The following is a 57,671-nucleotide window of genomic DNA, read 5'->3' as shown; positions in this document are numbered from 1 at the left end:
TGGCCCTGCGGGGCATCGCCCGCGACATGGGCATGGCACCCGGCACCTTCTACAGCTACTTCGACACCCGCGAGGCCCTCCTCGCGGCGCTCGCGGCGGATGCCTACCGGGACCTGGCCGCGCACCTGCGCGTGGCCCGCGACGCGCACCCCGCGGGGGACCCGGGTGCGCGGGCCCTGGCCCACGGGCTCGCGTACCGAGCGTGGGCGCTCGCGCATCCGCAGGAGTTCCGGTTGTTGTTCAGCGGACGGAGCCGGGCGGCGCGCGGGGACACCGCCGAGAGCGCCGAGGCGGAGTACGAGCTGTGCCTCGGGATCGTGGAGATCGCGACGACGGCGCGGCCCACCGAGGACGTCGGCCTCGGCGGCAGCTCCTACGCCTGGGGCGACTTCGACCCGGCGTTCACCGCCGTGGCCCGCGCCGCCTTCCCCGACCTCACTCCGGCCGTGCTCGCCCTGTCGCTGCGGGTGTGGGGGCGGATGCACGGGCTCGTGACGCTGGAGATCGACGGTCTTCTGCGGCCGCAGATCGACAATCCGGCGGTGCTGTACGGGGACGAACTGCGGGATCTGGTGCGGGGGTTGGGGCTCTGAGGTCCGCTCGGGCCGCGTGGCCTGCCTGGGCCGCTCGGCCTGTCTGCGCCGCTCGGCCTGCCTGCGCCGCTCGGCCTGCCTGGCCTGCCTGGCCCGCTCGGCCTACTTCAGGCAGAGGACCAGCTTCGCCGCCACCGCCGCCCCGTCGTCGATGATCGCCGCCGCCACGGCCGCCGCCCCGTCCCGAGTCTCCGGCGCCAGGGCCACCCTCAGCGCCGCCGACAGGGACGCGAAGGTCGGCGTCGGCCCGTCGTGCGCCACGCCGATGCCCAACTCGGCGACCCGGCCCGCCCAGTACGGCTGGTCCGTCGCCTGCGGCACGACCACCTGGGGGCCGCCCGCGCGGGCCGCCGTCGTCGTCGTACCCGCGCCGCCGTGGTGCACGACGGCCGCGACCCTGCGGAACAGCGCCTGCTGGTTGACCTCGCCCACGACGAAGCAGTCGTCCTGGTCGTCGATCAGGTCCAGGTCCGCCCAGCCGCGCCGGACGAGGACCCGGCGGCCCTGTGCGCGTACCGCCTCGATGGCCACCCTGGCCACGTCGTCGGAGCCGTGCATCGGCATGCTGCCGAAGCCCACGTACACCGGTGGCGCACCCGCCTCCAGGAACTCCGAGAGGCCGTCGGGGAGCGGGCGTTCGTCCGGCAGGATCCACGCGCCGGTCTGCACGACGTCGAAGCCGAAACCCGCGCCCCCGGCGGGACGCCAGGGGTCGAGGACGGGGTCCGTCGCCAGCCACGGCCGGTCGCCGAGGACGTAGTCGCGGACGCCGGCCACCGGAGGCAGGCCGATCGACGCCCGGTTGCTGTTGACCGCGTCCCCGAACAGGACGTCGATGCTGCGGGCGTCCAGGTCCCACAGCACGCTGTTGTCGGTCACCTCCGGCGGGAACGGACGGCCCGGGTACGCCAGCGGCGCGTGGTGCGGCGACGGCAGCGTGAGCTGCTGGAACGTCACCGACACCGACGGCACGCCCAGCTTCTCCGCCACCGACCGCGCACCCGCCACGGCGGGCATCATGCCGGTCGCCACCAGGGCGTCACACCCCTCGGCCGCCGCCGTGACCGCGTCGAGCTGGCTCGCGATCAGCTCGGCCGCGCGCTCCGGCAGGGACTTCGGCTGCCGCGCCGCCGTCGTCAGCTCCCGCGCCGAGAGGCCGACCGGCACCATCTCCACCCCGACACCGGCGAGACGCTCGGCGAACTCCTCGTCCGGCGGCGCGCACACCCGTACCTCCGCGCCCAGCTCCCGCAGCCGCACCGCGAGCCCCACCAGCGGCTCGACATCCCCACGCGACCCGTACGTCGAAAGCACCACACGCATCTCGCCACTCCCCATGTCCGCTCCCCGAGTTCCGCTCCCCGAGGCCGTGGTTCCCGGCCTCGGCGGGCGATTCTGCGGCACCACGGGGGCCTTGCCGCAAGCCCCCCGGTGAGCTATACGTTGAGAGTGGCGGGGAGAGGGTGCCCGCCTTTTTCTGTGCCCCGGCCCGCTTTCTGTGCCCTCAGGCGCCCGGCAACGGACCTGCTTCCGCCAGGCGCCGGACACCGGACCCGCTTCCGCCAGGCGCCGGACACCGGACCCGCTTCCGCCAGGCGCCGGACACCGGACCCGCTTCCGCTAGGCGCCGGACACCGGACCCGCCCCGTCGACGCGGATCTCGCGCCGCAGCACCTTCCCCGCCTCCGACCTGGGCACCCGCTCCCGGAACTCGATCACGCGCGGCACCTTGAACCCGGCGAGCGCGCCCCGGCAGTGCGCGGCGAGGCGGTCGGCGAACGCGTCGTCGCCCGGTATCCCCGGCTCGGACTGCACGACGGCGGCGACCCGCTGCCCCCACTCCGCGTCCGGCACCCCGACCACGGCCACGTCCGCGACGTCCGGGTGCGCGATCAGGACGGCCTCGACCTCCGCCGGGTAGACGTTCACTCCCCCGGAGATGATCAGGTCGGTGCGCCGGTCCCGGAGGTACAGCCAGCCGTCCTCGTCGACGTACCCCTCGTCCCCCGCCGTGAAGTACCCGTCCCGCATGGACCGTTCGGTCTTCTCGGCGTCCTTGTGGTACGCGAACGGCACGGCGGGCCGGAAGTACACCCCGCCGGTCTCCCCGGCCGCGACCGGCCGCCCGTCACCGTCCAGGATCCGCACCTCGGTGCCCGCGAGAGGCCGCCCCACGGTGCCGGGCCTGGCCAGCCAGTCCGCGCTGTCCGCGGCGGAGACCCCGCCCTCGGTGGCGGCGTAGAACTCGTACAGGACCGGTCCGAGCCAGTCGATCGCGCGCCGCTTCACCTCGGGCGGGCAGGGCGCGGCGCCGTGCACGACGGCGCTCAGGCTCGACACGTCGTACTGCCCGCGCACCTCGGCGGGCAGCCGCAGGAGCCGGTGCAGGACCGTCGGCACCGCGAACAGCGCGTCCACCCGATGCCGGTCGATCAGCTCCAACCAGTCCTCCGTGCCCGGCCGTTCGGCGATCACGGCCGTGTGCCCGAGCTGCATCGCCATGTTCGCGAACAGGCCGGGCGCCGCGTGGTACAGCGGGGCGGCGCACAACTGCGTGTACGCCCCCGCGCGCACGCCGACGCGCGCCATGAAGTCCAGCTCGTACGGGCTCGGCCCCGGCGGCGCCTCGGACAGCGCGCGGCGGACGGCCTTGGGGCGTCCTGTGGTGCCGGAGGTGTAGAGCATGACGGCGCCCGCGCGGGGGTGCGGGGGCGGCGTGGCGGGGTCGGCGGCGAGGAGTGACGCGTAGTCGGTCCAGCCGGGTGGCGGAACGGCAGGCTCCTGGGACGCCTGCCCGGCCCGCCACACCAGCCGCCGCTCCGCCGGGATCCCCGCCGCGTCCAGCGCGGGCCCCGCCACGTCGAGCAGCGAGGCGTCCACGACCACCACCCGCGCCCCGCTGTCGGCGACGACGTGCGTCACCTCGGCGGTGGTGAAGTGGTGGCTGAACGGCGTGAAGTAGAGGCCCGAGCGGCCGGTGGCGAGCCGCAGTTCGAAGAAGGCGCGGCTGTTGGGCAGCATCGCGGCGACACAGTCCCCCGGGCCGAGCCCGAGCCCGGCGAGGGCGTGCGCGAGCCGGTGCACCCGGGCGGCAAGATCCCCGTACGAGAGGGTGGTGCCGTCGGGCTCGACGAGGGCGGTCCGGTCGGGGTGCGCGGCGGCGACCGCGCCGAACCCGATCTCCGTGCCCGCTTCTGCACCCATGTCCGCCCCCTCGCGCTGCCGTCCTGCGTCCATGGCGCATCGTAGGCATCGGGGGGTGGCCTTGGCAGCAGGGCCCTGACCTGGGGGCGGCTTGACCTGGGGCTGGGCCTGACTTGGGGCTGGGCCTGACCTGGGGCTGGGCCCGGCCGGGCGGCTCAGGTGTTGCGGCGTCCGGGCGGCGGGAGCCGCTGGATGCTGGTGCTGAGCATGCGGGCGCTGCGCCGCGCGACCTCCGTGGTGTGCGCGAGGCGGCGCGGGTCGGGCACGGCCACGCCCACGGCGGCGACGATCTCGCCGGAGGCGGCGTGCACGGGCACCGCGAGGCAGAGCCGTTCGCCGCCCCACTCGTACTGGTGGAGGTCGAGGCCCTGCTCACGGGCGGTGCGCAGCCGCCGGGCCCACTGGTTCGAGGTATGGCCGGGTGGTGGGGGCGCGGCCGGGGGCGTGCGGGCGGACGACGGCGCCCCCGAGGCGGCGAAGACGACGTCGGCAGCGCTGTCGGGCGGGAGGGTCTGCCCGGGCAGGTGCGGGAAGAACTCCCGGGCGGCGGCCGCGATCCCGGTCACGACCGTCATGCGCCCGCCGGACGGGATGGCCACGCACACCGTGGCCCGGGTCTCCAGGGCGAGGTGCCGCAGCGGCCCGGCGGCGCTCCGCGTGAGGAACCGGTGCGCGGTCCACGACCGCCCGAGCCGGGCGAGGGTCGCGCCGACGCGATAGCGGCCCTGGTGCTGCTCCACGGCGCCGAGCTCGACGAGCTGCCCGAGGAGCCGGTACACGGTGGTCTTCGGCAGCCCGGTCCCTGCGGCCAGCGCGCTCAGTCCCACCTCGCCGACGCGCGCCATCTCCTCCAGGACCACGAAGGCCCCCGCGAGCACACCCCGCCCGCCCGGGGACCCGGCCTCCCCGCCCGCCCGCGCGCCACGCCCCTGCTCCATGGTCCCCCCGGATGGTCCCCCGGTGCTCCGTGGCGCACCACATTAGATGTGCGGGGAACGGGACTTGGAGTCCCAGACAAGCCGAATGCGAAGGCCCCCGCGACGAGGCGGAGGCCTTCTGTTCAGGTGGCTGTTCAGGTACTGACCGGCTCGGCTACGGGTTGACGATGAAGTAGTCGATGGGCACGCCGAGCGGGCTGCCCCAGTCGATGTGGACGCGCACCGAGATGACGCCGTTGTCGGGCGCCACGTTGTACACCAGGTAGCGCGCGGCACCGATGAACTTGCCGCCGCCGCCCGTCGGTTCACTCACGGCCACGAACACGCGCGTGTTGGCGGTGAAGGTGGAACTCGTGAGGTTGAAGCGCACGAACCCGTTCCACGCGCCCCAGTCGTGCCGGTAGGTGTAACCGTTGCCCGACAGGTCCTGCGGGCTCACCTCGCCCGTCTGCCCGACGACCCGGATCTGCGACTCCTCCAGCTTGGCCTCGACGATCTGCTCGGGCCCGTGCGGCGTCTGCTGCTCTGCCATGTCGCTCCCCCCTCGCCACCCGCCGTCCCCGGCGAGCGCCGAATCACGCGGACTTCCTACGCGTTCGAGGCTGCCCGCGTGCGCGGAGCGCGGGCAAGCGTTGTTCCGCTGACCGGACCGGAAGCCGGGTCACAGCTCGACCTGGTACAGCCCCTCGGACGGATCCACCACGGCCGCGAGCCGCAGGCCCACGCGCAGCGCCGGATGGGGCGAGCGCTTCCAGGTCGCCTCGAACGCCCGGAACCCGGGCCCGCTGAGCCGCGGCACGACCACGGCTCCCACGTCGTCCCCGCTGTCCCACTCGGTCAGCCCGGCGACGACCGCGTAGAGACACACCGCCAGCCGAAGGCCGACCGCCGACACCTGCGTCGGCTCGTTCACCTCAGCGCTTCGTACGCTTCGTTCGCTTCGTACGGTGGTGTCGTCACGCCGTCTCGCCGTCCCCGGCGTAGAGGTAGCCGCCGGGGTGGGCCGGGTCCGCGATCAGCAGGACCTGGTCCCCGGTGCTCGGGATCCTCAGCTTGGACACGAGGGTCTGAAGGGCGATCCGGTCGGTCCCACCGGACAGCTGGAGGACCAGGTCGACGACCGGGTCGAAGTTGACCAGCTTGCCGGTGTAACTGATCGACACGACGACGGCGGGCACGGTCGGCGCCACCACATCCACTGAACGGCAAAACCCCAGGCCGGAGTGGATTCCGACCTGGGGTTTCAGGTGAGCCGCCTTCGGGATTCGAACCCGAGACCTACGCATTACGAGGGCCCGCAAGTTCGTGACGGATGATGATCCGTGATCATGCTCGGTCTGGTTTTTCCTGGTCAGAGACTTGCCGCACCCAACAGACATACCGCTCGATCCAACGGATGCTGTTCCATCCGCTCACGCATCGCTCACGCACACGACGGTGTGTCCACTCCCGAGACCCAGCCTCAACCACTCCTCGATCTACCGACGCAGGAGCTTCGACTTCGCTGCCCGTCCCTCGGCGAGATGATCTCGGGGTCGCATCCCACGAAGCTCGCTGGACACGACCGCCAGTGCGACACATCGAGGGCGCTACTTAGCGTGTGCCGTAAGCTCTGCTTGTTCCGAAGCATTGTCAGTGTGGTGCGGTACAACTCCAGAGAACCCAGGCTGGCAGGTTCGAAGCGGCCGGGCAAAACAGCAGCGCCAGCACTGAGGGGAGAGACAGAACGGTGAGTGTCCGATACATCGGCTCCAAGGCCAGGGTCTCCGGGCTGATCGCCGATCTCGCCGGACCTCCTCCGTCTGATGCTGGGGTCTTCGTGGACGGTTTCAGCGGCACCGGCGTGGTCGCAAGCGCCGTGGCCGATCTCGGCTGGCCGGTGCGGATCAACGATCACCTCACCAGCTCCGCCATCACTTCCGCGGCCCGGCTGATCGCTCGGAGCGATGTACCATTCGCCTCGCTCGGCGGCTATGAGGCCGCTCTGACTAAGCTGGCCGAAGTGCAACCAGTGCTCGGCTTCATCACGCGCGAGTACAGCCCCGTCTCAGCACAGCACACCGAGGTGGAGCGCCGATACTTCACCGAGGCGAACGCATCACGGATAGACGCCATGCGGGCCCAGATCACCACCTGGCGCGAGGACGGCACGGTCAGCGCGACCGAGGAACGACTTCTGATCGCGGACCTGCTCGCGGCCGCCAATCGCGTGGCCAACATTGCTGGCACATATGGCTGCTTTCTACGCAACTGGTCCAGCACCGGCGTCCGCGAGCTGGAGCTGCATCCTCGGGACCTACGGAGCCGGCCAGTCGAGATGGATGTCCACGTCGGAGACGTCACCCAGATCCCGGTCCGCCCCGAGGATGTCGTGTACTTCGACCCGCCCTATACCAAGCGCCAGTACGCGGCGTACTACCACATCCTGGAGACCATCGCATTGGGCGACGAACCCGAGGTAGGCGGAGTAACCGGCCTGCGCCCATGGCGGCATCTGGCCTCCGATTTCTGCTACCGCAAACGCGCACTCACAGCCCTGACCTCTTTGGTTCACGATTGCACCGCTGGACGGGTGCTGCTGTCGTACAGTTCTGAGGGGCATGTCGGCCAGGACGAGCTGGAGGCAGCCTTGGCACCACTGGGCGAGCTGACAGTCCACTCGCTCGGCGAGATCGGCCGCTACCGCCCGAACGATGCTGCGGTCCGCAACGCCGACTCAGTCCACGAGTACGTCTTCGAACTGCGCCGCTCGGCACGAGGCGTCGCCGTCCAATCGTCGCTCCCTCTGGCTGTGCAGGGGGTCGCATGAGCGCTGTGCGGGCCTACGAGGAGGGTGTGCTGGCCGAGGCTGAGGCCGTGTTGGAAAAGGCCGCCGGGGCTGATCCAGAGCGGCGTCTTGAAGTACTGGAGGCCGCTTCCTGCGCTTACGCTGGCCTCGACACAGGGGAATACTGGGCCGCGTTCTGCGCCGAATCCCGAGCGCGGACTGGCACCGGGGAGGCCGCCGTTAAGGCTCAGGCCACCCAGCTGTTGCAGGCACTCGACTCACCGGTCTGCACCGTCATTCCGACGCCGCTCGCGCTGGCCTCGCTGGCGCGGGTGGAGATCTCACACAGTGAGCGACGCAGCACGGGCGCTTACTACACAGATTTCCGCCTCGCACGCTACCTGGCTGGTGGGCTGGCGGAGCACATCGGGCCCGGGACGCGGGTGATCGACCCCGCGGCGGGCTCCGGCTTGCTACTGACCGCGCTCGCATTGGCGGTCGGCGCCCACGGCAAGGTCAGCATCACGGACTTCGTCGCGAACGCTGTGTGCGCCGCGGACCTGTCCGATCTGGCGCTGCGTGGTGCCCGACTGGCGCTGGCCTCTACCGTAGACGATCTCAAGGCCGTGCTGAGCCTGGACGAGCGACTACTCCAGGGCGATAGCCTGCTCACCAACGATGCCGTCTGGGAACAGGTGAGCCCGGGCGGCTTCGACGTGGTGATCGGCAATCCGCCCTGGGAAAAGCTCAAGGTCACCCGCCATGAGCTTCTCGCCAACGCCGGTGTGGTCCGACACTACGGAGCCGACTACACACCCCACGACGACCTCCCTGAGGCGCTTTCCCGGGAGCGTCGGAAGATGCTCGACTACCTCGAGCAGATGGCCACCGGTGCCCAACTGCAAGGGCGAGGCGAAGCCGACCTGTACAAACTCTTCCTGGAGTTCTCCTGCCGCCGCATGCGTCCCGGGGGACGGCTCGCTCTTCTGGTCCCAGCCGGGCTGATCCGCTCGCAGGGCACGGAGGCGCTGCGCCGATTTCTGCTCGAGAGCGCCTCAGAGCTGGAGTTCACGATTGTGGAGAACCGCGCTCGGTTCTTCGCCATCGACACCCGCTTCAAGTTCCTCTCGGTCAAGGCACAGCTAGTCGGAGACGCGGTACCGGGCCCGATGGTGCTCAAGCATGCCTCAGGAACGGACACGGGACTGCGCGAGACCGCTCACGTCTCCATCGAACGCTCCGAACTCGCCCAGGTGCGGAGGGACTTGACAGTCCCCGAGGTACGCGGCCAGATGGAGTGGGAACTTTTCCTGCGGATGGCCCGTGCAGGAACCTCGTTTGGCGACGCGGACGGGCCGTGGCGGCCGCAGCTGGCCCGTGAGGTCGACATGTCTCGGGACCGCGCCGACTTCCGGACCAGCCCTGCTAACGGCCATCTGCCGGTGATCGAAGGCCGGATGGTCCATCAGTACCGATCGCGGGCCAAGGCGCACCGATCAGGCACAGGCCGGGCCGCGCAATGGGACGTGCTGGCCGCAACAGACGCGGTGGTCACCCCGCAGTACTGGTATCCCGTGGACAAGCTCCGCCACGGGGTGGCTAAGCGGACGGAGACGGTGCGCGCAGGCTTCTGCGACGTCACCGGGCAGACCAACGAGCGCACGCTACTCACCGCGGTCATCCCGCCCGGAGTCGTGTGCGGCAACAAGGTGCCGACCGTGCTTTTCCACGCCCCCTCGGGCGACGGGGAAGCGCTGGTGCACCTGTGGGTGGCGCTGATGAACAGCATTCCGGTGGACTGGCTGGCTCGCCGGATCACTACCACCTCGATGAACTACTTCCTGCTCCGGTCCATCCCACTCCCGCCAGTCACACCGGATACCCCCGACGGGGCCCGGATCATCGAGCTGTCCCGGGAACTGACGGCGTTGGAGGGCAGACGCCGCCCCACTCTGGACGCCGATGCCGCTGCCCAAGCCCGGTCCGAGATCGACGTTCTAGTGGCCAGGGCGTACGGGCTCGGAGCCGAAGACCTACAGCTGATGCTTGAGGACTTCCCCCTGCTAGACCGCGGCCAGCCTGTACTCGATGGCGAGGAACGCTCAACGATCACCCGCGACCTCGTACTAGCGCAGGCCCACTCCGGCGTAGCCGCCAGGCCGTGGGCGAATCGAGTTGCCCAGGCGCAGCGGTTGGGAGCCGTGGCCTACGTACCGGCGGACTACGCACACTTCTGTGAGTAAGGGAGAGCAAGGTGGCAGCGATCGGGCCACTGCGGGAGGCGGGCATCCTGCGGGTCATTTACAAACAGTTGAGCCCCGGAGATCTGCGGAAGCTCCGGGCAAAATCGAATGACGCCCAGACGGGTGGTGGTGCACGGGACTTCCGGCTCCCCTACCGCGCCTTCGATCCGGTGATGCGCAAGCTCCTGCCGCAGACCCGACAGGAAGAGCGACGCCGAAATGGTGCGAGAACCACCGTGGATTTCCACTGGGGCCCGGTGAAGTTCGGCACGCGGGGCAAGGAGATTGAGGTCGTTAATCTGGATTGGGAGAGCCCTACGGATGCTCGTCCCACGGAAGGCCGGATTTCACGGATTCACACGCACTTCAACCTGCCTAAGGAGGACCCCGAGTTCGGAGCGGTCCTCTTCTTGATAATGCAGCACGAGACCGAGGTCCGGGCCCACTACGCCTACGAACGGGATCTGCGCGACGGCAAGTGGAACAGCGAACTGACCCAGCACATTCTCGCCTGCATGGACAACCCCAACCGCAGAGCGCGGAGTCTGGCCCAGGGCTTTATCGACTGTGTAGAGGGCCTCAAATACTGCCACGGGATCGCCGGTGACTGACCACATGTACTCGGACGACTGCATCCGCATTCTCGAGCTGCTGGCCGAGCGGAACAATGTACTGATCAGCGGCCCGCCCGCCACGGGCAAGTCGCGGTTGCTGGCCGAGTTGAAGCACGCCTTTCGCGGAGACTCCGAGACCGGTTCGAGCTACCAGCCGGAGGCGGAGATCCCGCTGCCCAACAAGGGCAACACCGTCCCTGCCTGGTTGCCCAGCCAAGACCGCACAGACCGCAGGGTATTCATCACCGCCTTCGACCAGAGCACGCATCAACGGGACGTACTGCGCGGCCTTGTACCGAAGGTCCTCGGCGATGGGGCGCCACTGGGCTTCAGCGCCTCCAAGGGCATTCTCTACCGGGCAGCCGAACACGCCCGAAAGCCGGACGGGGCGTCCCTGCTTATAGTGGACGAGATCAACAGAGGGCCGGCCGTGGCTGCCTTCGGCGCGAGCATTGTCTCATTGGAGAGCGACAAGCGCCTGGCCGCCGACGGCAAATTCACCCCGGCCACCCAGACTTTCGAGTTGCTCGATGACAGTGGTCAGATGGTCGACTATGCGCTGCCCCGGCACCTCTACATCGTCGGCGCGATGAACCAAGCGGACGCATCGGTCGCACCACTGGATGTCGCCTTCCAGCGACGCTTCGCGCCGTTCTGGCTGACTCCCGACGAGTCCGTCCTACACATGCACTTCGGGGTGGACGGCAACTCCGCCGGACAGCTCCCCAGCCAGATGGCCAACAACAAGGACGTCTACACAGCGCTGGTGCGAGCCTGGCAGAGGGTGAATGAGCGGCTCGCGCTGGGGCGCGGCGCGGCCTTCCAGCTGGGCCACGGCGCACTCATGCACGCGGCCGCGCCGACGGAACTCGAGAAGGCGTTGCGGTACGCAGCTAACTGCTGGACGCTCATGAGGGCACACGTCGACGAGGTCTTCTTCGGTGACCTCCGGGGCGTCGCCGAGACGATCTCGGCCGACGCTCCGGGCAGTCCGTTCACACTCACGTCGGCAACCTTCGCTGAACAGCCGGTGCTCCAGCTGTCTCCCTCCGGTGAGTTGAAACTGAGCCAGGTCTATCCGGCCCTTAAGGCAATCGCCGAGTCGCCCTGATGAGCAGTCCCAGTCCCGTACTTCACCGTGTTCGCATTGCCGAGAACCGCGACGAGCCACGGCTAGTGCCCGAACTGGCCGGGCTGACAGGCCAGCCAGAGTCAGAGATCGAGGGCTTGCTCCTGCGCGCCGGGCAGCGCCTCACCGATCTGCTGGGCCATGAGCAGCTCCCGCTACGGATCTCGTCGGCCGGATCTGTCCGGATCGAAGGCGTGGCCGGACTACTCCGGCTGTCGCCCCAGCTGGAACTGGAAATCGTGCCGAAGTTCCTCGATGGCACGGACGCAGACTGGCGGCAGGACTTCTTCCGCGCAGCACTGTTGAGCAAGACAGGCAAACTGCTACCGCGCGAGCATCTGCGTGCCGACTTCGCAACCCGTGGCGATCTCACCACACTGGTCGGCCGGACCCTCGCGTTCCTGTACTGGGAGAACCATCGGCGCCCGCTGCGAGAGTACCGCTCACACATCGTGCACGACTATGCCGTCGTAGGTGATCTTGACCCGATGGGGATCGTTCTACCGGAGGCAGACGGCTTCAGGCAGGAGCAGTTGGTCTTCGACCACGTAAACTCCTGGAACGAGGTCATCTCATCTGCGGCAAGCGCGCTGTTGCCCGAGGTCCAGGACGGCGAGACACTGCGGCAACTCCTCCGGGTTCGCCAGGCACTGGCCCCCCAGCGAGAGGTCCGCTCCGCCCAGCACCGCAGATTGCCGAACCGCTACTACCACTGGCAGGCGCTATACGACCTCTCCGTGGAAGTGCTCAACGGCTTCGGCATGGGCTACGACGAGCGACACTTGCGTGCGCCCGGCTATGTGATGGTGATGTGGTCAACCTGGCAACACTTGTGCGAGCTTGCCATGAGAATCGGCTTGGCCCCGTTGGAGGTTCACGCCTCGCCAACCTTTCCCCTCGGCATGAGGAACGGCAAGGCGCTCATGGTCACCCCGGATGTGGCGGTGGGGCCACGGAACGCGCCCACAGTGCTCGTAGACGCCAAATACCGGACGCGGCTGAAGCGCAGAGCATCCGTAGGTAACTCCGACATCTACGAGTCCCTGGCCTTCCTTCGCGCTACGGGTGCCGAGCAGATGATTCTGCTCTACCCCCGCCCCGCCTCAGAGGGAGCCCCGCTCAAACCAGGTGACACAAGGGTCTTCCAGACCATCACTGTCGGCGGAGAGCGGATCGATGCCCTGCTCGTTGAGTGCCGTGGCATTGGAGCCGCGCAAGGCTTCGAGACGTTCAGTCGCAACCTTGTGTCAGGAATTGAGAGTGCCCAGTCGCCCAGCAGTTCTTCCCACCTTCCCGGCTCCTAGCAAAGGGGTGGAGTCTGCATGTTCCGACGACGTGCTCGCGCCCTGCGCGAGTTCCGAGAGGCCCAGCGTGAGGCGCTCACGATGCTGCAGATGCTTGCTCAAGAGCCGCCGCCGCTTGATGCCGCCCAGCCCGAGGTATCCGCTTCGACTGGGTCGGGCGAGGAGGCGGTCGTGCCGGACTTCCCGTCGGCCGATCTGCGGGCGCCGTCCCGTCACGATGTCGAAGGACTAATGATGCGCTGGATGCCGCCGCTCGTCATCGAGGGCGAGGTCCACGCGTGCCCGCAGTGCGGCGCGTACCGGGACTGGATCGTCTTCAACATGCGCGACGACTCGGTATGGCTGCGCTGCACGAACGACCACCAGGCACAGGAGCCGCGCCTGGACTCCGCCTGGTACAACCGCCACTCCGGTCCGGTCGACCGCTGGCACCCCACCCTCGGGGACGGCCTGCGCCACCTCGGTCGCTGAAGCCTGAAATAGCACCCCTACTCGCCGCCGACGGCCGTAGGGCCGGCCACAGTCAGACCATCGGCTCCGCGGTCACCTTTGGGTTCACTTGGGCCCGCCCACCGCGCGGGATACGCCCACTGCGCTGGGGCTATCGTCCCGTCAGCGACCTCCGCACTGCGTCGACCAGCGTCGCCGCGCGCACATCGTCGGAGCCGCTGATGACATGGTTCATCACGTAGCCGAAGGCGATGCCGTGTTCCGGGTCGGCGAAGCCGAGCGAGCCACCGCGGCCGGTGTGGCCGAAGGAGTGCGGCCCGGTCATGGGGATGTCCTTGGTGGGCAACATGTATCCGGAGCTGAACCGGCTTGGTGCCACGAGCACTTGGTCCTTGCCGCTGGCCTGCTCCTTGGTGGCCGATGTGAGGGTCTCCGGGGTGAGCAGGCGTATGCCGTCCACCTCGCCGATCAGCGCCGCGTACATGCGCGCCAGTCCGCGCGCAGTACTGATGCCGTTGGAGGCCGGGAGTTCCGCGGCCTGTACGTCGGGCGAGTCGAAGTCGATCTGGGCGGGATCGGTGACCGCGTACGCCCTGTTGCTGAACGAGTTCGGGTCACGCCAGGCAGCGACTACTTCGCGGAGTTCCTCGGGGATCGATTCTGGGGGCAGCGTGGTGAAGTCGACGCCCGGCCTCCGGTACACCATGCGGCTGACGCGGTCACGCTCACTGGCTGGGAGCCCGATGAAGAAGTCCAGCCCGAGCGGGGTGGCGATCTCATCTGCGAAGAAGCGGCCCGGTGTGCGTCCGGAGACTCGGCGGATCACCTCGCCGACCAGCCAGCCCCAGGTCCGGCCGTGATAGCCGTGCGCGGTGCCGGGAGTCCACACGGGACGCTGAGCGGCCAGTGCGGCCGCCATCGGATGCCAGTCCAGCGCCTCGGCCAGCGGTACCGGCTGGTCGAGCGTGACCAGGCCCGCTTGGTGGGAAAGGAGCCAGCGCACCGGGATGTCCGCCTTGCCGTTCGCGGCGAACTCCGGCCAGTACGTGGCCACCGGAGCGTCCAGGTCCAACTCGCCTCGCTGGACCAGCAGATGCACGGCGCTCGCGGTCGCCCCCTTCGTCGCCGAGTAGACCAGTTGCAGTGTGTCTCGCTCCCACGGTCGGCCGGTGCTGGGGTCGACGACTCCACCCCACAGGTCCACCACTGGCCGACCGTCCTGGTACACGCACAGCGCCGCGCCGATGTCCCTGTGCTGCGCGAAGTTCGCCGCGAACGCCTCGCGTACGGGCTCGAATCCGGCCGCGACCTCACCGTCGATCATCGTCATGCGGCCCATCGTGGCACCCCTGGTTCCTGCTCGGGGCGTGCTCGCTCTTGATGCTTGCGGCGTTCCCGATCAGGCGGTGACGGGCAGAGCCTGCAAGCGCTCGCGGAACTCGCGGGTGGCGGGCACCGTCTTGTGTGGTTCGAGCCGCGCGGAGAGCTCCTTCAGGCGGTCCAGGGCCCGCACAGAGCTGACCTTGTCTTCGAGGAGCCCAACGCCGTAGTTCGCCGCGTCGAGCGCCCCGTCCAGGTCGCCGCCGGCAAGCCGGGCCTCGGCCAGACGGCTGGACCGTACGGCCTTGTCTCGTGGGGCCGCCTTCTCGATGGAGGCTTCCAGGGAGCTCGTCGCGCGCTCCACCTGCCCCGAGCGTAGAAGAACCTTGCCCTCGGTCGACTTCAGTTGTGCCTCACCGAACCAGTCGAGCCAGTCCGGGTTCTCCTCCGCCGTGTGACGGTCCCAGAGGGAAGCGGCACGATTCAGTGTCGTACCAGCCTTCCGGTGGTCGCCGTCGCGGGACAGTGCCTCGGCCTTGTGCAGGTAGAGGAAAGACTGGGTGTAGGTCGACAGCGTGCGAGGGGCGTTGTCGAGGGCGGTCGAGATGAGGCCGACCCGTTCGGCGGTCCGGCCGGCCTCGGAGACGTGCACGCCCATCTCCGCCAGGATGAAGGCACCGAAGGCGTCGTCTCCGGCCGTGCGGGCGCTGCGCAGTGCCCCGACGTAGTACCGCTGTCCGGCGGACCGCAGCCCTGCGTCGTAGGCCATCCAGCCGGTCAGGTGCGATACCCGGGCCGCCAGCGCGTACAACCGGACACGGATCTGATCCGTGTACCGACCGGCGCTGAGGAGACCGGTAGTCAGGGCCAGGTCACCGCGTGCCTGCTCCAGTAGCCGAGCGCCCCCGAGTTGGTCATCGAGGGTGCGGAGCGTGCTGATCCGCTGCTCGATCGTGGAGACCATCTTGTCTGTGACGCGGTCTCCGTTGAGCGCGGAGGTGAACGCGGAGGGTGCCTCGACCCAGCTCGCCGCGAGCCCGGTCAGAGCGGCGCCGGTGATGGTGAGGAAGCCTCGACGATCCAACCGTCCGCTGCCCACCAGATCAGCCAACGCTTCAACGGTTCCTGCCTCAGTCCACGGGGCGGTGAGCCCTGTTACTTCCCATACGGGGAGCCACTGCGGCCATCGTTGCGCCTGTATCTGCGGGGGCGGGACTCGCAGAAGGTCAGCGAGCACGCGCTGAGCATCCGCATCCGGCTCCTGACCCTGCTCCCACTTCCACACCGTCGTCCGGTTGGTCGCCAGCGAGATGCCGAGCAACTTTCCGTGTGCCCGCATGAGCCGGGCGAACTCAGCCTTGCCCCATCCGTGCGACTGGCGCACGAAGGTCAGTGGGTGGATCGCTAACGGCTCACCGGGCACGTCATCACTCCCGTCATCCCCTCACGGCGTGATTCGGAGGCTACTGCGCGTACAGGCACGCGGAAGGGCGTCCCCAAGAGAAACCCCCAAGAAACGTTCCGGGCTTGCACACCGCGGCAGTTGACTGAACTCAGCCGCACCGGGGCTGCGAGAAGCATCGCTCCGGTACGGCTGCCCAGAACGGCGGCTCCATCACCGTCCCCCGTCGGAGATGGAGTCGCTCCCCACCTTTCCGGAGGCGTCCGCCATGCCCACGCTCGCCACACGCTTCGCCCTTGCCGGAGCGGAAGCAGAGGTGCCTGCCGCTCGGCGCAAGGTCGTTGAGAGCGTACGAGCGTGGGGTGTCCCTCTGGATGACGCATCGGCTGACGCGATTCGGCTCGTCGCCTCCGAGCTCATCAGCAACGCCGTGATCCACGGAGTTGGGCCCATCACCGTCGCGCTGTTCCACGACCCCGGCAGCCTGGTGATCGTCGTGGCTGACCGTGATCGGCGGGCCCCGGTGGCGGGTTGCGCGGACAGCGGCGACGAGAGCGGGCGCGGCCTCGCCCTGGTCGGTCACTTCGCGGTGCGATCGAGCTGGGATCTCCGCGACCAGGGCAAGAGCGTGTGGGCGGAGATCGAAGTCCCGAAGCCGACCCCGGCCATCCGGGCGGCCGTTCTCCGTAGGTTCTTCGCGGTCCGCTCGCAGCGTGAGGCAGGACCCATGCCCCATCCGCTGGTCCTGTCGGCCGCCTGACAGCGCCGCACTCACGCGCCCAGACCTATCCAGCCCGGAGCGGAGCGTTCGGCGCCCGTCTGTGAACGACGCACCGTGCCCTCCAACTTCAGGCTGCCTACAGACCGCCGCCCTCACGTATCCAACATCTCCCACGGACGTGAGGGCGGCTCTTGAACCCTCGCCGGAGCCCTGGCGAGGGATCCGAACAGGAAGGAGCACGAGGTGGCACAGACCACAGCACCGCCTCCTACCCGGAGCGGCCTCCTGGTGGCGGTGGAGGAGCTGACCGCCGTCCACGACCGGTACGACAGCCTCCGGTCCGACAACCAGGGGAGTTCCGGAGATGCCCCATGGCCGGGCGGTGACGGCAACTTGACCGACGCCGCATAGCTCCAGGCGGCAGGGGCGAGTGCGGTGCTTTGCCCTCGCCCCTGCCGCACCTGCACCACATGGTCGAACCTCATGAGGAGGCAGTAATGGAACACCAGTTGATCAACGCCATCGAGGCGGCGCTCGGGTGGAACGGGCCGGGTGAACTCGGCAAGGAATTCGCCCGGGGAAGCATGAGCGACCCCGCCCTCGCCGCCCGCATCCTGACTCCGAACCAGCTGCTCGACATCGTGATGCGCAGGAGCCTGAACCGCCCGCAGTTCCGGTGCTTCCAGAAGGGCGAGGAAGTCCATCCGGCCATCTACTACACCGACGTCGTCAGTCCTCGCGGTCAGAGCATCCCCACGGTCAACATGCGCAGCCTCGGTCGGCTGGTGGGGGAGGGCGCCACGCTCATCCTCGATCAGCTCAACGTCTTCGACCCGACGATGGAGGTCGCCTGCCGCGCACTGCAGTGGTGGTCCCATGAGCGGGTGCAGGTCAACGCCTACCTGACGACGAACGATGCTTCGGGCTTCCCACTGCACTGGGATGACCATGATGTGGTGATCGTCCAGCTCGCGGGCGAGAAGGCGTGGGAGGTACGCGGGACCTCCCGTACTGCTCCCCTCTACCGAGACGCCGACCCCAACACGACCCCGAGCGAGGAGATCGTCTGGTCCGGCATCATGCGGACCGGCGACATCATGCACATCCCCCGCGGCCACTGGCACCGGGCCACCCGCACCGGCATCGGCTCGGGCAAGAGCCTCCACGTGACGTTCGGCATCACCCAACGCACCGGAGCGAGCTGGCTCGCGTGGCTGGCCGACTGGTGCCGCGAGCGGGAGATCTTCCGGCACGACCTGGATCGCACCCCTGGAGCCAGCAGCGACGCCCTGACCGAGGCCGCCGTCCAACTGGTCGGCGAGCGCTCACCGGCCGACTTCCTGTCCGCCTACGAGCAGCAGACGACACTGCCCCGCCATGTGCCCTACCTGGACGTCCTCGGCCCGCTGGAGGCCGTGGTGTGCACCACCCGCTTCCGCCCCGAGATCAAGGAGAACGGCGACACCGTCGACGTCCTGGCCTCGGGCAAAAGGCTCACCCTGGCGGCCAAGGCCCTGCCCGCACTGCGTCTGCTGCTGAGCGGCAGGCCGGTCCCCCTCGACCAGGCGGCTGCTGTCGTCGGTGCCGAGGCCGTGGAGGTCGCCGAGATCCTGGTGAAGGAGGAGATATGCGCGACACTGACCCCCGAGTTGTCCTCGGGTTACACCGGTCTCGTCACGAGCGCCGTCTCCTGACCGGCGCGCTGGACCTCGGCGTCACCGCGCTCGACACCAGCTCCAACTACCTGGGCTTTCGCTCGCATGAGGTTCTGGCGCGGGTGGCGGGCGATCTGCTGCCGAAGCTCACGCTCTCCACCAAGGTGGGCTACTTCCCGGGGTCGGACAGGGCGGAGCACTCCCTCGACCCGGCGCGGCTGCACGTAGCCGTGGAGCAGGCGGTCAAGGATCTTGGGCGGGAGCCAGACCTGGTCTTCCTGCACAACCCGGAACACAGCCTCGAAGGAGCTGCGCCCCGCAGCCGATACGTCCTGGCTCAGGCGTGCGCCGCACTCGACATAGCAACATCGAAGGGGCTGTGCGGTGGCTGGGGCGTCGCGTCCTGGGATCCCTCGCCGTTGGTTGACCTGGTCGACGTGGCCCTGCCGCAGCCCTCGGTTCTCATGGTCCGCGCCGGTCTGCTGGTCGGGACCAAGACCCTCGACGCCGCGGATGCCGTCGCCACGGCCTGGGGCCTCGGCAGCGACAGCGCCTGGGGGATGAGCCCCTTCGGAGGCAGTACCCGCGCCCCGGTGTGGGACAGGATCAACCCCGGTGTCTTCCTCCGGGGCGGCGACGGGCTCTCCCATGTGCAGGCCGCCTTCCGAACGGCGTACTGCCTTCCGCGAGTCAGCACCATGGCCGTGGGCACGGACGAGCCCGCTCACCTGGGCGAACTGATGGGCGCCCTGGCCAGCCAGGTGGACGAGCAGGCCGTCCGCGAGTACCGGGACCTCATCCGTACCCGATCGCGTGGTCAGCCCGCTTGAAGCTCCGCGATGACCTGCTCCGCCATGCGACGCGCGGGCTCCAACCGCGGGTCCTGCGGGTGCGCGTCCGGTCCGAGGATCTTCGAGCACGTGAAGAGCGTCATCAGCTTGCCGTCCCGGCTTTCGAAGTCGTGGCGCCGTTCATGTCGTACGCGATCGGCCAGAGCGGGGACGGCAAGGGAGCTGCCCCACAGCGAGGCGGAATCCAGGCCGCGTGGCGCGTTGCCCCAGTCCTCCCAGTCGAAGAGGGAGAACGTCGGCGCGGTCATGTTGGCCCAGTTCAGGTCCGCGTGGGCGGGCACCCAGTGCTCAACAATCGTGTCGAAGTCGTCGGTGGGAGAGAGGCTGCGGACGGCTTCGGTGACGAGAGCCTGCGTGATGGTGACCGTGTCCGGGGTGGCGACGCGCCCCGTGTGCTGGGCCGCGAGCGCGTCCAGCGAGGCGTTGAACGCCTGCCACCACGAGTCCGGCAGCTTCGGGTCCTCGCTGAGGATCGCGTTGCCGATGGGCGCGCTCGGTAGAAGCTCGGTCTCGTCGGCCCGCCACATCACGGGCTCGTCCGCGCCCCGCCAGACCACGCACCCCCGCCAGGTGGGCTGGGCGATGCCTTCCAGTCGGGCGGCGCACTCGGTGCCGTTCCAGCCCTGCATGCCGATCTTGTCGAGCCCGCGCCTCTCGATGCGGATCCACGTCCGCCGGTCCGTCCGCGCTCCGACCGAGCGGCGCTTGCGCACCACTGTGTCCCGATCCAGCTCGACTTGAAGGGATCGCTCTACGTGATCGAGAACGTTGTCGACCGGTTCAACCCGCAAGTCAACGGCGCGCGCCGAAGGTGCCGAGAGCGTCATGCGGGCGACCGTAGCACCGTCGCAACGGAACCCAGGCCGATCTCGGTCAATGCGGTGAGAGCAGGCCACGACAGCCGACGAGGCCGTGAACGCTTGACCTGCGTGATGCGCACGGTTGGGGTAACTCGCCACGTTACGAGGCGCGACCTGTTCATGCCGAGGCCGGGGCATGCGGCTGCTGGCCGGGGTGACAAAAGGTGAGACCGAAGTTCTCTCTCGACACGCATCCGGCGAGGGATGACGACGCACTTCGGCGTGTCCTTGAAGATGCTTCGATGGGCCGCTGGGAGAGCCCTCGCGACCTGCTGGCCGCCACGGGGGCGGACTGGGACCGGCGGATCTTCCGTCTCCAGGTCCTCGCCGAGGCTGGGGCTCGACTCAGGTTCGCCGACACCTGGGCCAAGGCCGAACCGCGCTCACCGCACGCCCTCGCTCTCCTCGCGAATGTGCAGGCTCTGCGGGCGATGATCACCGGTCGCGAGGGCGGCGGCCGGGTGCTGATGGAGGAGGCGTGGGCGACCTGCCGCGCTGCGCTGGAGGCATGGCCGCAGGACGTCGCCCCGCTGGTTGTCATGCTCGCGCTACTGCGTACCCACGCCCCGAACCGGAAGACGCTGGGTTGGGTGTGGGAGGAGATCAAGCAGCGTGACCCGTGGAACCGCGAGGCGCACCACGAGGTCGTCACCTTCCTGTTCTCCCACCATCACGGCAGGCAGGGTGAGGCGGCGTGGTGGGCCGACGAGCAGGCGTCAACCGCTCCCCAGGGGCTGCCGATCGCCGTGCTGCCCCTGGTCGTCCTGGCGGAGGCGCACCGGTCGCGTCTGGAGCAGGACCAGCGGACCTACGGCCTGACGATCCACCCCTGGGTCGAGTGCCCGCAGATCGACCTGGTGCTGGAGCGCTGGTGGCGCTACCGCGCCCCGCGCCCGCACGCCTGCTTCGCCGATGACGCCAACTACCTCGCCCACGCACTGTCGTTCGCGAACCGCCACCACGAGGCCCTAGAGGTCTTCGACGCGATCGGCCCGTACGCCACGCAGGTGCCGTGGTCGTACTGCGGTCAGGCCCGCGACCTCTTCCTGCGGCACCGCGGCTGGGCCTACAGCCCGCCGCGGCGCCGAAGCCACTGAGCACCCGAACCATCCCTCTCACCTACGAAGGACGGAACCCCCATGCCTCTTGACGTCTCCCGCGTCTCCGACGAGGAACGCCTCAAGCAACTCGGCTACCAGCAGACGCTGTCGCGCTCAATGTCCGGCCGCGCGAACTTCGGCGTCAGCTTCACGATCATCTCCATTCTGTCCGGCTGCATGACCATGTACGGCTACGGCATGAACGCCGGCGGCCCCGCGGTCATCATGTGGGGCTGGCTATTCGTCGGCCTCATGACCCTCTTCGTCGGCCTGTCCATGGCCGAGGTCTGCTCCGCCTACCCCACCAGCGCGGGCCTGTACTTCTGGGCGCATCGCATGGCCCCGAATCGGTCGGCTGCGGCATGGGCGTGGTTCACCGGCTGGTTCAACACCCTCGGGCAGATAGCCGTGACCGCGGGCATCGACTTCGGCGCGGCCACCTTCCTCAACGCCTTACTGGACCTGCAGTTCGGCTTCGACGCCACGCCGGGGCACACAATCACGCTATTCGGGATCATCCTCGTGTTGCACGGCGTGCTGAACACCTTCGGTGTGCGCATCGTCGCCATCCTCAACGAGGTGTCCATCTGGTGGCACATCCTCGGCGTCGTCGTCATCTGCGGTGCCCTGGTGCTCGTCCCTGACCACCACCAGTCGACGCACTTCATGTTCGGCGAGTTCGTCAACAACACCGGCTTCTCGTCGAGCATCTACGTGGTGCTGCTCGGACTGCTGATGGCGCAGTACACCTTCACCGGCTACGACGCCTCTGCCCATATGACCGAGGAGACCATCGACGCCTCCACCGCCGGCCCCAAGGGCATCGTCCGCTCCATCCTCGTATCCCTCGCGGCCGGGTTCGTCCTACTCTTCGGCTTCACCTACGCCATCCAGTCCTACGACGGCGCCCTCGACTCCGGTACGGGCGTACCCCCAGCACAGATCCTTATGGACGCGCTCGGCGCGGCGGCCGGCAAGTGGCTGCTACTGGTCATCATCGTGGCCCAGCTGTTCTGCGGCATGGCCTCGGTGACCGCCAACTCCCGCATGATCTATGCCTTCTCCCGTGATGGCGCCCTGCCGTTCTCCCGGACGTGGCACAAGCTCAGCCCGGCCACCCGCACCCCTGCCAACGCTGTCTGGCTGGCCACCGGAGGCGCATTCGTCCTGGGCCTGCCCTACCTGTGGAACAGCACCGCGTACGCGGCTGTCACCTCGATCGCGACGATCGGCCTGTACTTCGCGTACGTGATCCCGACGTTCCTGCGGCTGCGTCAGGGGGAGCGGTTCGAGCGTGGCCCTTGGCACCTCGGCTCCTGGTCCACTCTCGTCGGCACCATCGCCGTCGTGTGGGTCCTGGTGATCACGGTGCTGTTCATGCTGCCGCAGAGCTCCCCGGTCACCGCGAAAACGTTCAACTACGCGCCGATCGCGGTCGGCGTCGTCGTCGCCTTCTGCGGCGCCTGGTGGCTGGCCTCGGCCCGCAAGTGGTTCCTCAACCCGACCCACCCTCGCAACACCAGCCCCGAGCGCGATCGTACCCATGGACGAGAAGCGGCTCGCTCGTAGTCATCGCCGCGGACCATGCCAATGCGGGGCCGGTCGGTTCAGTCTCTGAACAGGCAAGACCGCGAAGTCAGACGGTTTCCGCAGCCTTACTCGTCCCGGAAAGGGACAGCCCTCTTGCCCCGAGACGGGGCAAGAGGGCTGTCCCTTTCCGGGCGGGCCCCTTCGCAGCCGGTCGGCTACCGCCGGGGGTGGCTGGTGCGTCCTGAAGCGGGGGAAGGTGTGGTCGGCTGCGGTGCGGGAGTCGGCCCGCTGTCAGGCCATGTCCCTGTGGTCGTGCGTCGGCGAGCTGCTTCGGCGACGCGGCTGCGTACGGGGTTACGGCTGGTGTGCTGGATGCGGGTGATCAGGACACGGGCGGGTCGGCGGGCGGTGTCCAGTTCGCGTTGTGCGGCGGCCTCCGTGAGGAGCTGGTGGGGCTTGTGGCCGCGGGCTTCAGCCTCGGCGAGGACGGTGGCCAGGGCTGACCAGCTGGGATCGGCGAGGATGCGGGCGGCGTGGTCGGGGACGGCGGCGCGCACGTCGCTGGCCAGCGTGAGGCGGGCCTGCTCCTTGGGCAGACGGCGTTCCAGTTCGGTGAGCACGGGGCCCATGGCGTGGTCGGCGGCGGCCTGGAGGTGGTGGAGGGCCTGGCCGACGGCGTCGGCTTGGTGAGCGTGCTGCCTGGCCTCGTGCCAGCGCCTGGAGAGGATCGCCGACCAGACGAGGGCTGCAACCAGGGCGGCCAGCGCGCTGCCGTCCGGGCCGGTGGCGGTATGGATGATGTCGCGGGTGGCAACGCGTAGGGCATCGGCGGCGCGGTCTTCCGCTCGGATCTGGGAGCGCTGGGCGCGGGCGAACGCCTTGGAGGCTGCTTGGAGTTCGGCCCGCAGGTCGGCGGGGGCGCGCTGTGCGGTGGCCTCGATCAGTTCGCCGAGGGCAGCGACGTGAGCCTGAGCCCGTGCATCCCCGCTGTCGCCGTCAGCCTCCGTCAACGCGGTGTGGAGGGGGTCTAGGGCGTCGGTGGCCTGTTGCCAGGGGGTGGCGGGCTTGTTACGGCGGGCCGTGGGGTGTTCCTCCGGCACGACGGCTTCCAGGCGGGCCTTGAGCTTGGGCAGGGTGAGGTCGGGGGCAATCCTCTTGCCCGGGTGGTAGATCTGCTCGCCCTTGTCGTTGACGTCGCCGGGACGCCCGGCAGCGTAGCCGAGGAGATCGCCGGACGGGCCGCGCTTGGCCTTGATCAGGATGCTGTCGGCTTCCAGGTAGGCGAGGAGTTCTTCGGCGCTGGAGGCGTGGGGGATGGCGGCACGGATGCGCGCTTCGAGCCATTCGGGGCTGGGCACTTCCCAGCCGAGGCGCTTGGCCTTGTGCATCTCTGCCTGGCTGGGGCGTCGGGTTCCGGTGCGGTCCCCCTTCTTCAACTGCCTGAGCCCGTAGTCCTTTTCGATCTCACGGCAGGCGTCACCGACGCGGAGGCCACTGTCGTGGAGTTTGGGGCGGCGGCCGTCCTCGCGGACGGTGGTGGCGAGGATGTGGATGTGGTCGTCCGCGTGGCGTACGGCGATCCAGCGGCAGGCCAGGTCGTCTCCGGGCGGCGCGATGCCGGCCGCTTCGACGATGCGCTGGGCGATCTCGCCCCACTCGGCGTCGGAGAGGTAGCGGTCGGTGGGTGCGGCGCGCACGGGGCAGTGCCACACATGGTCGGTGACCGGCTGGCCGAACTCGCTGTTGCGCAGTCGCACCGGCTCGTCGAGGTAGCGGGCGAGTTTGGTGAGGGTGGCGTTCTCGTCGCGGCCGGGGTCGGGCATACCGAGCATTGCGAAGCCGGTGACGATGTGCGGGTCGAGGTGCTCGTCCTGGCGGCCGGGACCGTAGAGGTAGGCGAGCAGGCCGCGAGTGTTGGACCCGGCCGGTTTGATGGCGGCGATCACGCGGACATCTCTCGTGCTCCCAGGGTCTCCTCTTCCGGGTTGGCGGGCTGGCGCAGGGCCTCGGCGATCAGCTCCAGCAACTGCTCAAGTTCGGTCAGCCGCTGGCGTATGTCGGGTGGGGTGTAGTCGCTGTTGAGGGCGCGGGCGATCTGGTTGACGTTCGCACCGATCCGGTTGAGCTGACGCAGGACCTGAGCACGGAAGACATGGGTGCGGCGACGGTCCTCGGACAGTGGCAGGTTCGCGGTGAACCGGCCGGTGATGAAGGCCAGGACCACGTCGGCGGCGAAACCGGACTCCCCCTTGTAGCCGTGCTCAGCGGCCGTCTCCTGAAGCAGGGTGCGCTCTTCCTCGAGGAACCGGAGAGGGCCGACGCGCTCGATGCGCTTGTCACCAGTGAAGCGGCGGATCGTGGGCTGTGCGCTCTTCACGACGGGCTCGCCGGCGGCGGCAACGTCTTCACGTACGGGGCGGAGGATCTCGCGCTGGGCGGCGTGGAGCGTGTCCGAGTCGGGGCCGCCCTCGGCCCGGACCTCCTGGTCCGGCGCCCCCTGGCGCTGGGCCTCCTCCGCCACCCCTGGGGCGGAGGTCCCCGAGATCCGGCCTTGAGTCGGACTCGGGGTACTACTGGCTCCGCCAGGGGCAGCCCGTCCGAACGCGCGGCGCAAACGCCCCATCAGCGTAGGGGACTTCGTCAGCGGCAACGGCTCGTCCGGGGAGTCCTCGGGGTGGTGCGGGTCGCGCGTCATGGGCGGTGCTCCGGAGAAGATCGGATGGGCGGGCGGAGGTATGGGGCCGGTGAGCTGGGCGGTGCGGGCATCGCTCTATCCACAGGTGTGGACAAGCAGGGCGCAGCGCCGGGTTCGGGCCGGGTGACCGGAAGGGTTCCGGTCACCCGGCCAGGTCACGGTCAGCGCTTGGAGACCTCGATCCCGGCGGCTTCGAGTTCCGGCCGGAGAAGGTCCATCACCTCGGTCTGGCGCTCACTGCCGAGCGTCAGGTTCCGCTCCTTCACGGCCTTTCGGAGCAGGCCCCGGGTGAGCTTGCCGTGCTGGTGAGCGGCGGCCCGACCGATATCCGCCAGCTCTTTGATGGTGGCCTTGGGCGGGCGGCCACCGCGCGCCTTGCTCTCCGCATCCTGGGGCAGGAGTTCCGTCCGCCCGGCAGTCGCAGCGAGCGGGAGGTCGCCAGAGTCAGGGGATGCGGTAGCTGGTGCGGGCCCCTGGACGGATGTTTCGTCCGCCTGGTCGGAGTTGGAGTCGGTGCGGTCGACGAGCCGGTGGATGTGCCGCATGAGGGCACCGAAGGCCAGCAGTGCCGCAGTCGGAGGCACCGCGGCGACCACGTAGTCGAGCAGTGGTACGTCGCCGAGGTCGCGGGTGCCGCTGGCCCCGAAGACGTTGAGCGTGATGGAGCCGACCGAGCCGACGGCGGTGAGAGCGATGGCCCATCGGTCGGTGACGCGGCGCAGGCTCGCGTGGAGCATGAGCAGTTCGCCCACCACGATGAACGCATCCAGGGTGGCGGGCCAGGCCCAGCGGCGCAAGGGCGAGCTTCCCAGCCCGTGTTGCCCGGCGACCTCGGCCAGATGCGCGTAGGAGAGCCAGAACGCACAGGCCGTGAGAATGACGATGCCGACGCCCGCTGCGAGGAGCGCGTAGTGCCCAGCATCGCGTTTGGTCTTCGCCGGCTGCCCCTCGCCGGGCCGGTCATTCGGCGGCTCGTGGGGCGGTGGCGGGGAGATGGGAATGGTGGTCAAGCGGTGTACTCCTGGGGTGGTGGCGTGGTCCGTCTTGGCAGTCTTGGCCGTTGCAAGCGCAGGTCAGAGCGGGTACGGCAACCGCCTCGGCTCTCCGTCCTGGCGGCAGCCGCCGAGGTCTTGTTCCGAGTCGGAACAAGAGCGGTACGTCCTGACGCGCCCGGCCTCGGATTGGCCGTGTCCCGAGTCGGGACAGCGGCGTTGCGCCTTCCGTCTCGACTGACAGGTCTGTGACCTGGGGCGATACGGCACAGACGCACAGGACGGCGCAAGACGGATCTGGGCAGCGTCTTGGGTGGGCAGCGCGCCGGTCATGATCGCTTTGCCGTCTTGGCCCCGGCTGCCGTCTTGCCGGTATGCCGTGTGACCTGCGAGATCACGGCACGGACGGCAAGTACGGCAACCGGAGGCGGGTGTGGGGCTCAGCCCTCGTCGAGGGCAGCAGGCCGGGTGTCCCCAGAAGGGACAGACGGGGTGTCCACTGAATGGACGGTGGGGCAGTAGCGGCGCCAGGCGTCGAGGAACTTGTTGCGCATGTAGCCCTTGCGCTGGGTTCCGTCGGCCACCCGGACGTTGCCGGGCTTGATGCCGAACTCGCGCAGCATCGCGCCGAGCCCGCGGGCGGTCAGTCCGCTGCGTCCCCACTCCGCCCACGGGCTTTCGGGGTCCTGGCGCAGGAGGTAGAGGAGTTCCTCGGTGGAGAGGCTCTCGGGCTCGCCCCGGCCCACGAAGGCGCGGCGGATGTCGGCGAGGATCCGCGCCCCGCTGGGGTGATCCTCCTCGGCTGCCGCCTCGGCGGCGACCATCCGCGCGCACGCGACCCGCGCCAGGCGAGGCCAGCATCCGCCTGCCAGGTCGGCGACGATGACCAGGGGCTCCCAGGTGTCGGCGGCGCGGTCCTCGACCGGCATCTCCGGCTCCAGGTTCGCGGCCTCAACCAGCAGCGGCCTGGCCCACGCGTGGATGCGGTCGCGCAGCTCGTGCAGGGCAGGGATGTCGCGGCGGGAGCGGAAGGGCTTGACCTTCTCGCCCTCGGCTCGGCGCCGCATGCGGATCACCACCGCCCGGTCCATAACCGTGTCGGGCAGGTCGCCGATCCCCGCGATGGCCGCCATGGCGAAGGTAGCGAACTTGTGCGGGGTGTGGTCGTTGCCGACGATCCGGGTCACGTACCGGCCCCGCTGGTGACCAGCGTTGAGCAGGCCGCGCGTCTCCTCGTTCCTTTCCGCTTGCTTCGGCGTGCCGAAGATGGTGTCCGCCTCGTCCACCAGGAGCGTGGGCGGATTGTCCTCGTCGATCGAGCGGAAGATCGCCGCTGGCGTGGTGTTGATGGTCAGCATCGGATCGTGGACCGTCTCGGTCAGCACGTCCAGCAGCCGCGACTTGCCGCAGCGCTTCGCGGGCCCCACCACTGCCAGGCGCGGGGCGTGCTGCCACGCGGGCTGCAGATGCGTCGCCGCCACCCACAAGACGATCGCATCGAGCGCCTCCTGCGAGGGCGGGATCACGAACTGGGCGATCTGTGCACGCAGTTCATCGAGCAGCTTCGAGCCGATCGTCGGTTCCGCATCGGGTATCGCCTCCAGCCCGCTCGTCGCATCCGCCTCGTCGCCGCTGCGGGCGGCCGCGTCATCGCTCAGGTCCGGATGGGCGTCGCCGGTCTGTGCGGTGCGCAGGTGGGCGCCCGGCTGGCCAGGGATGGCCGTTGCGGACCAGCTCGTCTGGGCGGGGGCGGAATAGGGCTCGGGGTTCTCGGGTTGCACTCGGCAGCTCCTCTGGCGGTTGCGGGCTCGTACGCCCTGGCCGCCGGGTCGGTTCACATGGGATTGATGGGGAGTCATCGGGCCTCCGGCGTTACCCCGCCGGGGGCTCTCCCCCTTCTCGCGGGCGCTGAGCCACCGCGAGGGACCACGGACAGTACGTCCACGCCCGGACACAGTCCAGGGCTTTCGTGTCAGCTCAGCGCAGAACGGTTCGCTGCAGTTGGCCGCGCTCACGCGGCCAGCCCCAGCAGGGCCAGCAGGTCGGCGGTCACCACCCGGTAGGCGTTGCCCAGGCGCAGCACCTTGCACGGGTACTGGCCGCGCTTCGCCAGCTCGTACCCCTTGCTCCGCCCCAGCCCCAACGCCCGGTTGCCCGTCTCCAGGTCAACGGCGGCGGGAAGCTCCAGCAGCTCGCCCCGCGTCATCCCCTTCACGCCGGTCTCGCGGCCGACGGTTTCGTTGTCTCGCATACGCACGTCCATCCATGACTGAGCCCTCGGCGAACACGACGATCGCGTACGTCTCCCGGCCCTGATATCAACGCTAGGCGAGCTACTGTGTCCTCATGACACAACACCGTTCGGACCATGGATACGAGAAGGACGACGAGGACGACGTCCTCGAATGGGCGGACCAGGTCATGGCCACCGTGGCCGCCGAAATTCGCAGACGACGGAAGGAACTGCGTTGGAGCGCACAGGACTTGGCCGACAAGTGCGAGGAGATCGGCCACCCCATCCCCCGCAACGTGATCGCCAACATGGAGTCTGGACGCCGCTCCAACCTGCCCCTGGTCGACGTCATGGTCCTGGCCCAGGCCCTGAACACGCCCCCCATCTGCCTCATCTATCCCGTCGGCTACATCGACGAGGTACAGCGCCTCCCTCTCCAGCACCCCACCTCCACGCTGGACGCCCTGAGCTGGTTCACCGGGGAGGGTGCCGAGCTCGGCGCAGACAACGACATGCTGCGCTACTTCCGCGCCCACCACGCCGCCGTGGAGCAGCTCCGCAACGCGCAGCGCGACGAGGAGTACGCGCGCTATCAGGCCGAGACCGCGGCGAACGCCGACCGGAAGGCCGAGGCCCTCCGTACTCAGGCCCGTGCCGCCGAGGCGGCCGAGGACGCCAAGGGCCGCCTGCGCAGGGTCCGCGCTTTCATCCGGAAGGACGGCATCACGCCTCCCTTCCTGTGGCCCGACCTCGCCGCCGAAGTCGACCCACCCGGAACCGACCCCAACACCACTGAGGAGATTGATCTTTGAAGGGCTCCACCTACCGCCGCTGCTCCTGCCGCGACCCCAAGACCGGTAAGGAACTCGGCACCTCCTGCCCCAAGCGCAGCAGGAAGAACCACTGTTCCTACGCCGTACGCCAAGAGCTGCCACCCCGCGAGGACGGCAGTCGGCGCTCCTTCTCGCGCAGCGGGTACAGCAGCCTCAAGGCAGCCCAGGCAGACCTCGACCACATACGCGCCCTGCTCGGACTCGCCGAGGCTGACGACCCCGAAGGCACGCAGCTGATCGCCGAGATGCTGGCGGAGGTCGGTCGCGAGCGGACGGCTCTGCCTGACGTCGAGGAGACCCGGCGGCGCCTCAACGCCGGCCAGGACCTCATCGGCAGCCTGACCGTGAGCGAGTACCTCGACCGGTGGCTGGCGGGCAAGCGCATACGCAAGTCCGGCCTGAACCGCTACGAGACCGACATCCGCGTGCACTTGAAGCCGCGCATCGGCAACCGGCGCCTCGACCGGCTGCGAGTCAGCCACCTCAGTGAGATGTTCACGGACATCCGAGACGCTAACGCCCAGGTCCTGGAGGACAACGCCCAACGGCGAGCCGCGATCGACGAGTTGGCGACCATCCCGTGGAAGGGCGCGGAGCACCGCGCCCGCCGCAAGGCGATGAAGGCCGCAATCGACGAGATGCCGCCCTTCCGCCGCATCACCGGCCCCGCCACACGCCAGCACGCCAAGGCCACCCTGCGCGCGGCCCTGAACGACGCGATCGGGCAGCAGATCATCACGTTCAACCCGGCCGCCCACGTCGAGATCGACCCCGTACGCAAGCCGAAGGCCCTGGTGTGGACGGACGAGCGGGTCGCCAAGTGGGAGCAGACGGGCGAGAAGCCATCGCCCGTGATGGTCTGGACGCCCCAACAGACCGGCGCCTTCCTCGACTTCGTCGCCGAAGACCGGCTGTACGCGATGTGGCACCTGATCGCCTTCCGCGGCCTGCGCCGTGGCGAGGCGTGCGGTCAGCCGTGGTCGGAGACCAACCTCGACACCCACTCCCTCACCGTGTCCTCCCAACTCGTGCAGGACGGCTGGGAGGTCGAGGCATCCGACCCCAAGACTGATAGCGGCTACCGCGTGGTCGCGCTCGACGACGACACCGTCACCGTGCTGAAGCGGCATCGCGAGCAGCAGGACGCGGACCGCGCGGAGTGGGGCTCAGCCTGGGTCGAGACCGGGCACGTCTTCACCCAGGAAGACGGCTCCTGGCTCCACCCCGGCAAGGTGACCGACCTCTTCGAGCGGCTCGTCACCGCTTCCGGCCTCCCACCGATCCGGCTGCACGACCTGCGCCACGGCGCGGCCACCCTCATGCTGGCCGCCGACATCGACATCAAGATCGTGTCGGACACGCTCGGGCACAGCGACACCCGCATCACACGGGACATTTACCAGAGCGTCCTGCCCCAGGTCGGCAAGAGCGCCGCCGAGGCGACCGCAAAGCTGGTCCCGCTTCAGCGCAAAGCCGAGGCGGAGAAGGCGGCCCGCAAGGCGGCGAAGAAGGCGAAGGCAAAGAAGGCGGAGGCAAAGAAGCCCCGCACGGGCGACGGCGGCAAGCCGAAGAACAGGGCGAAAGCCCAGGCCAAGGCCGACAAGAAGGCCAAACGCCGGAAGCCCAAGAAGTAGGTCCCCGAGCGGCTCCGCTCACGCATCGCTCACGCAAGCCGTTCCCACGGCGTTCCCATCAGACGCCTCGCGACGCCCGAGCAACAGAAAACCCCAGGTCACGGGCAATGTGACCTGGGGTTTCTCTGAGCCGCCTTCGGGATTCGAACCCGAGACCTACGCATTACGAGTGCGTTGCTCTGGCCATCTGAGCTAAGGCGGCGCGCGTCCCGCACCTATGGTGCGATCAGCAACGACGCCAAGTCTACACAGTTTCCGGGGGTGCTCCGTACACCCCTGCGAGGCGGGGGCCGGGAGGGTGGTTCGGGGCGGTGACCTGGGGTTATGTGCAGCGCTTGTCCTGCTGGGGGGCGCGGCCCGCCAGGAGGTAGGTGTTGATCGTGTCGTCGACGCAGCGGCTGCCGCGGCCGTACGCGGTGTGGCCGTCGCCCTCGTAGGTGAGGAGGCGGGCCGAGGTGAGCTGGGAGGCGAGGGCCTTGGCCCAGCGGTAGGGGGTGGCGGGGTCGCGGGTGGTGCCGACGACGATGATCGGGTCGGCGCCCTTGGCCTCGATGCGGTGCGGCTTGCCCGTGGCCTTCGTGGGCCAGTACGTGCAGTTCAGGGCCGACCAGGCGAGGCCCTCGCCGAAGACCGGGGAGGCCTTCTCGAAGTCGGGGAGCGCCTTTCGCACATCCTCGGGCGAGGTGAAGGACGGCGGCAGGTCGAGGCAGTTCACGGCGGTGTTGGCGTACATGAGGTTGGAGTACGAGCCGTCGCCGTCGCGCTCGTAGTAGCTGTCGGACAGGGCCAGGAGCATCGAGCCGTCCTTGTCCTTCATGGCCGCGGTGAGCGCGTCGCGCAGCTGCGGCCAGGACGTCTCGTCGTACATCGCCGCGATCACGCCGGTCGTGGCCAGCGCCTCGCCGAGCTTGCGGCCGTCGGCCGGGCCGGTGTCGCCCACGGGGAGCGGGGCGCGGTCCAGGTCCGCGAAGAAGCCCTTCAGGCGTTTGCCCGCGTCCGCGGCGTTCTTGGTGCCGAGCGGGCAGTCCCGCTGTCGCACGCAGTCCTTCGCGAACGACTGGAACGCCGTCTCGAACCCGGCCGTCTGGTCGCGGTTCATCCGGCGCGCGGGCAGGGAGGGGTCCATCGCGCCGTCGAGGACCAGGCGGCCGACGCGGTCGGGGAAGAGGCCCGCGTACGTCGCCCCGAGGAACGTGCCGTACGAGGCACCCACGTACGTCAGCTTCTTGTCGCCGAGCGCCGCCCGCAGGATGTCCATGTCACGGGCCGTCTCCACGGTGGAGACGTGCCCGAGCAGCTTCCCCGAGCGCTTCTTGCAGCCCGCCGCGAAGTTCTTGTACGACGCGGCGAGGCGGTCGGTCTCACGGCGGTCGTCCGGTGTCGTGTCCGTCTGCGTGTACGCGCTCATCTGGCGGTCGTCCAGGCAGGTCACCGGCTCGCTGCGGGCGACTCCGCGCGGGTCGACCGCCACCATGTCGTACCGGGCGCGGACCTTTTCCGGGTAGCCGAGGGCCGCGTACGACTGGAGGTATCCGACGGCCGAGCCGCCCGGGCCGCCGGGGTTCACGAGCAGTGAGCCGATGCGGCCGCCCTTGCCCGCCGCTCCTCCCGTCGCCCGCTTGCGCGACACCGCAAGCTTCACGTCGCCCGCGTCCGGCTTGGCGTAGTCCAGGGGCGCCTTCATCGTCGCGCACTGGAACCCGGGCACCCCGCAGTCGCGCCAGCGCAGCTTCTGGGCGTAGTACGACGTGAGCTCCTTCGGCGTGGCGCGGGGCAGCTCGTCCATGACCACGTCCGTCGACGAACTCGCCGACGAGCAGCCGGAGATGAGCAGGCCGACGGCCATGAGGGCCAGGCAGTCGCGGTGGAGGCGACGGGCTCGGGGAAGGAAGGTTCGCATCTCGCGAGACTAACTCTATGGAGTTGTTGAATCACTTTGCGTACTCGTTCGGGTGATGCGGTCAACCGGCTGTTGCTGTCGCTCTCTCGCGGTCGGCGTCCGCGGTCGGTGGGCGGTCGCCTTCCGGCGTCGGCGGGCGTCGCTCTCTCGCGGTCGCCGCGGCGTGGGCACCTCGCCCCGCGCCGCGCGCCCAGCGGCCCTCAGCCCGCCCGCAGCGCCACCGTCATCGCCTCCACCGCGAGCAGCGGCGCCACGTTCCGGTCCAGGGCCGTGCGGCACGCGCCGATCGCCTCTATGCGGCGCAGCGTCGACTCGGGCGACGTCTCTCGTGCCATGCGCTCCAGCATGTCCTGCACCTCGGTGTTGGCGAGCGGGACGCGGGAGCCCAACTGGAGGGCCAGGACGTCTCGGTAGACACCGGTGAGGTCGATGAGGGCGAGGTCGAGGCTGTCGCGCTGCGTGCGGGTCTTGCGGCGCTTCTGCTTGTCCTCAAGCTCCTTCATCACGCCCGCCGTGCCGCGCGGCATGCGGCCGCCCTGGGCCGCGCCGAGCGCGGCCTTCATGTCCTCGGTCTCCTTGACGTCGACGTCCTCGGCGACCTGCTTGGCCTCCTCCGCCGCCGTGTCGATCAGCTCCTGCGCGGCCTTCAGGCAGCCGCCGATCTCTCCGACGCGCAGCGGCAGTTTGAGGACGGCGGCGCGGCGCTCCCGCGCGCGCTCGTCGGTCGCGAGCCGGCGGGCGCGGCCGATGTGTCCCTGGGTGGCGCGGGCGGCGGCCGCGGCGGCGGTCGGGTCGATGCCGTCGCGGCGGACCAGCATGTCGGCGACGGCCGCCACCGAGGGCGTACGCAACGTCAGGTGGCGGCAGCGGGAGCGGATGGTGGGCAGCACGTCCTCGAGGGAGGGGGCGCAGAGGAGCCACACCGTGCGGGGGGCCGGTTCCTCCACTGCCTTCAGGAGGACGTTGCCCGCGCCCTCCGTGAGGCGGTCCGCGTCCTCCAGGACGATGACCTGCCAGCGGCCGCCGGCCGGGGACATCTGGGCGCGGCGGACCAGGTCGCGGGTCTCCTTGACGCCGATCGACAGGAGGTCTGTGCGGATGACCTCCACGTCGGCGTGCGTACCGATCAGGCTCGTGTGGCAGCCGTCGCAGAAGCCGCAGCCGGGCTCGCCGCCCAGCGCGCGGTCGGGGCTCACGCACTGCAGGGCGGCGGCGAAGGCACGGGCGGCGTCGGCCCGGCCGGAGCCGGGCGGGCCCGTGAACAGCCAGGCGTGCGTCATCTTCGACGACTCGGGCAGCGGGGTGTCGGCCGCGACGGCGGTGACGAGCGCGTCGGCGTCACGGGCGGCGGCGCCGAGCTGCCCGCTCACCTTCTCCTGGCCCACCAGGTCGTCCCACACCGGCATGGGTCACCGCCTTTGCCCTACCGACGCACACCACCCCTCGGCGTACGTCCCATTTCGCACTGTCGGACTCATTGTGGGGCACCCCACTGACAACACCGCCCACGGCGTCCCTGAGCTGGGCCGATGCCCGCGCGGCACTTCTCCGGCCCGCCCCGGCACATTTCAGCCCGTCCGGCGTTTGAGGACGAGGCGCGAAGCGCCGATTCGGCGGCGCCCCGTCCCACCCGAAGGGGAGCACCCGCCCCCGGGGTCCAGGGGCGAAGCCCCACACACGGCGGAGCCGCACATTGACACAGCCGGAGAAGGGGCGGGACTGGGGCGCACCCGCGGGGCCTCAGCCGCGACGCCGCCCCTCATCCACATCGTCGTCCTCACGCGACCCGAGCAACTCGTCCGCCAACGACGGCAAGTCGTCCAGCGGCGTCTCCTCGGCCCAGTCGGGCCGAGGCCGCCGCCGCGGCGTACCGTCCTCATCGACCTGCGGCAGCTCCCGCGTACGGTCGTTGGGACCCCGCAGCGCCTCCCCCGACGGGTCGCCGCCGGACGGGCCGTCGCCGGGCCGCTCGTCGCGGAAGTAGCCCGGCGGCACCTTGTCCGCCACGGTCTCCGCGCGCCCGCCCCGCGCCGGGGGCTCACTGCCCACGGCCGGGAGGACGGCGGTCTCGTCGGCCGCACCGGGCACGGACGCCTTCGGCAGCTCGGCGGTCACGTCGGACTCCCCGGGCGCACCCGCGCCGGACCGGCCCGCACCGGACTGCCCCGCGGCCCCGGCCTCCGGAACCTGCGGCAGCACAGCCGTCTCGTCGGGGGCCCCTGGAACCTGCGGCTTCACCACAGGCGTGGGCACGGTCGTCTCGTTGTCGGGCGTCCCACCGGGCGCGGCGGGCGCCTTGCCCGCCGCGTCGCGGGACGTGTCGGCCGAGTCCGAGGACTTGCCGTCGGCCGGGGCCGGAGTCGTGGCCGCCTGGGCCGACTTGTCGAGCGACGCCTTCCCGGAACCCGTAGCCCCACCGGACCCACCGGGCCTGGCAGCCCCACCAGCGCCACCACCCCCCACAGACCCCACAGACCCCACAGACTCCGCAGCCCCCGCAGCCGCCTCCGCCAACAGCCGGGCCTCCTCCGCCCGCCGCAGCGCCTCCTCCGCCTTGCGCTGCTTGTCCAGGCGGCGGGCCTCGGCCTCGGCGTGCAGCCGGGCCTGCTCCTCGGCCGCGCGGCGGCGCCGTTCCTCCTCGGCGGCGCGGGCCTGCTCCTCGGCCTCGCGCCTTGCCTCCTCGGCGAGGACCCGGGCGCGCTCCTCCTCGGCCTTGCGGCGGGCCTCCTCGGCGCGCAGCCGGGCCTCCTCGGCCTGGCGCTCGGCCTCGCGGCGCTGGGCCTCCTCCAGCTCGCGCCGCTTGCGCTCTTCCTCCTCCGCGCGGAGCTTGGCGAGCTGTTCCTGTCGCTCGCGCTCCAGGCGCTCCTCCTCGGCCTTGCGCGCGGCCTCCTCCTCGGCGCGCCGCCGCGCCTCCTCCTCGGCCTTGCGGCGGGCCTCTTCCTGGGCCTTCACCTCGGCTTCGGAGAGGGGCAGTACGAGATCGAGGCGGTGCCGGATGACGGTAGTGACGGCCTCCGGCTCCTGAGCCGCGTCGACGACCAGGTAGCGACCGGGGTCGGCGGCGGCCAGGGTGAGGAAACCGGAGCGCACGCGCGCGTGGAACTCGGCGGGCTCGGACTCAAGGCGGTCCGGGGCCTCCGTGAAGCGCTCGCGGGCCGCTTCGGGGGCCACGTCGAGCAGGACGGTGAGGTGCGGGACCAGGCCGCCGGTGGCCCAGCGGTTGATGCGGGCGACCTCGGTCGGCGACAGGTCACGGCCCGCGCCCTGGTAGGCCACGGACGAGTCGATGTACCGGTCGGAGATCACGACGGCCCCGCGAGCGAGGGCGGGTCGTACGACGGTGTCGACGTGCTCCGCGCGGTCGGCGGCGTACAGCAGCGCCTCCGCGCGGTGGGACAGACCGGCCGACGACACGTCGAGCAGGATCGACCGCAGCCGCTTGCCGACCGGCGTGGCACCCGGCTCGCGCGTGACGACGACTTCGTGGCCCTTGGCGCGGATCCACTCGGCGAGCGCCTCGGCCTGCGTGGACTTGCCCGCGCCGTCGCCGCCCTCCAGGGCGATGAAGAACCCGGAGTCGGCGGCGGCCTGCACCGGGTCGTCGCCGCCGCGCAGCGCGTCCCGCAGGTCGTGGCGGAGCGGCACGCCCTGCCGGTCGTCGGCCTTGGCGAGCACAAGCGCGGCCACGGGCAGCAGCAGCGCGCCGACCAGCATCAGCGTGAAGGACGCGCCGCCGTGGTCGAAGACGAACTTGCCGTTGACCATCCGGTGCGGCCCGATGACAGCCGCGAGCAGCGGCGCCACGAGCGCGGCGAGCGCCACGAAGAGGCGGACGACGGCCTGGAGGTGCTCGGTGGTGCGCGCCCTGCGGTAGTCCTCGACCTCCTGGTCGAGCAGCGCGTGCCCGAGGTTCGCGGCGATACCGGCGGCGAGTCCCGCGAGCCCCAGGATCAGCAGGACCGTCGTCACGTCGGGGACGAGTCCGGCGGCGAGCAGCGCGACTCCGGTGACGGTGATCGCGAGCGCGAGCAGCCGGCGGCGCGACAGGGACGGAAGGAGCGCGGGCGCGGTGCGGATGCCCGCGACCGTGCCGCCGGTCAGCGCGAAGACGAACAGGCCGTACGTGACGGGCCCGCCCTGGAGGTCCTTGGCGTGCAGCACGGCGACCGCGACGGCCGCGGCGATGGCCCCGGCGACGGCGGTGCAGGCGGCCACGAGCAGCGGGATCGCGCCGGTGCGGCCCTTGTCCGTGCCGCTGCCCGTGCGCGGCCTGCGCAGGCCCTCCAGGGGGCTGCGGGCGCGGGGCGTGTGCGTACCGGGAAGCTCGATGGCGTACACGATCGACAGGGACGCGGCGAAAAGGCCGGCCGCGAGGAACGAGCCGAGGCCCGCCTGGTGCTGCTCGAACCAGTCGACTCCGGCGCCGAGCAGGATGCCGACGAGGCTGACGGCGACGAGAGCGACGGCCGCGAGCGGCAGCGCCACGAATCCCGTACGCAGCGACAGGCGCCGCAGGGCGTCCATGTGGTCGGGCAGGGGCCGCACCGTGGCGCCCTCCAGGGGCGGTCCCGGCAGCAGCGCGGGCGCGGCGCTCTCGCGGGCGACCGTCCAGAAGCGTTCGGCGACACCGGCCACGAACGCGGTGACGAGCAGCATCGCGAGCGCGTTGTCCGGCGTCCAGTCGATCCACAGGGGCGCGCAGATCAGCAGCGCGGCCCGGACGCCGTCGGCGCCGACCATGGTCCAGCGCCGGTCCAGCGGGCCGTCGGGCGACGTCAGGGACGTCAGCGGGCCGAGCAGGACCGCTCCGAAGAGGAGGGTCGCGAGAACGCGCGCTCCGAAGACGGCGGTCACCGCGATGGCGACGCCTCTGTAGCCGTCGCCGAAGGCCCCCTCCGCGATGGCCGCTTGGAGGGCGAGCATGACCAGGACGAGGAGCGCGAGCGCGTCACCGACGCTGCCGACGAGGTGCGCGCTCCACAACCGCTTCAGCTGCGGTACGCGCAGCAGGGCGCGCACCGCACGCTCGCGGGAGTCCGCGAGCAGGGCGTCATCGGGGGCCGTGGTCATGGCGGGTGGCTGTTCGGCACGCGTCATCCGTCCAGCCTATCTGGACGCCGAGCCTCCCCGCGGGGCCCGCCCGAACACATGGACCCGCACGCTCCCGGCCTGCACCGCAGCGGCCGCACCGGCCCCGGGCACGGAAACGCGGCGCCGGGGCACCCGTTCCTCGGGCACCCCGACGCCGCGTCACACCGACCGGTTCAGCTAGCTCAACCGGATCAGTCTTCGGACGTCGCCTTCGAAGCCGCCGCCTTCTTGGTCGTGGTCTTCTTGGCCGCAGTCGTCGTCTTCTTGGCTGCCGTTTTCTTGGCAGCTGTCTTCTTGGCCGCCGTTTTCTTCGCCGGGGCCTTCTTGGCCGCCTTCTTGGCGGTCTTCTTCGCGGGCCCCTTCGCCCGCTTCTCGGCGAGCAGCTCGAAGCCGCGCTCCGGGGTGATGTCCTCGACGCTGTCGCCGGACCGCAGGGTCGCGTTGGTCTCGCCGTCCGTCACGTACGGACCGAAGCGGCCGTCCTTGACGACGACGGGCTTGGCGCTGACCGGGTCCTCGCCCAGCTCCTTCAGCGGCGGCTTGGCCGCGGCACGGCCGCGCTGCTTCGGCTTGGAGTAGATCTCCAGGGCCTCTTCCAGCGTGATGTTGAAGAGCTGCTCCTCGGCCTCCAGGGAGCGCGAGTCCGTGCCCTTCTTCAGGTACGGGCCGTAGCGGCCGTTCTGCGCGGTGATCTCCACGCCTTCGGCGTCCGCGCCGACGACGCGCGGCAGCGACATCAGCTTCAGGGCGTCCGCCAGGGTCACCGTGTCCAGGGACATGGTCTTGAAGAGCGACGCGGTGCGCGGCTTGACCGCGTTCTTGCCGGTCTTCGGGGTGCCCTCGGGAAGGACCTCGGTGACGTACGGGCCGTAGCGGCCGTCCTTGGCGATGATCTCGCGGCCGGTGCCGGGGTCCGTGCCGAGCGCGAAGTCGCCGCTGGGCTTGGCGAGCAGCTCTTCCGCGTACTCGACGGTCAGCTCGTCGGGCGCCAGGTCGTCGGGGACGTCGGCGCGCTGGTGGCCCTCGGAGTCGCGCTCGCCGCGCTCTACGTAGGGGCCGTAGCGGCCGACGCGGAGCACGATGTCGTTGCCCACGGGGAAGGACGACACCTCGCGGGCGTCGATGGCGCCCAGGTCGGTGACGAGCTCCTTGAGGCCGCCCAGGTGGTCGCCGTCGCCGTTGCCCGCGTCGGCGGCGCCTCCGGAGGACTCGCCCTCGCCGAAGTAGAAGCGCCTGAGCCACGGCACGGCCTGTGCCTCGCCGCGGGCGATGCGGTCGAGGTCGTCCTCCATGCGCGCGGTGAAGTCGTAGTCGACGAGCCGCCCGAAGTGCTTCTCCAGGAGGTTGACGACGGCGAAGGACAGGAAGGACGGCACCAGGGCCGTGCCCTTCTTGAAGACGTAGCCGCGGTCGAGGATCGTGCCGATGATCGACGCGTACGTCGACGGGCGGCCGATCTCGCGCTCTTCCAGCTCCTTGACCAGGGACGCTTCCGTGTACCTGGCCGGGGGCTTGGTGGCGTGGCCGTCGACCGTGATCTCGTCGGCGGACAGCGCGTCGCCTTCGGAGACCTGCGGCAGGCGGCGCTCGCGGTCGTCCAGCTCGGCGTTCGGGTCGTCGGCGCCCTCTACGTAGGCCTTCAGGAAGCCGTGGAAGGTGATGGTCTTGCCGGACGCGCTGAACTCGGCGTCGCGGCCGTCGGCGGTGCGGCCGCCGATCTTCACCGTGACGGAGTTCCCGGTCGCGTCCTTCATCTGGGAGGCGACGGTCCGCTTCCAGATCAGTTCGTAGAGCCGGAACTGGTCACCGGTCAGACCGGTCTCCGCGGGCGTGCGGAAACGATCACCCGAGGGGCGGATCGCCTCGTGCGCCTCCTGCGCGTTCTTGACCTTCCCGGCGTACGTCCGCGGCTTGTCCGGCAGGTAGTCGCTGCCGTACAGCTGCGTGACCTGCGCGCGGGCCGCCGAGACCGCCGTGTCGGACAGCGTCGTGGAGTCCGTACGCATATAGGTGATGAAGCCGTTCTCGTACAGCTTCTGGGCCACCTGCATGGTGGCCTTCGCGCCGAAGCCGAGCTTGCGCGAGGCCTCCTGCTGCATCGTCGTCGTGCGGAACGGGGCGTACGGCGAGCGGCGGTACGGCTTGGACTCGACCGAGCGGACGGAGAAGTCGGTGTGCTCCAGGGCGGCGGCGAGCGCGCGGGCGTTCGCCTCGTCCAGGTGCAGGGTGTTCTGGCTCTTCAGCTGCCCGAGCGAGTCGAAGTCGCGGCCCTGCGCGACGCGCTTGCCGTCGACCGTGGTGAGGCGGGCGACGAGCTGGGAGGGGTCGCTGGAGTCACCGGGGCGGCCAGTGCCGAAGGTGCCGGTGAGGTCCCAGTACTCGGCGGAGCGGAAGGCGATGCGCTCACGCTCGCGCTCGACGACGAGGCGGGTCGCCACGGACTGCACACGGCCGGCCGACAGGCGCGGCATGACCTTCTTCCACAGCACCGGCGAGACTTCGTAGCCGTACAGGCGGTCCAGGATGCGGCGGGTCTCCTGGGCGTCGACCATGCGCTTGTTGAGCTCGCGCGGGTTGGCGACGGCGCCCTGGATCGCGTCCTTGGTGATCTCGTGGAACACCATGCGCTTGACCGGGACCTTGGGCTTCAGGACCTCGAGGAGGTGCCACGCGATGGCTTCGCCCTCGCGGTCCTCATCGGTGGCAAGGAAGAGTTCGTCGGAGTCCTTCAGCAGGTCCTTGAGCTTCTTGACCTGCGCCTTCTTGTCGGCGTTGACGACATAGATCGGCTGGAAGTCATGCTCGACGTCCACGCCGAGGCGGCGCACCTCGCCCGTGTACTTCTCGGGGACCTCCGCGGCGCCGTTGGGAAGGTCGCGGATGTGCCCGACGCTCGCCTCGACTACGTATCCGGGGCCGAGGTAGCCCTTGATCGTCTTCGCCTTGGCAGGCGACTCGACGATGACGAGTCGGCGGCCGCCCTGTGCGGTCTCGCTGGTCGGGGACAACTTCGCTCTTCTCTCCGGTCGACGCTCGGTGGGCAGTGCTGCGGCGGTGCGGTCCGGCGCCGTGGGCGCTGTGACCGCGCTTGCGTTGCGCTGACGCTGCGGAGTGTGACGGTACATCCCGCCCCCGTGTCAAACGGGAAAAGCCCGCAACGGCCACTCGAACGGTAACCCGACTACCGCCATTCCTGCCGCCTGGGCTGGCCCCTGGGCCTTGGGCGGTGTCGGTGCGGGGTTCCTCTCAGGGTGCCGTGGGGGTGGCGTGCCGTCTATCGCGCTGCGCGCTCGTCCTCAATCGCCGGACGGGCTTTTCCCCACCCGTACCCACCCGTCCGCCCGCGCTCCTCAGCCGCCGCGACGGGCAATTCCAGCCCGCCCCGCGTTTGAGGACGGGCAATTCCAGCCCGTCCGGCGTTTGAGGACGAGGCGCGGAGCGCCGATCAGCGGGGGCCCGGGGGCGGCAGCCCCCGGTTTCGGGAAGGGGCGGGCCTGGGGCGCACCGCGAGGCCCCGCCCGCTCGGCCTCACAGACGTGTGAAGGACCACACCGCCAGCGCCAGGGCACCGAATCCGGCCAGCGTGGACAGAGCCGCGGCGGCGGTCTGGTGAACGCCGTGGGCCACGGGCGCGCGGTGCGCGACCCGGGTCCCCGTCCACAGCAGCAGGCCCGCCCCGAACAGCGCGAACACCGTCCCGGCGAAGATCGCTGGTCCGCTCTCCATGCCCTGGCCTCCCGCGCCGTCCGTGCGGCACCTGTCGGGTACCCCGGCTGGGGAGGCTGGCACGCCCGGACGGCGGAAGCGCGAAATCCGAGTGAACGGGGGGCGGCGTCCGGGGCCCACAATGGCTGGATTCGCTCCCGGAGAGGCTGATTTCTCCCCTGCGGGTGGGACCTGGGCACGTCTGCTGCAGCGCGGCCGAGCCTGGGTACGTCTGTCTGCTCGCGGCGCGGCCGAGCCTGAGCGCGCTGTCCCAGCAGGCTCTTCCGCCGCTGCTACCTCTGCTGCCCCTGCTGCCTCAGCTGCCTCTACTGCCGCTACTGCCCCACAGGCTCCAGGAACCCCTGCTCCACCAGGAGCCGGATCTGGGCCGGGGTGCGGTCGCGCAGCAGCACGGCGTCCTCACCCATCAACTGCGCGATGGCGTCCAGGATCCGTCCCGCGCTCAGCGTGCCGTCGCAGACGCCCGCGAAGCCCGCGCCCACCGTGTCGACCTGGGTGGCGCGCCGCATGCCGCGGTGCTGGCGCAGCACCACGTGCTCCGGGTCCTCGGCGCCGGGCAGGCCGATCTGCTCCTGCACCACGCCCTCGGCGAGCTTGAAGTGCTCGGCGAGCAGCGCCGCGTCGTCGTGCGCGCGCAAGTAGTCCTGTCGGCCGAAGAACGCCTGCACCGTCTCGCCGAGGGGCTGCTCGACGGGGTGCGTCCACTCCTCGACGGTCACGGACGGCTCGGCGGCGCCGGACTTGCGCAGGGTGATCCAGCCGAAGCCGACGCCCCGGGTCTTGCGGGCCTCGAACTCGTCCAGCCAGGCGTCGTACCGCGCGGCGTACTCGGCCGGGTCCGTGCGGTGGTCCCCGGCATCGCGCAGCCACAGCTCGGCGTACTGCGTGACGTCCTGCACCTCGCGCTGCACGATCCACGCGTCACACCCGCGCGGCACCCAGGAACGGACCCGCTCGGTCCACTCCTCGCCCTCCACGTGCTGCCAGTTGGCGAGAAACTGCGCGTACCCCCCTTCGTTCAACCGCTCCCCCGCCTCCTGAACGATCGAGCGGCACAGATCGTCCCCGCCCATGCCACCGTCCCGGTACGTCAGCCGGGCGCCGGGCGAGATGACGAACGGCGGGTTGGACACGATCAGGTCGTACGTGGCGTCGCCCACCGGCTCGTACAGGGAGCCCTCCCGCAGGTCCGCTTCGGGCGCGCCGGACAGGGCGAGCGTGAGGCGGGTGCAGTGCAGGGCGCGGGGGTTGAGGTCGGTCGCGGTGACCCGGGTGGTGTGGCGGGAGGCGTGCAGGGCCTGGATGCCGGAGCCGGTGCCGACGTCGAGGGCGCTCGCGGCGGGCGTCCGCACGGTGATGCCCGCGAGTGTCGTGGACGCGCCGCCGACGCCGAGCACCACGCCCTCGTCGCGGCTGCCGATGCCTCCGGCGCCGCCGACCGCGCACCCCAGGTCGGAGACGATGAACCAGTCCTCGCCGTCGGGGCCGCCGTAGGGCCGAACGTCGACGGTCGCGCGCAGCCCGTCGGCACCGTCCGCCCCGTCGGCACTGTCCGCCCCGTCGGCACCTTCTGCACCGTCCGCCCTGTCCGCCCGGTCCGCCCCGTCCTCCCCGGCGCCCACCGTGCCCTCCGCGCCCTCCGCGCCCTCCGCGCGGACGAGCCAGCCGCTCTCCAGGAGCGCGTCCACCGGCAGCACGTCGGCCACGCGCGCGTGGGGCACGGCACGCTGCAGCAGGAACAGCCGTACGAGCGACGCCAGCGGCCCGTCGTCGCGGGTGGCCCGGAGCGCGGGCACGGTCTCGCTGCGGGCGAGCGCGGTGTAGGCGGGCGCCCCGAGCAGTTCGAGCAGTCCGTCGGCGGTGAAGTCGGCGGCGAGGAGGGCTTCCCGCAGTCGCACGGTGACGTCGGCGCGGTCGGACGAGGGCAAGGGCATGCTGGCGTTACTCACCCCCCAATTGTGACCCGCCCGCTCAAGACGGCGCCCCCGGCGCCACTGGGCACCGGGGGCACACGGCCGTACGGATGAGCGGTCCCTACGGAGACGCCCCGCTCGGGTCCTGCGAAGGCGCCACGAACGCGGCCAGTACCAGGACCGGCGGCCGGCCCTAGGACTTCGGGGAGGACGCCGCCGACTTGCAGCCGTCCTGCTCGCGCATGGCCTTGCCCACGTCGCCCGCCTCCAGCTTCTTCTGGGCGGTGTTCTCGCTCTTGCTGAGCTTGCCCAGCTCCTCGGCGATCTTCGCGAGGTCGTCCGCGAAGGCCGACTGGTCCTTGGTGTCGAGCTTGTCGGTCTGCGTCTTCAGGTCGGCGTACGACTTGGAGAGGCCGTCCAGCTCCTTCACGGCGTCGTTCAGCTTCTTCTCGCCGTCGTCGGTGGGCGGGGCGCCCGCCTTCTTCAGGGCGGCGCTCCGCTGGGCGTACGCCGCGGAGATGTCGCCGAACGCCTTGGAGTCGGTGCTCTTGACCTCGTCCGGCGAACTGTTGTCGGCGGTCTGCTTCTTGATGGCCGCGTTGGCGTCGGCGATCTTCTTCGACTGCGGCCCCACGGCCGTGTCACAGACCTTCTTGGCCCAGTCGTCCAGCTTCTTGTCACCGTCGTCACTGCTGCATCCCGACAGCGCCAGTACCAGTACCGCACCGCCGGACAGTGCGGCCGCGAGCTTCTTGTTCACCGGATTGGTCCCTTCCATGGCTCTCGGCCCCGGAACTTACACGCCAACTGGGCGACAACCTCATGCCAGGGGTGCGTTACGCCCCCTATTGCAGCCATTTGCACCAAGCTACAGGTACGAGAGAAGGCTCACGAGGCCCGCCCCGCGACCCCGTGCACACGCCTGCGGGCGGACGGCGCCTCAAAAAGCGCCGCCCGCCCGCGTGTTGAGCGGATCCACCGCGTCCGGCCGGTCCGGGTCACCCCCGTCCCGGCCCGGCGCGGCCCCGCGTCGGTCTACGTCACGAAACCACCGCCGGGTCCGCCGAATTGGCGACCTTGCCCTGGGGCTCGGCGTCGCCCACGGCGATCCCGCGCCGCTTGGACACGTACACCGCCCCGACGATGACCGCGATGGACAGCACGGCGATCAGGACCCGCATCGCCACGCTCTTGTCCTCGCCGTAACTGAATTTGACGACCGCGGGCGCGATGAGCAGCGCCACCAGGTTCATCACCTTCAGGAGCGGGTTGATCGCCGGACCGGCGGTGTCCTTGAACGGGTCGCCGACCGTGTCACCGATCACCGTCGCGGCATGCGCCTCGCTGCCCTTGCCGCCGTGGTGGCCGTCCTCGACGAGCTTCTTGGCGTTGTCCCAGGCGCCACCGGAGTTGGCGAGGAACACCGCCATCAGCGTGCCGGTGCCGATCGCGCCCGCGAGGAACGAGCCGAGCGCGCCGACGCCGAGGCTGAAGCCCACCGCGATGGGCGTGAGCACGGCGAGCAGACCCGGCGTGGTCAGCTCCCGCAGCGCGTCCTTGGTGCAGATGTCGACGACGCGCCCGTACTCCGGCTTCTCCGAGTAGTCCATGATTCCGGGGCGCTCGCGGAACTGCCGCCGCACCTCGTAGACCACGGCTCCGGCCGACCGCGACACGGCGTTGATCGCGAGCCCCGAGAAGAGGAACACGACCGCCGCGCCGAGGATCAGGCCCACCAGGTTGTTGGGCTGGGAGATGTCCATCACCAGGTTCATCGGGGCGCCGTCGCCGAGCTTCTGCCCGACGTCGTCCGCCGCCTCGGCGATCGCGTCGCGGTACGACCCGAAGAGCGCCGAGGCCGCGAGCACCGCCGTGGCGATGGCGATGCCCTTGGTGATGGCCTTGGTGGTGTTGCCGACGGCGTCCAGGTCGGTGAGGACCTGCGCGCCCGCGCCCTCGACGTCGCCGGACATCTCGGCGATGCCCTGCGCGTTGTCGGAGACCGGCCCGAAAGTGTCCATGGCGACGATGACGCCGACCGTGGTCAGCAGCCCCGTACCGGCGAGGGCCACCGCGAACAGGGCGAGCATGATCGACGTACCGCCGAGCAGGAACGCCCCGTAGACGCCGAGGCCGATCAACAGTGCGGTGTAGACGGCCGATTCGAGGCCGATCGAGATGCCCGCGAGCACGACCGTGGCCGGGCCCGTCAGCGAGCTCTTGCCGATGTCCTTGACGGGACGCCGGTTGGTCTCGGTGAAGTAGCCGGTGAGCTGCTGGATCAGCGCGGCCATGACGATGCCGATGGCGACGGCCACGACCGCGAGGATCCGCGGGTCGCCGTCCTTGGCGAGGATCGCCGCGTTCGTGACGCCGTCCAAGTCCGCGTACGACGACGGGAGATAGATGAAGACGGCCGCGGTGACGAGCGCCAGCGAGATGCCCGCGGAGATGAAGAAGCCGCGGTTGATGGCGGTCATGCCGCTGCGGTCGGAGCGCCGGGGCGCGACGGCGAAGATCCCGATCATGGCGGTGATCACGCCGATCGCGGGCACGATCAGCGGGAACGCGAGTCCGGAGTCACCGAACGCCGCCTTGCCGAGGATCAGCGCGGCGACAAGCGTGACGGCGTACGACTCGAAGAGGTCGGCAGCCATCCCCGCGCAGTCGCCGACGTTGTCGCCCACGTTGTCGGCGATGGTCGCGGCATTGCGCGGATCGTCCTCCGGAATGCCCTGTTCGACCTTGCCGACCAGGTCGGCGCCGACGTCGGCGGCCTTGGTGAAGATGCCGCCTCCGACACGCATGAACATCGCGATCAGCGCTGCCCCGAGGCCGAAGCCTTCGAGGACCTTGGGAGCGTCGGCCGCGTACACGAGCACCACACAGGAGGCGCCGAGCAGACCGAGCCCCACCGTGAACATGCCGACGACGCCGCCCGTACGGAAAGCGATCTTCATGGCTTTGTGCGAGACGGCGGTGAGATCCTTTTCCGGCTCGCCTTCCGCCGGTGTCGCTTCCCGCGCGGCCGCGGCCACGCGCACATTGCTGCGTACGGCGAGCCACATGCCGATATAGCCGGTGGTCGCCGAGAAGGCCGCGCCGATCAAGAAGAAGATCGAGCGTCCTGCCCGCTGATTCCAGTCGTCCGCGGGCAACAGCATGAGCAGGAAGAACACCACGACGGCGAATACGCCAAGGGTGCGCATCTGACGTCCCAGATAGGCATTCGCGCCTTCCTGGACCGCCGCCGCGATCTTCTTCATGCTGTCGGTGCCCTCGCCTGCCGCAAGGACCTGGCGCACCAGGATCCAAGCGAGCACGAGCGCCGCGACCGCGACGGCCGCGATCACCATCACGATGAGCCGGTTGTCGTCGGTCAGTACCGCGGCTGCGAGGGTTGAGGGGTGGTCAAGCTGATGAGGGGTAGAAAGCCCCGCCATTCGTCCTCCTTGACGCTTGGGCTGAGCTCAAGATGTGGACGGATTGTAGGGAGCCTGACCTGATCAAAACAGTGTGCCGCAAACGGAATTGGCGCGGGAGTGCGTGTCCGCAAATGATCGCGCCGCTGGATTGACCCCGAAAGCGGTAACGCCCCAAAAGCATTGACGCCACGACTGAAGCCGACTTCTGTTCTTGATCGCCGAAGTCCTGACGTCCGGAATCACTAGTAACACAATTTAAACTCCGAACACCCACGCCGATAACCGAACGCCTTCGCCCTCACCCGACGCTCCGACCCCACCCATCCCGACCTCTGGCCTGACCCGCCCGAGCTCTGTCCCGACCCGCACCGAGGCCTCTGCCGGGTCGCAGGCGCCATCCTCCAGCCCGTCCGGCGTTTGAGGACGAGGCGCGAAGCGCCGACAGGGGGCAAGGGGCGAAGCCCCATATGAACCACGGGGCCCAGGGGCGGGAGCCCTGGGAGGGGCGGGCGGGTGGGGGAAGCAAAAAGCCCCGGCGCGGGCCGACGCAACAGCGCACGGCGGCAAGCCGGGGCACAGCAAGACACAAGGGGGCGGCCCCGGACCCGGCCGGGGTCAGGCCACCACAGCCGACCGTCAGGCCGTCGTGGGCCAGGTCATCCGAATCGACCCACCGTTCTCCCCGGCGGTCACTTCCACGTCGTCCACAAGCCCACTGATGACCGCAAGCCCCATCTCGTCCTCGCCCTCGGCCTCCAGATCCTCCCCGGATCCGGGCGGCGCACCGGGCGCCCGCTCCCCGGGCGCGGAACGCGGAGCCTCATCGCCGACCTCGATGGAGAACTGCTTCTCCTCCTCGACGAGGGCGACCCGCACGGGCGCGGGAATGTCGGCGGCCTGATGCAGCCCGACGGCACGGGTGCAGGCCTCACCGACGGCGAGCCTGACCTCGTCGAGGACCGCCTCGTCCACACCCGCCCTGCGCGCGACCGCGGCCGCCACCAAGCGGGCGGTCCGGACGTGCTCGGGCAGCGCGCTGAAGCGGAGTTCAACGGTGGCCATGCATCCCCCTCGGACATACACGCGTGCTGTCAGGGGGCCCGGCCGTCGGCCCGGCCCCCTGCCGTACTGCCACTCCGGGCCAGCGGCCCGGAAGCCCCGGGACGAGTCCCGGGGCGCCCGGCCACAGCCGGGCAACCGGCTCAGTCGGTGGCGGCGACCGCTTCCTCGACCGAGGTGTGGATCGGGAACACCTTGGTCAGACCGGTGATACGGAAGATCTTGAGAATGCGCTCCTGGTTGCAGACCAGGCGCAGCGAGCCCTCATGGGCACGCACCCGCTTCAGGCCACCGACCAGCACGCCGAGTCCGGTGGAGTCGAGGAAGTCCACTCGCTCCATGTCGACGACCAGATGGAAACTGCCGTCGTTCACCAACTCGACCAACTGCTCGCGCAGCTTGGGCGCGGTATAAACATCGATTTCGCCACCGACCTCGACGACCGTACGATCGCCGACGGTACGGGTCGACAGAGACAGGTCCACGGATCCTCCAGCACCTTGCTATCGAGCGGTCGCCCCTCGGGACACCTCGGCCCACGCCCTCGGGACGGATCGCCAGCCGCGATGGCATTCAATCACTTACCGGCAGGCGCGCACGACGCCTTCGGACCATTGTCCATCCCGCCGGTGACACACTCGGTGCCGATGGCCAACTTTTCTCTCTCCGGAGGACCCTCTCGGGACACCCCGGCCCACGTCTCCCCGCAGTCGGTCCTCGACCGGCTGACCACGGGGCCGAGCCGGGCTGCGCGCGTCACTCATACGGAGCACCTGCCCCCACGTGCGGCCCGTTATGCGGTCTGGCCCGATCGCATCCGAGCGGAGGTGGTCGCCGCCGTGCAGTCGGCCGGAATCGATCACCCGTGGGCCCACCAGGCGCGGGCCGCCGAACACGCCCTTGACGGCGAGTCCGTCGTCGTCGCGACCGGCACCGCGTCCGGAAAGTCATTGGCATATCTCACACCCGTCCTCTCGGCGCTGCTCGACGGCTCCGAGGCTCCGAACGGCCGCGGCACCACCGCGCTGTACCTGGCCCCCACCAAGGCCCTCGCCGCCGACCAGCGCCGCGCCGTGCGCGCCCTGGCCGCCCCGCTGGGCACGGCCGTACGGCCCGCGGTCTACGACGGCGACACCCCCGTCGAGGAACGCGAATGGGTACGCCAGTACGCCAACTACGTCCTGACCAACCCCGACATGCTGCACCGCGGCATCCTCCCGTCCCACCCCCGCTGGTCCTCCTTCCTGCGCGCCCTGCGCTACGTCGTCATCGACGAGTGCCACACCTACCGCGGCGTCTTCGGCTCCCACGTCGCCCAAGTCCTGCGCCGCCTGCGCCGCTTGTGCGCCCGCTACGGCTCCGACCCCGTCTTCCTCCTCGCCTCCGCCACGGCCGCCGAACCGGCCCTGGCCGCCGAACGCCTCACCGGCCTCCCCGTCACCGAGGTCGCCGACGACGCCTCACCTCGCGGCGAGGTCGTCTTCGCCCTGTGGGAGCCGCCGCTCACCGAACTCCACGGCGAGAAGGGCGCCCCGGTCCGCCGCACCGCCACCGCCGAGACCGCCGACCTGCTGACCGACCTGACCGTCCAGGGCGTCCGCTCCGTCGCCTTCGTACGCTCCCGGCGCGGCGCCGAACTGATCTCCGTCATCGCCCAGGAACGCCTCGCCGAGGTCGACCGCTCCCTGGTCCGGCGCGTGGCCGCCTACCGGGGCGGCTATCTCCCCGAGGAGCGCCGCGCCCTGGAACAGGCCCTGCACTCCGGCGAACTCCTCAGCCTCGCCGCCACCACCGCCCTCGAACTCGGCATCGACGTATCGGGCCTGGACGCCGTCGTCATCGCCGGCTATCCCGGCACCCGCGCCTCCCTCTGGCAGCAGGCGGGCCGCGCCGGACGCTCCGGCCAGGGCGCGCTCGCGGTCCTCGTCGCCCGCGACGACCCGCTCGACACCTATCTCGTCCACCACCCCGAGGCGCTCTTCGACCAGCCCGTCGAATCGACCGTCCTCGACCCCGACAACCCCTACGTCCTCGCCCCCCACCTCTGCGCCGCCGCCGCGGAACTTCCTCTCACCGAGGACGACTTCAAGCTCTTCGGCCCTGCCACCGGGGACCTGCTCCCCCAGCTCGAGGCCGCGAAGCTGCTGCGCCGCCGCACGAAGGCCTGGCACTGGACCCGCCGCGAGCGCGCCGCCGACCTCGCGGACATCCGCGGCGGGGGCGGCCGGCCCGTGCAGGTCGTCGAGGAGGGCACCGGCCGCCTCCTCGGCACCGTCGACGCCTCCGCCGCGCACACGACCGTCCACGAAGGCGCGGTCCACCTCCACCAGGGCCGTACGTATCTCGTCCGCGGCCTGGACCTGGACGACTCCGTCGCCCTCGTCGAGGAGGCCGTCCCGCCGTACTCGACCACCGCCCGCGACACCACCGCCATCTCCGTCCTCGACACCGACACCGAGATCCCCTGGGGCCCCGGCCGCCTCTGCTACGGCTCCGTCGAGGTCACCAACCAGGTCGTCTCCTTCCTGCGCCGCAAGCTCATCACCGGCGAGGTACTCGGCGAGACCAAGCTCGACCTGCCGCCCCGCACCCTGCGCACCCGCGCGGTGTGGTGGACGGTCACCGAGGACCAACTCGACGCCGCCCGCGTCAATCCGGAGATCCTCGGCGGCGCCCTGCACGCCGCCGAACACGCCTCCATCGGCATGCTGCCCCTCTTCGCCACCTGCGACCGCTGGGACATCGGCGGCGTCTCCGTGCCCCTGCACCCGGACACCCTGCTGCCGACGGTCTTCGTGTACGACGGCCAGCCCGGCGGCGCCGGATTCGCCGAGCGCGCCTTCCACACCGCCCGCACCTGGCTCACCGCCACCCGCGAGGCCATCGCCTCCTGCGAGTGCGAGGCCGGCTGCCCCTCCTGCATCCAGTCCCCCAAGTGCGGCAACGGCAACGACCCCCTGCACAAGCGCGGCGCGATCCGTCTCCTCACCACCCTCCTGAAGGACGCCCCCTCGACCTGACCCCAGGGCAGAGGCGGGAGGCCCGCCCGCGGCGACGGGCGAGCCCTTGAGGGCGGGCGCCCTCTCTGCGGCGGGCGGCGTCTGGGCCTCGGCGACGGACGCCTCCTCGGGTGCGGGCGCTCTCTCGGCAACGCCCGCACCCGGCACAGAGCCCGCAGACACCGCTGGTCCACCAGACCCCACGAGCCCTGCAAACCTCACTGGCCCCACAGAATCTGCAGACCTCATCGTCCTTACAGACCCCGCAGATCCCACAGATCCGGCAGACCCCGCAGCACCCGCAGTACCCGCAGCTCCTGCAGACCTCACTGGACTCACAGACCCCGTAGAACTCACTGCCCCCGCAGGCCCCGCCCGCGACCTGACCTCCATCTCGAACGGCCCGAACTCCGCCGCCGCCGTGACGTCCGACACCTCCCCCGCCACCGCGCACCGCACGACCCGTGTGTCCTGTGCCCGCGCCACCTTCTCGGCCCGCGCGCACGCCCCCGCCCGCCCCTCGCTCCAGTGCTCCGCCGCCGCAAGCGCCGCCAAGTCGGCCGCGCCGCCCGCCCGATGACGAGCCACCGTCACCTGCCCCATCGCCAGGACAACCCCCGCGACCGCGCACAGCAGGGCCATCACCACCACGGTCCACACCGTCGCGGCACCCCGCTCCCCAGCCACCACGGCCCCACCGACCCCGCCCGGCCCAGGCCCAACTCCCGCCCCGGACGCGGCTCCCGCCCCAGGCACGGCTCCCGACCCAAGCACAACCCCGGGCCCAAGCCCCGGCGGCCAGCCACCCGCACACCCCCGCCTCACGCCCCCACCCCCACCGTCTCCTCCGCCATCGCCACGGCCTCCGCCCGCAGCCGCAGTCCGAGCCCCAGCGCCCGGGGCCCCGGCGACCGCGCCACGACCTCCACCCGGACCAGGTCGCCGTCCCTGCTCACCGCCACGCTCGCGCCGCGCGGAGCCGCCTGCCGGGCCACCGCGACCGCCGTGGCCTGCGGGTCCTGGCGGGCCATCGCGCGGGCCCCCGCCCGGGCCGCGTCCACGCACTGGATCTGCGCGGACGCGGCCAGCAGGGCCCACACGAGCGCCATCGTGAAGAGCACAAGCGTCGGCAGCACCACCGCCGCCTCCGCCGTCACGTACCCGCCGTCGCTCCGGCCGCGGCGCCGCCCGGACCGGTGCCCAGAGCCGGACGCGGAAGCGGCGTCAGACTCGGCACCGGGCTCAGAACTGGACATTCAGCGCCCTCTCCACCACCGCCTGGAGCGCGGCCTTGACCGGTCCGCTGGTCACGACCTTCAAAAGCAACCCGGCGAACGCCACGGTCGCGATGATCCCCATCGCGTACTCGGAAGTCACCATTCCGGAATCCCGCGCGACACCCCGCATCCGCCCCGGCGGACGCACCGGCCACTCCCGCCGCATCCACCGCGCCAGCCGAGCCACGTACAGCCGGGCCCGCGCACGCACCTGTCCCCACATTTCAACCCCCATGGAATCTCTGTCGGTTGTTCACAGCTGGTTGTTCACAGCTGGTTCTGATGGTTTTGAAAGCTGTTCCGCCGAAGCTCGGCGCAGCCGGGCTCTCGAAGCCGGCCGTTCGCCGCCGCGTCCCGTTGTCCTGCCACCCGTACGACATTTCGGGCCCGCTCGGGCCTCAGCACCCCCGTTCACACACCAGGCCGCGGGCCCCTCACCGCCCGCTCATCAGGCCCCCCGCCAGCCCGATCACCACCGGCACCACCCCGATCGCGAGGAACGCGGGCAGGAAGCACAGGCCCACCGGTGCCGTCATCTGGACCGCGGCGCGCCGGGCGCGGGCCGTCGCCGTGCGTCCCTGTTCGGTCCGGCAGTCCGCGGCGAACCGGGCGACGGGTCCCGCCGCGGGTGAACCGGACTCGGCGGTGCGGTCCAGGAGGCGGGCCAGGGCGTCCGCGCCCGGTATCTCGCCGACCCTCCGCCACGCGTCGGCCGGCGCGCCGCCGAGCCGTACCTGCGCCGCGCCCCAGGCGAGCCGTTCCCCGACGGGTCCTCCCAGGGACTCGCCCACGGCCTGCGCCGCCACCACGGGCCCGGCCCCCGCAGCCACACAGGCCGCCAACAGATCCGCCGCCAGGGGCAGTTGCCGAGCGGCTTCAGCGGCTTCGCCCTCGGCCTTCCGGTCGGCACCCGGCCGCAGCCGCCAGACACAGCACCCCGCGGTCACACCCACCAAGCAGCCCGCGATCCCGCCGACCAGCGCCCACCCCGCGCCGACCACCACAGCCACCGTCAGCCATCTCCGCGCCAACGCCCGCCGCCCGGACTCCGCGTCGCCCCACAGCCGGGTCCACGCACGGCCGCCGGCTCCCTCCTCTCCTTCGCCGCGCCCTCGACCCCATGACCGCCCCGGTCTTCCCCCGGCCCGCAGGAGCGCCGATGCGCGGTGCCCCGCGGCCCGTTCCCTCCGTGCCGCCGCCAGGGTCAGCAGCAGCCACACCAGGGCCGCCGCCGACCACACCACCGCCCCCAGGCTGTGGAGAACTCCGGCGCCGACGCCCACCTCGTCCGTCATCGCCCCTCCGCCTTCCGCATGATCCGCAGTGCCCACCACACGCCCGCGCCCTCGAACAGTCCGCCCACGACCAGGCAGCCGAGGCCCGACCCGGTGTGCAGGAGCACCCGCAGCGGCTCGGCGCCGAGCGCGGCGCCAAGAAGCAGGCCAAGGACGGGGAGTCCGGCGAGCATGAGGGCCGTCGAGCGGGCACCCGCCAGCTGCGCGCGCAGGTCGGCCCGTTGGTCCCGCTCCGCGCGCAGCGCCCCTTCCAGGCGCTCCAGTCCCGCGGCGAGGCCCGCGCCCCGGTCCACGGCGACCCGCCAGCACGCCGCGAGTCCGCGGAGCCCTTCGGCGCCCGGCTCCCGGGCGGCCCCGCGCAGCGCGCCGGGCACGTCCCCGCCGAACCGCGCCGCCGCGAGCACCCCGGCCCGCGCCCCACCGAGCCCCCGGTCGACGCCCCCGCCCGCCTGCGAACCCGCCTGCGCGCCCGCCTCCGCGGCCGTCCGCAGCGCCTGCCCGGGCTGCCGTCCCGCCCGCACCTCACCGGCGAGGGTGCCGCACAGGGCGATGACCTCGTCGGCCCTGCGGTCCCGCGCCCGGGCGGCCTCGCGGGCCCGGCGCACCCGGCCGGCGAGGGGCACCCCGGCCGCCCCCACGACCAGAGGCACCACGGACTCCCCGAGGAGCCCGACGGCCGCCCCGCCCACCAGGAGCCAGACCTCCTGCCCGAGCCGTCCTCGTACCCGCGTGATCCCCCGCCGCCACCGGGGCTCCGCCGCCGGACGACCGGCCAGGAGGAGGGACCGCGCCCTCCGCAGCCCCTGGAGGGACCGCACCCGCCCGCCGAGCAGCCACACCGACCCGCCCGCGCACAGAGCGGCGCCGCACGCCGTCGCCGCGCTCATGCGCCCGCTCCCCGCTCCGCGAACAGCGCGCTCAGCCGCGGCCAGCCGCGCTCCCGGACGAAGCCCCGCTCGCCCCAGCGCAGCGCGGGCACCGTGGCCACCAGGCCCGATGGGGCGCGCTCAAGAACCTGCACCTCGGCGATCCGGCGCCGCCCCGCCCGGTCCCGTACGAGATGGAGGACCACCGACAGGGCCGACGCCAACTGGCTGTGCAGGGCCGCCCGGTCGAGGCCCGCGGCCGTGCCCAGTGCCTCCAGGCGGGCCGGGACGTCGGCGGCGGCATTCGCGTGCACCGTGCCGCAGCCGCCCTCGTGGCCGGTGTTCAGCGCGGCCAGGAGGTGCACCACCTCGGCGCCCCGCACCTCGCCCACCACCAGCCGGTCGGGGCGCATCCGCAGGGCCTGGCGCACCAGGTCATCGAGGCCGACGCAGCCCGCTCCCTCCTGGTTCGCGGGCCGGGACTCCAGGCGCACCACGTGCGGGTGGTCGGGGCGCAGCTCCGCGGAGTCCTCGGCCAGGACGATCCGCTCGCCCGGTCCGACGAGGCCGAGCAGGGTGCTCAGGAGCGTCGTCTTGCCGCTGCCCGTGCCGCCGCTGACGAGGTACGACAGGCGGGCGTCGAGGAGGCGGCGCAGCACCCGCTCGCCGCCCGGCGGCACCGTGCCGGCCGCGACCAGCTCGGCGAGGGTGAAGGCGCGGGGCCGCACGACGCGCAGCGACAAACAGGTGGAGCCGACGGCGACCGGGGGCAGCACCGCGTGCAACCGGGTGCCGTCCGGCAGGCGGGCGTCCACCCAGGGCCGGGCGTCGTCCAGGCGCCGCCCGGCCACGGCCGCGAGCCGCTGGGCGAGGCGCCGCACGGCCGCCGGGTCCCGGAAGGAGACCTGTGTGAGCTCGAGGCCGCCGCCGCGGTCCACCCAGACGCGGTCCGGAGCGGACACCAGGACGTCGGTCACCGAGGGGTCGGCGAGCAGCGGCTCCAGCGGGCCCGCGCCCACCAGCTCCGAGCGCAACTGCTCGGCCGCGCCGAGCACTTCGGCGTCTCCCAGGATCCGGCCCTGCGCCCGCAGGGCCTCGGCGACCCGGGCCGGGGTGGGCTCGGTGCCGTTCGCCGCGAGCCACTGCCGGACGCCGTCCAGCATCCGGGCGCCCACGACGGCGGTCATACGCCCCCTCCGGTGTGGGCGGGAAGCTGCTCCCAGAAGGCCTCGCAGAACCGGGCCAGGGGCCCGCGCGCCGCGCCGCCGGGTGGCTGTCCGCCGCCGCGCATGGTGCCGAGGCCGTGCTCCCGGGGCAGTTCGCCGACGAGGGGCAGGCCGAGCAGCCGGGCCACCTCGTCCGCGTCGAGGCCGTCGCCGCCGGGCGGTCCGGGGGTGGTGACGAGCCGCAGGTCCCGCAGCACCATGCTCACGGCCGACGTGACCCGCCGAGCCCCGGCCACCGCGCGCAGCTCCGCCGGGACCACGAGCAGGCCGAGGTCCAGTTGCGCCAGCGCCTCCGCCACCGCCTCGTCCACGCGGCGCGGCAGGTCGACGACCACGACGCCTCCGCGCCTGCGGGCGGCGGCCAGGACGGCCCGCACGGCCTCCGGGGCGACGGCCACCGTGTCGCCGCGGTCCCAGCTGAGGACGCGCAGGTCGTGCAGGGCGGGCAGGGACTCCTCCAGGGCGCCGCCGCCGACCCGGCCCCGCGACTGCGCGAAGGCGGGCCAGCGCAGCCCTTCGGCGGCCTCTCCGCCGAGCATCACGTCGAGCCCGCCGCCCAGCGGGTCGGCGTCGACCAGCATGGTGCGCCGTCCGGCGCGCGCCGCGGTGACGGCGAGGGCGCAGGCGAGCGTGGAGGCCCCGGCGCCGCCGCGGCCGCCGATGAGGCCGACGGTCAGCGCGGGCCGTCCGACGCCCTCGGCCACGTCGGCGATGCGGTCCACCAGCCACCGCTCGCCGTCGGGCAGGACAAGCACGTCGTCCGCGCCGATCTCCACGGCCCGCCGCCACACCCCCGAGTCGTCCTGGTCGCGCCCGACGAGCACGACCCCGCGCCGGCGTGCGGCGCCGCGCACCCGGTCGGCCGCGTCGTCCCCGACGAGGACGAGCGGGGCGGACTCCCATCCGCCGCCGCGCTCGGGCACGCCGTGGTGCACCTCGGGCCGCGCTCCCGCCGCGGCACACAGCCGCAGCAGGTCGTCAAGCAGGTCCACGTCCTCCGTGACGATCAATGGTCCACCGGCGCGCCCTTCGGACGTCGGCGGTGTGTCGTACGCAATGACTCCAGCCACGATCTTCCGGCCCCCTCTCGCTGCAAGTCCTTCGAATGCGCGTGTGTGCGCATCCGGATCCGCGTCCGCGAAGACCGGCCAATGGAATCCGGCCAAGAACTTCACGAACGGAATCAAGCGTGGGGCGGTCCCGGAAATCATGTGGATCTTGGTCAATAACTGTGGAGAAGACGTTGGCTGTGAATAACTCCTTCACCCATACCGGTGACGGCACCGGCGCCTTCCACAGCGCAGCCTCGCAGCTACATACAGTGACGGATCTTGGGCGTACGACATCGCCGTCGCTTCGACGCACACGACATCACGACGATCGGAAAAGATCAGGAAAGGGGCTCAAAAACCCACCCGGACATGCGACGACCCCCGCCGGGGGGGAGAGCGGGGGTCGTCCCCTCGGTCCGACTCGGGGGGGGAGGAGCCAGACCGGGTTAGCACGGTCGCGAACGATCCGTGACTTCCATGGTGTACCCGAGAGCCTTCTCAGGCAAACCCACGCGCCTCAGCTTACGCCGAATGGTGGGCGCCTATGCTCAACCTCGTGGAAAACCACTCGTCCCCCCGCACAGCCGCGTTCTTTGACCTGGACAAGACGGTCATTGCGAAGTCGAGCACGCTCACCTTCAGCAAGTCGTTCTACCAAGGCGGTCTGATCAACCGCAGGGCGGTACTGCGGACCGCATATGCCCAGTTCGTGTTCCTCGCCGGCGGGGCCGACCACGACCAGATGGAACGCATGCGCGCGTACCTGTCCTCGCT

General features: G+C 70.8%; 47 protein-coding genes, 1 tRNA gene and 1 pseudogene (2 of these 49 only partly in view). 17 read left to right on the top strand and 32 right to left on the bottom strand.

Going from position 1 to position 57,671, the window contains the following annotated elements:
- Positions 1-593 carry the 3' portion of a TetR/AcrR family transcriptional regulator gene (locus OO63_RS11200; protein ID WP_030359704.1) on the top strand. Its footprint begins 100 nt before the window's first position, so only the last 593 of its 693 coding nucleotides appear in the window; its start codon lies off the left edge, out of view; its stop codon occupies positions 591-593.
- Between the two features lie 102 nt (positions 594-695).
- On the opposite strand, the gene OO63_RS11195 is transcribed toward OO63_RS11200, so the two are convergent.
- The 6 genes from OO63_RS11195 to OO63_RS11170 form a co-directional block, all read right to left on the bottom strand.
- Positions 696-1,916, bottom strand: a complete 1,221-nt coding sequence (locus OO63_RS11195; protein ID WP_030359703.1) for a glycosyltransferase — start codon at positions 1,914-1,916, stop codon at positions 696-698.
- Between the two features lie 297 nt (positions 1,917-2,213).
- On the bottom strand, positions 2,214-3,797 hold the full coding sequence (locus OO63_RS11190) for an AMP-binding protein (RefSeq protein WP_030359702.1): 1,584 nt from the start codon (positions 3,795-3,797) through the stop codon (positions 2,214-2,216).
- Between the two features lie 155 nt (positions 3,798-3,952).
- Positions 3,953-4,735: an IclR family transcriptional regulator gene (locus OO63_RS11185; RefSeq protein WP_030359701.1), complete on the bottom strand. Its 783-nt coding sequence runs from the start codon at positions 4,733-4,735 to the stop codon at positions 3,953-3,955.
- A 154-nt stretch (positions 4,736-4,889) separates the two neighbouring features.
- Positions 4,890-5,267 (bottom strand): hypothetical protein, encoded by a 378-nt coding sequence (locus tag OO63_RS42150; RefSeq protein ID WP_051810750.1) that lies wholly within the window; start codon positions 5,265-5,267, stop codon positions 4,890-4,892.
- A 129-nt stretch (positions 5,268-5,396) separates the two neighbouring features.
- Complete coding sequence (locus OO63_RS11175; RefSeq protein ID WP_051810749.1) at positions 5,397-5,648, bottom strand: hypothetical protein; 252 nt, start codon at positions 5,646-5,648, stop codon at positions 5,397-5,399.
- Between the two features lie 43 nt (positions 5,649-5,691).
- The gene (locus tag OO63_RS11170) at positions 5,692-5,925 is read right to left on the bottom strand and encodes a hypothetical protein (RefSeq protein WP_346009323.1); all 234 of its coding nucleotides are present in this window, start codon (positions 5,923-5,925) and stop codon (positions 5,692-5,694) included.
- A gap of 539 nt (positions 5,926-6,464) precedes the next feature.
- Here OO63_RS11170 and OO63_RS11165 point away from each other — a divergent pair.
- The 6 genes from OO63_RS11165 (at position 6,465) to OO63_RS11140 (ending at position 13,263) form a co-directional block, all read left to right on the top strand.
- Complete coding sequence (locus OO63_RS11165; protein WP_030359697.1) at positions 6,465-7,544, top strand: DNA adenine methylase; 1,080 nt, start codon at positions 6,465-6,467, stop codon at positions 7,542-7,544.
- Positions 7,541-9,745 (top strand): Eco57I restriction-modification methylase domain-containing protein, encoded by a 2,205-nt coding sequence (locus OO63_RS11160; RefSeq protein ID WP_030359696.1) that lies wholly within the window; start codon positions 7,541-7,543, stop codon positions 9,743-9,745. The genes OO63_RS11165 and OO63_RS11160 overlap by 4 nt, the downstream gene beginning before the upstream one ends.
- A gap of 11 nt (positions 9,746-9,756) precedes the next feature.
- Positions 9,757-10,356: a hypothetical protein gene (locus OO63_RS45355; protein WP_157853980.1), complete on the top strand. Its 600-nt coding sequence runs from the start codon at positions 9,757-9,759 to the stop codon at positions 10,354-10,356.
- On the top strand, positions 10,349-11,470 hold the full coding sequence (locus OO63_RS11150; RefSeq protein ID WP_051810746.1) for an AAA family ATPase: 1,122 nt from the start codon (positions 10,349-10,351) through the stop codon (positions 11,468-11,470). The genes OO63_RS45355 and OO63_RS11150 overlap by 8 nt, the downstream gene beginning before the upstream one ends.
- Positions 11,470-12,792, top strand: coding sequence for a 5-methylcytosine restriction system specificity protein McrC (locus OO63_RS11145; protein ID WP_078619075.1), 1,323 nt, complete (start codon positions 11,470-11,472; stop codon positions 12,790-12,792). The genes OO63_RS11150 and OO63_RS11145 overlap by 1 nt, the downstream gene beginning before the upstream one ends.
- A gap of 171 nt (positions 12,793-12,963) precedes the next feature.
- On the top strand, positions 12,964-13,263 hold the full coding sequence (locus tag OO63_RS11140) for a hypothetical protein (RefSeq protein ID WP_051810745.1): 300 nt from the start codon (positions 12,964-12,966) through the stop codon (positions 13,261-13,263).
- Between the two features lie 130 nt (positions 13,264-13,393).
- On the opposite strand, the gene OO63_RS11135 is transcribed toward OO63_RS11140, so the two are convergent.
- Both OO63_RS11135 and OO63_RS11130 read right to left on the bottom strand, forming a co-directional pair.
- Positions 13,394-14,572, bottom strand: a complete 1,179-nt coding sequence (locus OO63_RS11135) for a serine hydrolase domain-containing protein (protein WP_030359691.1) — start codon at positions 14,570-14,572, stop codon at positions 13,394-13,396.
- A gap of 69 nt (positions 14,573-14,641) precedes the next feature.
- Positions 14,642-15,985 carry an NsdA family TPR-like regulatory protein gene (locus tag OO63_RS11130; protein WP_030359690.1) on the bottom strand — a complete coding sequence of 448 codons (1,344 nt, stop codon included), beginning with the start codon at positions 15,983-15,985 and terminating at the stop codon, positions 14,642-14,644.
- A gap of 211 nt (positions 15,986-16,196) precedes the next feature.
- Between OO63_RS11130 and OO63_RS11125 the strand changes: the two genes are divergently transcribed.
- From OO63_RS11125 to OO63_RS11115, 4 genes are all read left to right on the top strand, one after another.
- Complete coding sequence (locus OO63_RS11125) at positions 16,197-16,724, top strand: ATP-binding protein (protein ID WP_051810744.1); 528 nt, start codon at positions 16,197-16,199, stop codon at positions 16,722-16,724.
- 204 nt (positions 16,725-16,928) lie between these two features.
- Positions 16,929-17,096: a hypothetical protein gene (locus OO63_RS45960; protein ID WP_169786607.1), complete on the top strand. Its 168-nt coding sequence runs from the start codon at positions 16,929-16,931 to the stop codon at positions 17,094-17,096.
- Positions 17,097-17,182: 86 nt separating this feature from the next.
- The gene (locus OO63_RS11120; RefSeq protein WP_030359688.1) at positions 17,183-18,379 is read left to right on the top strand and encodes a JmjC domain-containing protein; all 1,197 of its coding nucleotides are present in this window, start codon (positions 17,183-17,185) and stop codon (positions 18,377-18,379) included.
- Positions 18,313-19,170, top strand: a complete 858-nt coding sequence (locus OO63_RS11115; RefSeq protein WP_030359687.1) for an aldo/keto reductase — start codon at positions 18,313-18,315, stop codon at positions 19,168-19,170. The genes OO63_RS11120 and OO63_RS11115 overlap by 67 nt, the downstream gene beginning before the upstream one ends.
- Here OO63_RS11115 and OO63_RS11110 read toward each other — a convergent pair.
- Positions 19,158-20,018 (bottom strand): hypothetical protein, encoded by an 861-nt coding sequence (locus OO63_RS11110; protein WP_030359686.1) that lies wholly within the window; start codon positions 20,016-20,018, stop codon positions 19,158-19,160. The two genes, OO63_RS11115 and OO63_RS11110, sit on opposite strands and share 13 nt — an antisense overlap.
- A gap of 275 nt (positions 20,019-20,293) precedes the next feature.
- Between OO63_RS11110 and OO63_RS11105 the strand changes: the two genes are divergently transcribed.
- Together OO63_RS11105 and OO63_RS11100 are read left to right on the top strand one after the other, a co-directional pair.
- A complete protein-coding gene (locus OO63_RS11105; RefSeq protein ID WP_033264018.1) occupies positions 20,294-21,148 on the top strand; it encodes a hypothetical protein in 855 nt (284 codons plus the stop codon).
- A 42-nt stretch (positions 21,149-21,190) separates the two neighbouring features.
- The gene (locus tag OO63_RS11100; RefSeq protein ID WP_030359684.1) at positions 21,191-22,720 is read left to right on the top strand and encodes an amino acid permease; all 1,530 of its coding nucleotides are present in this window, start codon (positions 21,191-21,193) and stop codon (positions 22,718-22,720) included.
- 176 nt (positions 22,721-22,896) lie between these two features.
- Here OO63_RS11100 and OO63_RS11095 read toward each other — a convergent pair whose 3' ends face one another.
- The 5 genes from OO63_RS11095 to OO63_RS11075 all read right to left on the bottom strand — a co-directional run bounded on the left by OO63_RS11095 (position 22,897) and on the right by OO63_RS11075 (position 28,619).
- Positions 22,897-24,627, bottom strand: coding sequence for a relaxase/mobilization nuclease domain-containing protein (locus OO63_RS11095; RefSeq protein ID WP_030359683.1), 1,731 nt, complete (start codon positions 24,625-24,627; stop codon positions 22,897-22,899).
- On the bottom strand, positions 24,624-25,202 hold the full coding sequence (locus tag OO63_RS11090; RefSeq protein WP_030359682.1) for a MobC family plasmid mobilization relaxosome protein: 579 nt from the start codon (positions 25,200-25,202) through the stop codon (positions 24,624-24,626). The genes OO63_RS11095 and OO63_RS11090 overlap by 4 nt, the downstream gene beginning before the upstream one ends.
- Before the next feature lie 335 nt (positions 25,203-25,537).
- Positions 25,538-26,386, bottom strand: a complete 849-nt coding sequence (locus OO63_RS11085) for a DUF2637 domain-containing protein (RefSeq protein WP_030359681.1) — start codon at positions 26,384-26,386, stop codon at positions 25,538-25,540.
- 422 nt (positions 26,387-26,808) lie between these two features.
- Entirely contained in the window at positions 26,809-28,149 is a 1,341-nt protein-coding gene (locus OO63_RS11080; protein ID WP_030359680.1) for a DUF3631 domain-containing protein, read from the bottom strand.
- 230 nt (positions 28,150-28,379) lie between these two features.
- A complete protein-coding gene (locus OO63_RS11075; protein WP_030359679.1) occupies positions 28,380-28,619 on the bottom strand; it encodes a hypothetical protein in 240 nt (79 codons plus the stop codon).
- A 95-nt stretch (positions 28,620-28,714) separates the two neighbouring features.
- On the opposite strand from OO63_RS11075, the gene OO63_RS11070 reads away from it, so the two are divergent.
- Positions 28,715-29,413, top strand: a complete 699-nt coding sequence (locus OO63_RS11070; protein ID WP_030359678.1) for a helix-turn-helix domain-containing protein — start codon at positions 28,715-28,717, stop codon at positions 29,411-29,413.
- Positions 29,410-31,068 (top strand): tyrosine-type recombinase/integrase, encoded by a 1,659-nt coding sequence (locus OO63_RS11065; protein ID WP_030359677.1) that lies wholly within the window; start codon positions 29,410-29,412, stop codon positions 31,066-31,068. Before OO63_RS11070 ends, OO63_RS11065 begins: the two co-directional genes overlap by 4 nt.
- 128 nt (positions 31,069-31,196) lie before the next feature.
- Here OO63_RS11065 and OO63_RS11060 read toward each other — a convergent pair.
- The 11 genes from OO63_RS11060 to bldG form a co-directional block, all read right to left on the bottom strand.
- Positions 31,197-31,270 (bottom strand) — tRNA-Thr (locus OO63_RS11060).
- Between the two features lie 120 nt (positions 31,271-31,390).
- The gene (locus OO63_RS11055; protein WP_030359676.1) at positions 31,391-32,968 is read right to left on the bottom strand and encodes an alpha/beta hydrolase; all 1,578 of its coding nucleotides are present in this window, start codon (positions 32,966-32,968) and stop codon (positions 31,391-31,393) included.
- A gap of 200 nt (positions 32,969-33,168) precedes the next feature.
- Positions 33,169-34,374: a DNA polymerase III subunit delta' gene (locus OO63_RS11050; protein ID WP_030359675.1), complete on the bottom strand. Its 1,206-nt coding sequence runs from the start codon at positions 34,372-34,374 to the stop codon at positions 33,169-33,171.
- 334 nt (positions 34,375-34,708) lie between these two features.
- On the bottom strand, positions 34,709-38,065 hold the full coding sequence (gene tmk, locus OO63_RS11045) for a dTMP kinase (RefSeq protein WP_030359674.1): 3,357 nt from the start codon (positions 38,063-38,065) through the stop codon (positions 34,709-34,711).
- 185 nt (positions 38,066-38,250) lie between these two features.
- Positions 38,251-41,067, bottom strand: coding sequence for a type I DNA topoisomerase (gene topA / locus OO63_RS11040; RefSeq protein WP_030359673.1), 2,817 nt, complete (start codon positions 41,065-41,067; stop codon positions 38,251-38,253).
- Between the two features lie 520 nt (positions 41,068-41,587).
- Positions 41,588-41,785 (bottom strand): hypothetical protein, encoded by a 198-nt coding sequence (locus tag OO63_RS11035; protein ID WP_030359672.1) that lies wholly within the window; start codon positions 41,783-41,785, stop codon positions 41,588-41,590.
- Between the two features lie 314 nt (positions 41,786-42,099).
- The gene (locus tag OO63_RS11030) at positions 42,100-43,719 is read right to left on the bottom strand and encodes a DUF7059 domain-containing protein (protein WP_030359671.1); all 1,620 of its coding nucleotides are present in this window, start codon (positions 43,717-43,719) and stop codon (positions 42,100-42,102) included.
- A 172-nt stretch (positions 43,720-43,891) separates the two neighbouring features.
- The gene (locus tag OO63_RS11025; RefSeq protein ID WP_030359670.1) at positions 43,892-44,476 is read right to left on the bottom strand and encodes a hypothetical protein; all 585 of its coding nucleotides are present in this window, start codon (positions 44,474-44,476) and stop codon (positions 43,892-43,894) included.
- Positions 44,477-44,738: 262 nt separating this feature from the next.
- Entirely contained in the window at positions 44,739-47,141 is a 2,403-nt protein-coding gene (locus OO63_RS11020) for a sodium-translocating pyrophosphatase (RefSeq protein WP_030359669.1), read from the bottom strand.
- 618 nt (positions 47,142-47,759) lie between these two features.
- Positions 47,760-48,185, bottom strand: a complete 426-nt coding sequence (locus OO63_RS11015; protein WP_030359668.1) for an ATP-binding protein — start codon at positions 48,183-48,185, stop codon at positions 47,760-47,762.
- Positions 48,186-48,325: 140 nt separating this feature from the next.
- The gene (gene bldG / locus OO63_RS11010; protein ID WP_030359667.1) at positions 48,326-48,667 is read right to left on the bottom strand and encodes an anti-sigma factor antagonist BldG; all 342 of its coding nucleotides are present in this window, start codon (positions 48,665-48,667) and stop codon (positions 48,326-48,328) included.
- Positions 48,668-48,748: 81 nt separating this feature from the next.
- On the opposite strand from bldG, the gene OO63_RS11005 reads away from it, so the two are divergent.
- The gene (locus tag OO63_RS11005; RefSeq protein WP_078619074.1) at positions 48,749-51,202 is read left to right on the top strand and encodes a DEAD/DEAH box helicase; all 2,454 of its coding nucleotides are present in this window, start codon (positions 48,749-48,751) and stop codon (positions 51,200-51,202) included.
- A gap of 336 nt (positions 51,203-51,538) precedes the next feature.
- Here OO63_RS11005 and OO63_RS43395 read toward each other — a convergent pair.
- The 7 genes and pseudogenes from OO63_RS43395 to ssd form a co-directional block, all read right to left on the bottom strand.
- Positions 51,539-51,871: pseudogene (locus OO63_RS43395) on the bottom strand (Rv3654c family TadE-like protein); the annotation flags it as partial.
- A gap of 131 nt (positions 51,872-52,002) precedes the next feature.
- The gene (locus OO63_RS11000; RefSeq protein ID WP_078619073.1) at positions 52,003-52,437 is read right to left on the bottom strand and encodes a TadE family type IV pilus minor pilin; all 435 of its coding nucleotides are present in this window, start codon (positions 52,435-52,437) and stop codon (positions 52,003-52,005) included.
- Entirely contained in the window at positions 52,424-52,624 is a 201-nt protein-coding gene (locus OO63_RS43390; protein WP_030359664.1) for a DUF4244 domain-containing protein, read from the bottom strand. The genes OO63_RS11000 and OO63_RS43390 overlap by 14 nt, the downstream gene beginning before the upstream one ends.
- Before the next feature lie 268 nt (positions 52,625-52,892).
- Positions 52,893-53,753, bottom strand: coding sequence for a type II secretion system F family protein (locus OO63_RS10990; protein ID WP_063750393.1), 861 nt, complete (start codon positions 53,751-53,753; stop codon positions 52,893-52,895).
- On the bottom strand, positions 53,750-54,640 hold the full coding sequence (locus OO63_RS10985) for a type II secretion system F family protein (RefSeq protein WP_030359662.1): 891 nt from the start codon (positions 54,638-54,640) through the stop codon (positions 53,750-53,752). The genes OO63_RS10990 and OO63_RS10985 overlap by 4 nt, the downstream gene beginning before the upstream one ends.
- Positions 54,637-55,806 carry a TadA family conjugal transfer-associated ATPase gene (locus OO63_RS10980; RefSeq protein ID WP_030359661.1) on the bottom strand — a complete coding sequence of 390 codons (1,170 nt, stop codon included), beginning with the start codon at positions 55,804-55,806 and terminating at the stop codon, positions 54,637-54,639. Before OO63_RS10980 ends, OO63_RS10985 begins: the two co-directional genes overlap by 4 nt.
- Complete coding sequence (gene ssd, locus OO63_RS10975) at positions 55,803-56,915, bottom strand: septum site-determining protein Ssd (protein ID WP_030359660.1); 1,113 nt, start codon at positions 56,913-56,915, stop codon at positions 55,803-55,805. Before ssd ends, OO63_RS10980 begins: the two co-directional genes overlap by 4 nt.
- 526 nt (positions 56,916-57,441) lie before the next feature.
- Here ssd and OO63_RS10970 point away from each other — a divergent pair.
- A protein-coding gene (locus OO63_RS10970; RefSeq protein ID WP_030359659.1) for an HAD family hydrolase crosses the window boundary here: on the top strand, positions 57,442-57,671 show its beginning. The gene runs 595 nt beyond the window's last position; the window shows 230 of its 825 coding nt (coding positions 1-230); the start codon lies at positions 57,442-57,444; its stop codon lies off the right edge, out of view.

It is taken from the genome of Streptomyces alboflavus (assembly GCF_000716675.1).
GTDB lineage: Bacteria > Actinomycetota > Actinomycetes > Streptomycetales > Streptomycetaceae > Streptomyces > Streptomyces alboflavus.
The sequence above is the reverse complement of the archived record's forward strand: the minus strand, read 5'-3'. Positions and strand labels throughout refer to the sequence as shown.

Excerpts from the sequence above, each read along its gene's own strand:
- OO63_RS11195 (WP_030359703.1), bottom strand. The coding sequence starts at position 1,916 with ATGCGTGTGGTGCTTTCGACGTACGGGTCGCGTGGGGATGTCGAGCCG.
- OO63_RS11190 (WP_030359702.1), bottom strand. The coding sequence starts at position 3,797 with ATGGGTGCAGAAGCGGGCACGGAGATCGGGTTCGGCGCGGTCGCCGCC.
- OO63_RS11185 (WP_030359701.1), bottom strand. The coding sequence starts at position 4,735 with ATGGAGCAGGGGCGTGGCGCGCGGGCGGGCGGGGAGGCCGGGTCCCCG.
- OO63_RS42150 (WP_051810750.1), bottom strand. The coding sequence starts at position 5,267 with ATGGCAGAGCAGCAGACGCCGCACGGGCCCGAGCAGATCGTCGAGGCC.
- OO63_RS11160 (WP_030359696.1), top strand. The coding sequence starts at position 7,541 with ATGAGCGCTGTGCGGGCCTACGAGGAGGGTGTGCTGGCCGAGGCTGAG.
- OO63_RS11145 (WP_078619075.1), top strand. The coding sequence starts at position 11,470 with ATGAGCAGTCCCAGTCCCGTACTTCACCGTGTTCGCATTGCCGAGAAC.
- OO63_RS11135 (WP_030359691.1), bottom strand. The coding sequence starts at position 14,572 with ATGACGATGATCGACGGTGAGGTCGCGGCCGGATTCGAGCCCGTACGC.
- OO63_RS11125 (WP_051810744.1), top strand. The coding sequence starts at position 16,197 with ATGGAGTCGCTCCCCACCTTTCCGGAGGCGTCCGCCATGCCCACGCTC.
- OO63_RS11120 (WP_030359688.1), top strand. The coding sequence starts at position 17,183 with ATGGAACACCAGTTGATCAACGCCATCGAGGCGGCGCTCGGGTGGAAC.
- OO63_RS11115 (WP_030359687.1), top strand. The coding sequence starts at position 18,313 with ATGCGCGACACTGACCCCCGAGTTGTCCTCGGGTTACACCGGTCTCGT.
- OO63_RS11110 (WP_030359686.1), bottom strand. The coding sequence starts at position 20,018 with ATGACGCTCTCGGCACCTTCGGCGCGCGCCGTTGACTTGCGGGTTGAA.
- OO63_RS11105 (WP_033264018.1), top strand. The coding sequence starts at position 20,294 with ATGGGCCGCTGGGAGAGCCCTCGCGACCTGCTGGCCGCCACGGGGGCG.
- OO63_RS11100 (WP_030359684.1), top strand. The coding sequence starts at position 21,191 with ATGCCTCTTGACGTCTCCCGCGTCTCCGACGAGGAACGCCTCAAGCAA.
- OO63_RS11075 (WP_030359679.1), bottom strand. The coding sequence starts at position 28,619 with ATGCGAGACAACGAAACCGTCGGCCGCGAGACCGGCGTGAAGGGGATG.
- OO63_RS11070 (WP_030359678.1), top strand. The coding sequence starts at position 28,715 with ATGACACAACACCGTTCGGACCATGGATACGAGAAGGACGACGAGGAC.
- OO63_RS11055 (WP_030359676.1), bottom strand. The coding sequence starts at position 32,968 with ATGCGAACCTTCCTTCCCCGAGCCCGTCGCCTCCACCGCGACTGCCTG.
- OO63_RS11050 (WP_030359675.1), bottom strand. The coding sequence starts at position 34,374 with ATGCCGGTGTGGGACGACCTGGTGGGCCAGGAGAAGGTGAGCGGGCAG.
- tmk (WP_030359674.1), bottom strand. The coding sequence starts at position 38,065 with ATGACGCGTGCCGAACAGCCACCCGCCATGACCACGGCCCCCGATGAC.
- OO63_RS11035 (WP_030359672.1), bottom strand. The coding sequence starts at position 41,785 with ATGGAGAGCGGACCAGCGATCTTCGCCGGGACGGTGTTCGCGCTGTTC.
- OO63_RS11030 (WP_030359671.1), bottom strand. The coding sequence starts at position 43,719 with ATGCCCTTGCCCTCGTCCGACCGCGCCGACGTCACCGTGCGACTGCGG.
- OO63_RS11025 (WP_030359670.1), bottom strand. The coding sequence starts at position 44,476 with ATGGAAGGGACCAATCCGGTGAACAAGAAGCTCGCGGCCGCACTGTCC.
- OO63_RS11020 (WP_030359669.1), bottom strand. The coding sequence starts at position 47,141 with ATGGCGGGGCTTTCTACCCCTCATCAGCTTGACCACCCCTCAACCCTC.
- OO63_RS11015 (WP_030359668.1), bottom strand. The coding sequence starts at position 48,185 with ATGGCCACCGTTGAACTCCGCTTCAGCGCGCTGCCCGAGCACGTCCGG.
- OO63_RS11005 (WP_078619074.1), top strand. The coding sequence starts at position 48,749 with ATGGCATTCAATCACTTACCGGCAGGCGCGCACGACGCCTTCGGACCA.
- OO63_RS11000 (WP_078619073.1), bottom strand. The coding sequence starts at position 52,437 with ATGTCCAGTTCTGAGCCCGGTGCCGAGTCTGACGCCGCTTCCGCGTCC.
- OO63_RS43390 (WP_030359664.1), bottom strand. The coding sequence starts at position 52,624 with ATGCGGCGGGAGTGGCCGGTGCGTCCGCCGGGGCGGATGCGGGGTGTC.
- OO63_RS10990 (WP_063750393.1), bottom strand. The coding sequence starts at position 53,753 with ATGACGGACGAGGTGGGCGTCGGCGCCGGAGTTCTCCACAGCCTGGGG.
- OO63_RS10985 (WP_030359662.1), bottom strand. The coding sequence starts at position 54,640 with ATGAGCGCGGCGACGGCGTGCGGCGCCGCTCTGTGCGCGGGCGGGTCG.
- OO63_RS10980 (WP_030359661.1), bottom strand. The coding sequence starts at position 55,806 with ATGACCGCCGTCGTGGGCGCCCGGATGCTGGACGGCGTCCGGCAGTGG.